Origin of the sequence: Lentzea albidocapillata (assembly GCF_000719115.1) — a bacterium.
GTDB lineage: Bacteria > Actinomycetota > Actinomycetes > Mycobacteriales > Pseudonocardiaceae > Lentzea > Lentzea albidocapillata.
Map to the genome: position 1 here is coordinate 113362 of NZ_JOEA01000015.1, position 56209 is coordinate 169570.

Sequence of the window (56209 nt, forward strand, 5' to 3'; positions counted from 1 at the left end):
TTTGGTGCGCCCTACGGTCGCCTCACACTTCGCACGCGACCTGTCGGTGTCGTCGTTCCTGGCCTCGCGCGGCGTGCCGGTCGTAACTCCCTCTTCAGAGCTGCCCGCAGGACCTCACACACACGACGGCTTCGTGATCTCGTTCAGCACGTACGTCCCGCACGACCCCACGGCGCGACTGTCCAGGCAGGACGTCCTCAAGCTCCTGCCTGACCTGCACGCCGAACTGAGGCTCTACGAGGGCCGGCTGCCCACGCGCGGCACGCTGGACGACGTGGACAACGTCCTGACCTACCTGGACGGCCTGGGCGTGCCCGACCTGGCCAGGTTTCGCAAGTGGCGCGACGACCTGCTCACCGGCTGGCCCGCGCACTACAACGACGTCCAGCCCCTGCACGGCGACCCGCACCCAGGCAACCTGCTGGTGACCCCCTCGGGCCCGGTCTGGAACGACTTCGAGGACACCTGGCGCGGCCCGCTCGCCTGGGACCTGGCCTGCTCCGCGGACAAAGAAGAAGCCGCCCAACGCACCGTAGAGATCTACGGCGGCGGGGCGGCTCCTTCAGACGTGGAGTTCCACGTGGAGACACGACGCATGTTCGGCACGCTCTGGGGCGTGCTCATGCAGTGGTCTTAGACGCGACGCCTGCGCATCACGAGCACCAGCGCGGCACCAGCGGCGACGAGCGCGGCACCGAGGCCGAGCATCCAGGCGGACCCGAACCCGGTGGCGGCGAGGTCGTCCTCGTTGGCGACCGGCACGACCGCGGCCGTGGTGGTCGTGGTGGGCGCGACCTCGGAGGACGACGCCCCGGTGGTCGTGGTGGTGGTGCTGGACGACGAGGACGGGGTCGACGACTGCGTCACGGTCGTAGTCGTCGTGGTGGTCGTCGTCGTCGTGGTCGTCGTGTCCTTGATGCCACAGCCGTACCAGTGGCTGATGTCCGAGCCGTTCCCGTTGTCCTTCAGGGGAGCGCGGAGCTTCTCCCACGGCAACGTCGCGCCGAGCTTGTCAGCGAGGTAGACGTTGAACACGGGGCCGCCCTTGACCACGATGCCCGTGACCGTCATGCCCTCGGGCAGCCGGGACAGTCCGGTGATGTTCAGGTGCAGTTCGTTGTCGCCACCCGAGTAGTCGAACAGGTTCGGGTGGATCGTCGAGCCGGTCAGTCCGCCGACCGTGCAGGCATCAGGGTGGTTGATGTCGACGTTGTTGAGGTACGCCGTCGCACGCGGGTCGTCGGTGACCGGTGCGTCCGGCTGAGCCAGCGACGTGGTCGCCAGGGCGAGCGTGGCCACAGCGGCCATGGCGGCCGAGGCGAGCAGGCCGGATCTTCTCAGAGGCGTCAGGCGCATCGGGTTACTCCGTGAGGGTTGGCGGATTCGGAGATCTAAGACGATCGACGTCCCCCGAACGGTCTAGATGACGATCAACTTCGCCCTTGTGGCCGAGTTGTTACCCGTCCGTGAGGTCGCATCCCCAAACGACCGAACGCCGAAGGGGGCCTGCCCGACGGCAGACCCCCTTGAAAAGCACACGGGCGCGGAACGACTTTCAGTCGTTCTCCGCCACCTCGGCGGGCTTGAGGAACACCGTGCCACCGTTCGGCATGCGCCGGAACCAGTCAACGGGAGTAACGGGCTGGCCGAGCACCGGACCCACCCCAGTGGGGAGGTGGGGAACAGGAACGCCGGCACCAAGGGGGATCTGGGGCCGACCGAGAGGCTGGTTCGGGGTGGTCATGGTTCCTTCTCGACGAATGGGTCGGGGCCTGCGCACGAGGAACTCCGGATACCCGGGAAGCCCTGGCCACATCCGTCTACAACACGGTGTCGAGCTGGTGATACCCGGTTCGCCTGAGTGTGACCTCGAACGATATTCATCGCCTATCGTCACGACGCACGCCGGAAAACGACTGGTGGCGGCGTCGAGCACGTAAGGGTTTGTGGCACACCGGGTGGACCGGATGCGGAAGTCTACAACGCCCCGCAAGGGGCCTCACCTGCACGTTCGCCGCCTGCAACACGAAAGCGTGAGGCCCGCCGATCACCCCGCACAAGGGGGGACGACGGGCAGGGCCACGATGGGCCATGCGGCGGAACCACTCGATCGGTACCACGGACCGCCTCTCTGGCATGCCCGCTCCAGGCAGCCGCGGGAGGCGCGCTCCTAACGGCCGGAGGGAACTGCTGCTGACGGACAACCCGGTTCGAGGTGGTCATGGTTCCTTATAAAAAAGGTTGAGTCACTCACTCGCTTCAATGATCGAGAAAACGTGCAACGACCCCAGAGCGGCTGCCAGCCGCCGCCGCGCCTCGGGCCGGTCGACCCGCCACTGCTCGGTGGCGTTCCCGAGCAGCAGTCCGAACGGCGCGGGCGCCCGGCGGCACTCGCTCAGCACCCAGCCGGCGTCGGAGTCGAGCCAGAAGATCTCCGGCCGTTCCTCCATGCGACCCACCACGGCGCGACCACTCTTCGCAAGCCGGTAGGTCACGTCCGGCGGCACCCGGAAGTTCCCGTCCTCGCGGATACCGGCAGCAAGGAGGGACGCCTCCACAGTGGACACCCCTTCGACCGCATCGGCCACTTGGCCCGCGAGAGCGCGCAGCAACCATCGAGCATCCGGCAGCAGGTCGTGCTCGTGCGCGAGCAACCAGTCGCCGATCTCCGCGGCCCGCTCCCGCGCCTTGGGCAGCAAGGAGTGCGGGCCAAGCTGTTCCGACTCGGACGACAGGAAGAACTGGCCGAGACAGGTGTAGGCGTGCCAGGCCGCAAAGGTCTGTTCCAGCGGCCATCGGGCGTGAGACCACGAGTTCTCGAAATACTCCGCGTCTTCGGCGTGCGCGTCGAGGAACTCTCGCGTGATGGCCAAGTCGAAGAACTTCTCGTGCGCACCCTCGTGCACAAGTGCCTCAGCTACCTCCATCGGGCCGACCGGCTCGTCGATCAGCACGATTCCGGGCACGTATCGCGACGACGCGGAGACCACTCCCCCGGACGTCTCCGCCTTGAGCACCGCGAGCATCGACACGTGGGCCAGCAGATCGCCGGCCAGCGCGGGTGCGAGTCGCCTGAACAGGTCGACGCCCTCAGCCACGATCCTGATCGCCGTCTCGAACCGCTCACCGTCCGCCTCGGTCAGCGGCTGCGGCGCCTGACCGGGTGGGGCGATGATGCGCAACGGCGCTTCGAGCTGTTCAGCGGCCGCCGGATCGGACACCACCGCGATGCCTGCGTCCCGCACGCCCATCGCGGCGAGCTCGCGCAGCGCCTCCGGGTCCACGCCACCGTGCCCCGCCAGAGCGCGACCGATCTCGTAGCGCACGATCGGATGGTCGAGGAGGTTGTCTGACATCTCCGTGCCGGGCGCGAACAGTTCGACGGCGAGGCGGTAGAGCGCACGTCGCTCGTCGACCAGCACGTCGGCAGGCGCGAGCCGCGCATGCAGTGCGGGTGCTGATGGAGAACTCAACATCGAAGACCCCGTGTTCACGTACCCGGCGGCGTGGAGTCGGCGCTTGACCACCGCAAACTCCCTGTCGCGGGAAGATAGCGACCTGGGTCACCGACGCGAAACCGGGATCCCCCGCAAGACCGGTGCCCGGCCTGCGCCTGGGGGACGCCGACCGGGCACCGGTTGGTTCTGCTCATCAGCCGAACATGATGCTGGTGACGTTCACGAAGCCGACGACGGCCAGTGCGATGACCGAGACGGCGATCATCGTGATCACGGTGCGCCAGCCGATCGCGGTGACGGCGACTGCGACGGCGGCGGCGATTCCGAGTGCACTCCCTGCGGACATCTCGTTCCCTCCCGACTAGGCGAGTACGTGCTCCCGGGTGTGGGCGGTCCCAGGCGCCTCGCCTGGGACAAGAGTCTCGCGTTGTAGGTTGTCTGTCAACGGTCGCCAGGTTGCCAGACAAGTTGCAACTGACCGGCAACACGCCTAAGCTGGACCAATGCCCGCCGAGGACGTTCATCGAGGCGAGAGCTGGTCGCTCTCGCCTGATTCGCGACGGCCCCTGCCGGAGCTGATCGAGCAAAAGCTCCGGGAGCAGATCATCGGTGGCACCCTCAAAGCCGGCGACCGCCTCCCCACCGAGCCGGAACTCGCCCGCAAACTGGATGTCGCCCGGTCGTCGCTGCGCACGGCCCTGCAGCGGCTCCAGTTGCAGGGCATCGTCGAGGTCCGCCGCGGGCTGGGCTGGTACGTCCGCCGCACCGACCTCGCCGCCGTCGAGGAGCACATCGAGGGAAGGCTCGCCGCGCGGCAGTTCTCCCAGACCGACCTGCTGGAAGTGCGGATCGCGCTGGAGACCACCGCGGCGTCGCTGGCCGCGGTGCGCGCCGGCGACGGCGAACTGGACGAACTCGCCAAGCTGAACCTCCGCTACCAGCGCGCGCCGGTCGAGGACACCCAGGAGGTGATCGAGTCGGACGAGGAGTTCCACTCGGCACTGATCCGCGCGTCGCACAACGAACTGCTGGAGCAGATGTACCAGGTGCTCGTGCCGGGCCTGCAGGACTGCAAGCGGCACGCGCACCCGTCCCGCGAGGTGCACAACCGTTCCGCGAACGAGCACGAGCAGGTGATCTGGTTCCTCCGCCGGCACGACGAGGTGGGCGCGAAGAGCGCGATGACCACCCATCTGCTCGGGTTGTACAACGACGTGGCCACGGACGACACGCAGCCCAAAGCGACCCTCAGCACCTACGTCGGGGTGTCGGACAACCCGATCTGGGGCAAGTCGCGCTGATACGGCGGTGACCGAAAGGGGCTGGCGCTGACCCCTCATCACTCCCACCATGTATGGACAGCCGGTGGAGTGAGGGGGCGGCGACCAGGTGGTGACGGCGCACAAGCACAAACAAGCGCTGGCCGTCGCGATCCTGTTGGTCACCGTCGCGGCCGCGGACCTGACGGCGGTCCTGCTGTGGCAGCCCACTTCGCGCAGCCTCCTGCACGACGCGTTGGTCGTGTTCTGGCCGCTGCCGGCGCTCGCGGGATTTCTGCTCGGCTTTTACGAACTGTTCCTGCACAAGCGCCTCGTCGCGGAGTTCGGCCGGATCTCCGGGCCTGGCATCGTCGAACACCTGCTGCCGTCCGAGGTGCTGCGCACCTTCCTCTCGTCCGTGTACGGCCCGAACGACGCGAACGACGACGTGGTGGCGGGTGTGCTCGGCGGCGACGGCATGCGCCCGCGCGGCGACGACCTGACGATCAGCACCAGCACCACCGTGAAGCTGGAACTGCAGGGCATCGACACCAAGACGTACCACCTGATGACGACGCAGCGGTACCGGTTCCGCAACGACGTCCCCACCGAACGCTTCGTCATCTTCGCCACCTCGAACGCGACCCTGCGCGACAGCATCAGCGCCGCCTGCCGCTACCCGTTGTTCGAGCTGTACTTCATCCCGGACCCGTCGCTGTTCCTCGACTCGGTCGACGACCTGCGCCACTCCACCCAGATCGCCATCGACTACCTCGACCACGAAGGACTGCGCCGCTCGGCGGAACCCAGCCAGATCCCGCCGGTCGAGGTGAGGTTCGACCAATGGGCCAACTACCTGACGTTCTTCCGCGAGTCCACGGGCCCACTGGGCAAGCTCAGCCCGGTGGACCACATGAGTGATCTGCGGATCCTCGAGTGCGACCTCAGCCGCATCGCGGACGACCACGTGGTGCGCGCGATCCGCGAGCTCACCGTCTGGTCACGTACGCTGCAGCGCACCAACGACGGCTTCTGCTACTGGCAGTCGCCCTATCCGTCCTTTGTGGACACCATCAGCTTCGACGCGACCGGGCTGGAGGTCGACCAGTCCCCCAGGCACGAGTTCCGGGTCATGCCCTTCACCTTCCGGTCGGCGACGGCGGCCGCGCGCTGGCTGGAAGCAGGTGAGCTCGAGGACCTGGACGTGCGGTCGTGGCTTCTGCCGGGGCATGGGGTGGCCTTGCTGTGGCGAGAGGCAATGGGCTGAGTCACCAGAGGACCAGGCGGTGGAGTGACGTTGCAAGTGAGCGCAAGAAATTGCGTACACTTGCGCCATGACGCAACGGAGGCTGGCCGAGGTCGCGGCCAAGGTCGGGGTCAGCGAGGCCACCGTCAGCCGGGTGCTGAACGGCAAGCCGGGCGTCTCGGACGCCACGCGGAGCGCCGTCCTCACCGCGCTTGACGTGCTGGGTTACGAGAGGCCGACACAGCTCAGGGGGGAACGGGCGAGGCTGGTCGGGCTGGTGTTGCCCGAGTTGCAGAACCCGATCTTCCCCGCTTTCGCGGACGTGGTCGGGAACGCGCTGGCGCAACGGGGGTTCACGCCCCTTCTGTGCACCCGGACGGCCGGCGGAGTGACTGAGGCGGAGTACCTGGAGCTGCTGTTGGAGCAGCACGTCAGCGGCATTGTGTTCGCCGGTGGGCTGTACGCGCAGAAGGACGCGAGCCACGGTCATTACCAGCAGATGATGTCCCGCAAGTTGCCTACGGTGCTGGTCAACGCCGCTATAGACGATCTGGCGTTTCCTCGGGTGTCGTGTGATGACGCGGTGGCCGTCGAGCAGGCGTACGGGCATCTGACGTCGCTGGGGCACAGGCGGATCGGGGCCGTGCTCGGGCCGCTGGACCACGTGCCGAGCCTGCGCAAACAGCTGGCCATCGACAAGTGCGGCGGGGCCGATGTCGAGCACGCGATGTTCAGCCTGGAGGGCGGGCAGGCGGCGGCTACCAAGCTCGTGCAGCGCGGCGTCACGGCGATCATCTGCGCCAGCGACCCGTTGGCGCTGGGTGCGATCAGGGCCGTGCGGCGTGCGGGACTGGACGTGCCCAAGGACGTGTCGATCATCGGGTACGACGATTCCGCCTTCATGACCTGCACTGATCCGCCGCTGACCACGGTCCGGCAACCGATCGAGGCGATGGGGCGGGCGGCCGTCGAACTGCTGGCCAACCAGATCTCCGGCAACTCGGTGGCGCCGGACGAGTTGCTGTTCGAGCCCGAGTTGGTGGTGCGGGCGTCCAGCGCGCCGGTGAGGTAACGAGAGCAGTCGTCTTCTTGCGAGTTTTCGTCTAGATATTGCGTTCAGATGTAACGGCGCCTTATGGTCGCCGTCACATCGACGCGCTCGCGAGAAGGGCGGCCCCACCATGAAGAAGTCCGCTGCCGTGCTGATTGGCGGTGTCCTGGCCCTAAGCTCCGCCGGCTGTGGGAGCGGTTCCACGACCGAGCCCGGCGCCAAGGTCCAGGTCAACATCAACGGTCAGCCGCCGCAGACCCAGGCGTTCGACCGCAAGGTCTTCGACGAGGACGTCGCGGAGTTCGAGACAGCGAACCCCGACATCGACCTCGTGCCGCACGAGGGGTTCATGGACCCGAAGACGTTCAGCGCCAAGCTCGCCGGTGGCCAGCTGGAGGACGTCTTCTACGTCTACTTCACCGATCCCGCGGCGCTCATCGCCCGCAAGCAGGCCGCCGACCTGACGGACTACGTCAAGGACGTTCCGCACTACGGCGACCTGAAGCAGGAGCTCAAGGACGTCTTCACGGTCGACGGCAAGGTCTACGGCCTGCCCACCGCCAACTACACGATGGGCCTGCTCTACAGCCGCACCAACTTCACCAAGGCGGGCCTGGACCCCGACTCGCCGCCGAAGACGTGGGACGAGGTCCGCGCCGCCGCCAAAAAGCTCAAGGACGCCGGCGTCACCGGGTTCGCCGAGTACAGCAAGAGCAACCAGGGTGGCTGGCACTTCACCACGTGGATGAAGTCCGTCGGCGGTGACATCGCCCGCAAGGACGGCGACACCTACAAGGCCGACTTCAACAACGACAAGGGCAAGGAAGTCCTGCGCAGGCTCAAGGAGATGCGCTGGGACGACAACTCCATGGGCGAGAAGCAGCTCCTGGAGATCGGCGACGTGCAGAACATGATGGGCGCCGGGCAGCTCGGCATGTACCTGGCCGCGCCCGACAACGTCGCCGCGATCGTCAACCAGTTCAAGGGCAAGTACGACGACTACGGCCTGGCCGCGATCCCGGAGCAGAAGGGCACCCTGCTCGGCGGCGAGGGCTACATGATCAACCCGAAGGCGACGCCGGAGAAGATCAGGGCGGGCCTGAAGTGGATCCAGTGGAAGTACCTGAACCCGGACCGGCTCGAAGGCAGCCTGCAGAAGTACAAGGACCGCGGCCAGCCGGTCGGCCTGCCGATCCCGCCGATCGCCGACATCTGGACCGGTGAGCCGCGCAAGCAGCAGGAAGATCTGAAGGCCAAGTACGCCACCATGCCGGTGAAGAACTTCCAGGCCTATGTGGACGGTGCGGAGAAGACCAAGGGCTCACTCGAGCCGCCGCAGGCACAACAGGTCTACGCGATCCTCGACAGCGTGGTGCAGGCGACGCTGACGAACTCCGACGCCGACCACTCGGCACTGCTGAAGGACGCGGAGACCAAGGTCAACGCCGTTCTGGCGCAGGTGAAGTGAGTGCGGCGCCACGTCACCGCGTACGGCTTCCTGAGTGCCGCGCTGGTCGTCTTCGCGGTGTTCTCCTGGTACCCCATCGTGCGCGGGGTGGTCCTGAGCTTCCAGCAGGTCAACTTCGTCACGAGTCCCGACTGGGTGGGCTGGGAGAACTTCGAGCGACTCTTCGCGGACCCGCTGTTCGGGGTGGCGTGGCGCAACACGTTGTACTTCACGCTGCTGGCACTGGTCCTCGGTTTCGGCGTCCCGTTCCTGACCGCTGTGGTGCTCAACGAACTGCGGCACGCCAAGGGCTACTTCCGCCTGTTGGTCTACCTGCCGGTGATGTTGCCGCCGGTCGTGACGGCCCTGCTGTGGAAGTGGTTCTACGACCCGGGGCCAGGCCTGTTCAACTCCGTCCTCAGAGGACTCGGGCTGCCGACGTCCCAGTGGCTCGACTCCGCCGACACCAGCATGATCAGCCTCGTCCTGGTGATCACCTGGGCGAACATGGGCTCGGCAACGCTGATCTACCTGGCCGCGCTGCAGACCATCCCTGGTGAGCTGTACGAGGCCGCCGATCTGGACGGCGCGGGGATCGTCAAGAAGGTCTGGCACATCACGATCCCGCAGACCAAGTTCGTGATCCTGATGCTGTTGCTGCTGCAGGTCGTCGCGACCATGCAGGTCTTCACCGAGCCCTTCATCATGACCGGCGGCGGCCCGGAGGAGTCCACGGTCACCGTGCTGCTCCTGCTGTACCGCTACGCCTTCTACTACAACGACTTCGGCACCGCGAGCGCGCTGAGCCTGATCCTCTTCGCGGTGCTGGGCGTCTTCTCCTTCCTCTACCTCAAGATCACGAAGAAGGCCGACGCATGAGGACTCTCACCAGGGGAACGGGCCCGGCGTACTGGATCGTCCTGATCGGCACGCTGGTCCTGTTCACGGCGGCGTTCCTGCTCCCGCTGGTCTGGGTGCTGCTCGGCGCGTTCAAACCGCCGGCGGAACTGGCCCAGCAACCGCCGACCATCCTGCCGCAGACGTGGGAACCGGGCGCGTACGTCGACGCCTGGAACTACATGGACCTGGGCCGGTTCTTCCTCAACACGTTCGTCGTCGCGATCGGCGCGTGGGCGGTGCAGATGGCCGTGATCGTCCCCGCGGCCTACGCGCTGTCCAAGCTCCGGCCGATCTTCGGCAACGTGGTGATGGGCCTGATGCTGGCGACGCTGATGTTGCCCTCGACGGCCATTCTGGTCCCGGTCTACCTCACGCTCACCGACCTCGGCCTGCTCAACAACCCGGCAGGCATCTGGTTGCCGGCCGCGGCGAACGCGCTGAACGTGTACCTGCTCAAGCGGTTCTTCGACCAGATCCCGGAAGAGCTCCTCGAAGCGGCCAGGATCGACGGTGCCGGAACGTGGACGACCCTCGTCCGCATCGTGCTGCCGATCTCACGCCCCATCCTCGCCGTCGTCTCGATCTTCGCGGTCGTGGCGGCGTGGAAGGACTTCATCTGGCCGCTGCTCGTGTTCCCCGATCCGGCGAAGCAGACGCTCAGTGTCGCGCTTCAGCGCTTCGCTCCGGACACCCCGATCAACCTCCTGCTCGCGGGCCTCGTGCTGGCGAGCCTGCCGATGGTGGCGCTGTTCCTGGCGTTCCAGCGGCACATCCTCGCGGGGCTCACCGCGGGCGGCGTAAAAGGCTGAAAGGACACCAGATGAGTTGGTGGCGCAACGCTTCCATCTACCAGGTCTACCTGCGCAGCTTCGCGGACGGCAACGGTGACGGCATCGGCGACCTGGCCGGCCTCCGCGACAAGCTCCAGCACATCGCGAGCCTCGGCTTCGACGCGATCTGGTTGAACCCGTGGTACCCGAGCCCGCTCGCGGACGGCGGCTACGACGTGGCGGACTACCGCGACATCGAGCCGGTCTTCGGGTCGCTCGCCGACGCCGAGAAGCTCATCGCGGACGCGCACGGCCTGGGCATCCGGATCATCATCGACCTCGTCCCGAACCACAGCAGCGACCAGCACCCGTGGTTCAAGGACGGCCTGTGGGACCGCTTCCACGTCCGTGCCACCGAGGAGATCCCGAACGACTGGCAGTCGCGCTTCGGCGGCCCCGCCTGGAGCAAGCTCGAGGACGGCCGCTGGTACCTGCACCTCTACGCCGCCGAGCAGCCGGACTTCAACTGGGAGAACCAGGTCGTCCACGACGAGTTCGAGGACATCCTGCGGTTCTGGCTCGACCGCGGCGTCGACGGCTTCCGCATCGACGTGGCCGACGGCCTGGTCAAGGACTTCAGCAGGCCCGACGCCGACCTGCCCTACTCCGACCAGGACGGCGTGCACGAGATCTACCGCCGGTGGCGGCAGATCGTCGACGAGTACGAGGGCGACCGCATCCTCGTCGGCGAGATGTGGCTGCCCGATCCGGTCAGGTTCGCCCGGTACCTCCGCCAGGACGAGATGCACAGCGCGTTCAACTTCGACTTCCTGTGCTGCCCGTGGAACGCCGACGAGCTGCGCAAGGTCGTCGACAGCACACTGGCCGCGCACGAACCCGTTGGCGCGCCACCGACCTGGGTGCTCTCGAACCACGACGTCACCAGGCACGTGACCCGCTACGGCCGCGAGAAGACGGGATTCTCCTTCGCGGACAGGCAGCACGGCGCCCCGACCGACTTCGAACTGGGGACCCGCCGCGCCCGCGCGGCGATCATGCTCACCGCGGCACTGCCCGGCGGCGTCTACGTCTACCAGGGCGAGGAGCTGGGCCTCTGGGAGGTCGAGGACCTGCCGGACGAGCTGCGCGAGGACCCGGTGTGGCACCGCTCCGGCTTCACCGACCGGGGCCGTGACGGCTGCCGCGTGCCACTCCCCTGGTCCGCCGAGGACGGTCCGAGCTGGTTGCCGCAACCCGAGAACTGGCAGGACTTCTCGGTCGCGGTCCAGTCGGACGACCCGGAGTCGATGCTCGCTCTGTACCGCCAGGTGTTCGCGCAACGCCGCGGCATCGACGGTGATCTGGAGTGGCTCGACCTGGGCGAGGACGTGCTGGCGTTCAAGCGCGGCGGCCACACCTGCGTCGTCAACCTGTCGGACCAGGCGATCGATCTGCCGGGCGTGCCAACGTTGTCAAGCGTCCCGCTCACCAACGGCCAGCTGCCGCCGGACGCCGCGGCCTGGATCTCCTGATCACGCGACGAGGGAGCCTTTCCACACCCGGCAAGGCTCCCTCGTCCACATCACCTCGTGGCGTACGACTGGTCGTCCATGTTGGTGCTGTAGACGCCCGTGTTCTTCACCACCTGCGCGGCGACCACGCCCTTCGGCGTCAGGTTCTTCATGGCGTCCTTGGCCTTCTCCAGCACGTCGAGGAGCTTGGAGACCAGCTTGGAGAGGCTCCGGATCGTGGTGACGATCTTGTCGATCCACTCGCGGACCTTGTTGACCCACTTCACGACGACGCGGATGCCGTCGGCCACGATCGCGGGGGTGGCCAGGCCGACGGTGATCACGGCAGCCGCGGCGGCCCTGATCAGGAACTGCACCAGCTCGCTCATCGCCATCGCGATCAGGTCGCGCACGGTCGTGCGGACCACGGCGACAGCCGTGGCGGCACCGGTCAGCGCGGCTCCCACACCGCTCGCGGCGATCGACGCGCCCTTGATCGCTTCCGCCTCGAGCAGTGCGACCGGCTTGTAGGCGGCGATCGCGGCCCCCTGCCAGGCGGAGGTGTCCGACTCCACGACCTGCTTCATGTACTCGGAGGCCTTGGCGAGGTGGTCGGAGACGTTGCCCCAGGTGGCGGCGTTCAGGTTGATCGTGCCGGGGTCGCCCGCGAGCGAGTTGAGCATCGACGTCAACGGCTCGACGTGCTCGATGAACCAGGCGAACGCCGAGCTGAGCAGGCTGCCGAACGGGTCGGCGATGAAGCCGAGCGCGTCGAGGCCGGCCCCTGCGGCGTTGACACCGGCCTCCAGCCAGTCGCCGCGCTGAACGGCGAGAACCGCGTCGGCCCCCAGCTCGACCACACCGATACCGGTCAGGCCGTCGAGGCCGTCGCTCGCCGCCGGCCCCGCAATCAACGGGTTGCTCATTTCCCGCCTCCCAGCTTCTCGATGAGCTTGTGCAGGCTGCCCCCGACCGCCTCGTCCACGTTGTCGTAGGTGTCAGCCATCGCGCTGACACCCGCCGACGTCGCGGCGACCACGGTGTTCGCGGTCGCAATGGCCGCGTGTCCCGTGATCTCGATCGAACCCATCAACGGCAGCAGGATCGGGCTGCAGAGGATGCCGTAGGCGGTGGTCCCGCTGATGGTCGCCTGCGTGGCAGCCTGTTGTGCCACGCCGATCTGCTCGACCACACTGTCCAGCCTGCGCGCGTGGTCACGCATGGCGACGGTGTGGACGTTGAAGCCTCCCGCGGTCATGCGGTCACCACCCCTTCTGCTCGCGGGCCCAGTTGTGGCCCTGGAAGTCATCGTCATTCGGCGGCTGTGGAGCCTTGGGCGGCTGCTCGGTCTCCTGCGGTGGCTGCGGGAACTTCTCCTGGAAGCCGCCCATGACCGCGTTCATGGTGGCGGAGTCGTCACCGAGGACCGGCGCCATCGCCTCCTGCATCCGCGTCGCGATCTGTGCCTGCGCCGACCGCATGATGCCCAGGATCTCCGCCGACAGCTGTGCCGGCTGCTTGCGCAGCGCCGCGTCGGTGAGGTCGAGCGCCGTCACGTTGCCGCCGCTGTCGACCGTGACCGAGACCGAGCCGTCCTTCGACCGCTGGGTCACCCGGACCTCGCGCGCGGCCTGCGAGATCTGGTCGGCCTGCTTCAGCTTGGCCTGGATCTCCTCGTCCCACTTGCGCATCAACGCGTCGGGATCACCCATGGTCGGATTCACGTAGTACCCCTCATATCGAGCTTTCGTTCCGTGGCGGACAAGGTGCTGCCGAAGACGATCACGAACAGCAGGAAACCGAAGCCGAGACCACCGAGCACCGACCCGAGCCCCAGCACCACGCTCGGTTCGAAGTCGGCCCGGTACACAGCCGCGGCGCGAGACGCCTTGTCGGTCACCAGCCGTTGAACGACAGGCACGTCCTTTCCCGCGTCGTCCGGACTGAGCTGGCCGATCTGGACGGTCACCCGCTGCCTGCCGCCGCTGTCCCACACGACGTCGGCCTCGCACAACCACCAGTAGCCGAAGCCGCTGACGGACACCGGGCCTTCTCGCCGGCAGTCGGCCACCCGTGCGACACCCCGGTCCGAAACGCTCGTCGTCGCGGCCGCCGGCTTGAAGTACGTGTAGCCTGTCAGACCAGCGATGGCGACAGTCGCCCAGAGCGCGAGCCCCACGAGGCCCGCTACCAGCCGCGCGATCTTTCGTAGCATTTCTTCCCTCCGCCTGCCCGGTTCGACGCGAGCCTGCCTCACCCGGTTCCACCGGCTTCATCACGTCCAGCGACCGAATCCGGGCGGCTCAGCAGGATGAATCGGGCATGCCTGTTCTACCTGACCTGCGTGAATCAGCTCTCGCGAACGGCAAACCGGGCGAAAATCGGGCAGGATGTCACCCAGTTGTGGTGCCGACCACAATGTTTCAAGGGTGTTTCATCTATGCACGGCCCGAACGGGCAAACCAATAGCCGAGTGGGCAGGTGACATGCGAGCCGAGGAACGCAAGCGGCGCATCCTGGCCAGGGCTCGCGCCGACGGCCGCGTCGACGTGGTGGAGATGGCGCAGGAACTGCACGTCGCCCCCGAGACGGTCAGGCGCGACCTGCGCGTGCTCGACGAGCACGGCCTGGTGCGGCGGACGCACGGTGGCGGTGTCCCGGTCGAGAGCGCCGGCTTCGAGACAGGGCTCCGGTTCCGCGCCGGATCGCACGTCCCGGAGAAGCGGCGCATCGCGAAGGCGGCCGCCGAACGCCTCGACGACGCCGAGACCGTGTTCATCGACGAGGGCTACACGCCGCAACTCGTCGCGGAGGCGTTGCCCACGACCAACCCGCTCACGATCATCACCGCGTCGCTGCCGACCGCGGCGGCGATGTCCGAGCACCCGTCGTGCACCGTCCTGCTGCTGGGCGGCCGCGTCAGGGGCCACACACTGGCCACTGTGGACCACTGGACCACCAGGATGCTCGGCGAGATGGTCATCGACCTCGCCTACATCGGCGCGAACGGCATCTCCCGCGAGCACGGCCTGACCACGCCCGACCCGGCTGTCGGCGCGGTGAAGGCCAAGGCGCTCAGCGCTTCCCGGCGGAAGATCTTCGTCGGGACGCACACGAAGTTCGGCGTCTCCAGCTTCCATCGGTTCGCCGAGGTCTCCGATCTGGAGGCGGTCGTCACCGACAGCGGCCTCTCCGCCCACGAGGCCCACCGCTACACGCTGCTCGGCCCCAAAGTCATCAGAGCCTAAAAGAGAACAAACCCTCGCCTTTGGGAGCATCCCCCTCTTTGACGCGCCCAAAGTGCTTAATTTTGCCCTTTGAAAGGAACCGACGATGCCGTCGATTCGCACACCACTTCGCACATTCGGGGCCGCCACCGCCGTGTTGCTGCTCGCGTCCGCCTGTTCGGGTGCCGGTGGCGGGGGTGGTGGTGAGAACTCGGTGAACGTCCTGATGGTGAACAACCCGCAGATGCAGGACCTGCAGAAGCTCACCGCGGACAACTTCACCAAGGACACGGGCATCAAGGTGAACTTCACCGTGCTGCCGGAGAACGACGTCCGCGACAAGATCAGCCAGGACTTCTCCAGCCAGGCCGGTCAGTACGACGTCGCGACGATCTCCAACTACGAGACGCCGATGTACGCCAAGAACGGCTGGCTCGCGCCGATGGACGACTTCGTGTCCAAGGACACCGGCTTCGACCAGGCCGACATCCTGGAGCCGATCAGGCAGTCGCTGACCGCGGCGGACGGCAAGGTCTACGCGCAGCCGTTCTACGGCGAGTCGTCGTTCCTCATGTACCGCAAGGACATCTTCGAGGCCAAGGGCGTCACGCTGCCCGAGAAGCCGACCTGGCAGCAGGTCGCGGAGGCCGCCGCGAAGGTCGCCACGCCCGAGGTGCGCGGCATCTGCCTGCGCGGCCAGCCGGGCTGGGGCCAGGTCATGGCACCGCTCACGACGGTCGTGAACACCTTCGGCGGCACGTGGTTCACCAAGGACTGGCAGGCGCAGGTCAACGCGCCGGAGTTCAAGGAGGCCACCAAGTTCTACGTGGACCTGGTGCGCAACTACGGCGAGGCGGGCGCTCCGCAGGCCGGGTTCGCGGAGTGCCTCAACAACATGACGCAGGGCAAGGTCGCGATGTGGTACGACGCCACGGTCGCCGCCGGTCTGCTCGAGGCCGACGACTCCCCCATCAAGGGCAAGCTCGGCTTCACCCAGGCGCCGGTCGTGAAGACCGACAGCTCCGGCTGGCTCTACACGTGGGCGTTCGGCATCCAGAAGGCCTCGAAGAAGCAGGACGCGGCCTGGAAGTTCGTCTCGTGGGCGTCCGGCAAGGGCTACGAGGAACTGGTCGGCAAGAACCTCGGCTGGTCGAAGCTTCCCGACGGCAAGCGCTCGTCGACCTACCAGCGTCCCGAGTACAAGCAGTCCTCCGGCACGTTCTCCGCGATGGCCGAGGCCGCGATCAAGAGCGCGAAGCCGTTGAACCCCGGTGTGCAGGAACGCCCGGCGCCCGGCATCCAGTTCGTCGGCATCCCCGAGTTCACCGACCTCGGCACCCAGGTGTCGCAGCAGATCAGCTCGGCGATCGCAGGTGCGGTGACGGTGGACGACGCGCTGAACAACGGTCAGGGACTCGCCGAGAAGGTCGCGGCGAAGTACAAGGGACAGTGACATGGCTGTCATGACGAGGGAGCGGCCGGCGGTGGACCGGCCGCCTCCCGTCCCCCGCAAGGGCTACTCGAAGTGGGCGCGGCGGGCGCCTCTGCTGCCCGCGCTCATCTTCCTGATCATCGTGACGCAGCTGCCGTTCGTGGCGACGCTGGTCATCTCGTTCATGAAGTGGAACTCGCTCGACCCGACCAACCGCGGGTTCGCCGGGTTCGACAACTACGTCAACGTCTTCACCGACCCCGACCTGCGCTCGTCGGTCGTCAACACGATCGTGCTGACCGCGTCGGTGGTGCTGATCAGCCTGGTCCTCGGGCTGGGCCTCGCGTTGTTGCTGGACAAGAAGTTCCGTGGCCGCGGGTTCGTGCGCACCATGCTCATCGCGCCGTTCCTCGTGGTCCCGGTGGCGGCGGCGCTGATCTGGAAGCACGTGCTCTACAACCCGGAGTACGGCCTGTTCAACGGAATCCTGAACTGGCTGGGCTTCGACGCCCAGCCGGACTGGATCAGCACCATGCCGATGAGCGCCGTCGTGCTGTCGCTGGTGTGGCAGTGGACGCCGTTCATGATGCTGATCCTGCTGGCGGGCCTGCAGTCCAAGCCGATGGAACCCGTCGAGGCCGCCACGATCGACGGCGCGTCGGGATTCCAGATCTTCCGCTATCTGACGTTCCCGCACCTGCGCCAGTACCTGGAGCTCGGCGGACTGCTCGGGTCGATCTACATCGTGCAGAACTTCGACGCGGTCTTCACGATCACGTCCGGTGGTCTGGGCACGGCGAACCTGCCGTACATGATCTACCAGACCTTCTACCAGGCCCACGAGTACGGCGAGGCCTCCGCGGCCGGCGTGATCGTGGTGGCGGGGTCGATCATCATCGCGACGTTCGCGCTGCGCACGGTGTCCTCGCTGTTCAAGGAGGAGAAGCGATGAATCCCAAGTGGATCGGACGCGGCTGGGGTGTGCTCGCCTGGTTCGCCGGCATCGTGTTCTTCGCACCGGTCGCCTGGATGTTCCTGACCTCGCTGCACAGCGAGTCGGACGCGGCGACGAACCCGCCGTCTCTCATGGCACCGCTGACGCTGGACGGCTACGCGGAGTTCTTCGACGCCGGCGCGTGGCCGCCGCTGATCAACTCGTTCAGCGCCTCGATCGGATCGACGATCATCGTGCTGCTGCTGGCGATCCCCGCCGCGTACGCGTTGTCGATCAAGCCGGTGGAGAAGTGGACGGACGTCCTGTTCTTCTTCCTCTCCACGAAGATGATGCCGGTCGTCGCGGCACTGCTGCCGATCTACCTGATCGCGCAGTTCTCCGGGATGCTCGACAACATCTCGTTCCTCACGCTGCTGTACTGCTCGATGAACCTGCCGATCGCGGTGTGGCTCATGCGCTCGTTCCTCGCCGAGGTCCCCAAGGAGATCCTGGAAGCGGCCTCGATCGACGGCGCCGGGCTGGTCACGACCCTGCGCCGGGTGGTCGCGCCCATCGCGATGCCCGGCATCGCGGCGACGGCGTTGATCTGCTTCATCTTCAGCTGGAACGAGCTGCTCTTCGCACGGGTGCTGACCGGTGTCGTCGCCGGTACCGCGCCCGTGTACCTGACCGGGTTCGTCACCTCCCAGGGCCTGTTCCTGGCGAAGGTGTGCGCGGCCGCGGTCGTGGTCTCTCTGCCGGTGCTCATCGCCGGGTTCGCCGCCCAGGACAAGCTCGTCCAGGGCCTTTCGTTGGGAGCAGTCAAGTGAAAGCAGCAGTGATCACCGGCGTCGGGTCCGTCGAAGTGACCACTGTGGACGATCCGAAGTGCGGTCCCCGCGAAGTGGTCGTCGACGTGGCTGCCTGTGGCCTTTGCGGCACGGACCTGCACATCCTGCAGGGCGAGTTCGCCCCCACCCTGCCGGTCGTGCCGGGCCACGAGTTCGCCGGCACGATCGTCGAGATCGGATCGCAGGTGGGCGAGCTCAAGGTCGGCGACCGCGTGGCTGTCGACCCGTCGCTCTACTGCTACGAGTGCCGGATGTGCCGCTCGGGCAAGAACAACCTCTGCGAACGCTGGGCGGCCATCGGCGTCACGACAGCCGGTGGCGCGGCGGAGTTCGCGGTGGCTCCCGTGGCGAACTGCGTGAAGCTGCCGGACCACGTGCGGACCGAGGACGCGGCACTGATCGAGCCGCTGTCGTGCGCGGTGCGCGGCTACGACGTGCTGCGGTCGCAGATGGCGTCCCGGGTGCTGATCTACGGCTCGGGCACGATGGGTTTGATGATGCTGCAGCTCGGCAAGCTGACCGGCGCGTCGTCCATCGAGGTCGTGGACCTCAACGAGGAGCGCCTGAAGACCGCCGTCCAGCTCGGCGTCACGGGCGTGGCGGCCTCCGCGGACGAACTGGACCGGCCGCAGGGCTGGGACGTCGTCATCGACGCCACCGGCAACGAGAAGGCCATCCAGGACGGTCTCGGCCGGGTCGCGAAGGGAGGCACGTTCCTCCAGTTCGGAGTCTCCGACTACTCGGCCCGCGTGACCATCGAGCCGTACAAGATCTACAACCAGGAGATCACCATCACCGGCTCGATGGCGGTGCTGCACTCGTTCGAACGGGCGGCGGACCTGTTCGCGACCGGCGTGCTCGACCCCGAGATCTTCATCAGTGACAGGGTGCCGCTGGACGGTTACGCCGGGGCGTTGGACCAGTTCAAGGCCGGTGTCGGCCGCAAGATCCAGGTCCTGCCGTGAACTAGCCCGAAAAGTTCGTGGGCACTCGTGTATCCAGGCGAGTGCCCACGACTCCTTCCAGGCATGTCGAAGTCCGGGCAGAAAGTAACCCCGCCGTACTTTTCGCACATGTCCGACGAAGAGCTCCTCGCCTGGTACGCGGAGCTCCAGGTGCGCGCGATGAACGCGTCTCCTGAGGACGTCGATTTCGATCACACCCACAAGCCCGCCGAACCCAGGACCGTGGAAGAGCTTCGCCACCGGATCATGACCTTCCAGGGCTGGCCAGGAGGTCTCTCCACGCTGGACTCCGGTTCTCCTTTCCACAACCTGTGGCACTGGCTCAGCGACTGACACGGCGCGAGGTCACCCTCGCCCGTGTCGTCGGCGCGTTGGTGGCCACCTGTGTGCTCTTCGCCGTCGTGCACACAGCGGTCACCGGCGCCGTCTCGCATCCGCGGAACTGGCTGGTCGCGTTCGCCTGCACCCTGCTCGGGGTGCGGGTGATCGGCCACGTCCGCAGGTCGTCCGTCGGGTGGTTGCTGCTGGTGATGGGCGTGTTCGGCGCCGTCGCCATCGCGGTCGCGGGTCAGCCCGCCGACCACCCCGCCCGATGGGTCGAGGCGTGGGTCTGGTGGCCCACGTACGCGCTGTTGCCCGCTGTGGCACTGGTCTTCCCGAACGGCAGGCCGCTGAGCAACCGCTGGTGGATCGCCATCGGCGCGTCGCTGTTCAGTGCAGTCGCCGGCACCATCGGAATCGCCTGGGCGTCGTGGGGCGATCCAGCCTCGTTCTGGCAGAGCAGTGGCGGCGGGGCCGCGAAGACGATCACGCTGATCGCCGTGCTGGCGGCCGGGGTTTCCGTGCTCGCGGCCGTGGTCTCGTTGGCTCTGCGGTGGCGGAGGGCAGAAGGGGACGAACGGCGGCTGCTCGTGTGGGCCTTCGCGCTGCTGACGCTGGCCGGTGTGGCGACCGTGGTGGAGACGACGGACGGGCACATCGCGTGGATCGTCGGTGTGCTGGCGTTTCCGGCCGCCGCGGTCATCGCGATCCTGCGGTACGGCCTGTACGACATCAGCCTGCTGATCCACCGGTCGTTGCTCTACGGCTCGCTGACCGTGGTGCTGCTGCTGGTCTATCTCGGTGTGATGGTCGGGGCCGGTCAGCTGTTCGCGGAGGACGCCGAGGTGATCGGGGTCGTTGCCGCGGGACTGGTGTTCGCGCCGATCCGCAGCTGGGTGCAGCGCAAGCTCGACCGGTGGCTGTACGGCGAGCGCTCTGACCCTTACGCGACGTTGTCCACGTTGAGCGAGAAGCTCGAACGGTCGCAGGACGTGCTCGCGACGGTGGCTCAGACGGTCGCCGAGTCGTTGAAGCTGCCGTACGTGGCGATTCGCGGTGGTTCGGTGCTGGCCGAGCACGGACGCAGCCGCGGATGGCCGCAGCTGCGCTTTCCCATGACGTACCGGGGTTTCTCGGTCGGCGATCTCGTGGTCGAGCCGCGTGCGCCCGACGAGCGGTTGAGCGATCGCGAACTGAGCCTGCTCGTCGATCTGGCCCGTTCTACCGCTCCCGCCGCGCAGTCGATCAAGCTGACCGCCGATCTGCAGCTAGCCCGCGAACGGCTGGTGCGCGCCCGCGAGGAGGAACGGCTGCGGCTGCGGCGCGACCTGCACGACGGCGTGGGGCCGGCGCTGGTCGGGATCCGGTTGCAGCTCAAGGCGTTGCGCCGCTCACTGGGCGACGTGCTGGACCCGGTGCTGGCCGACGTCGACACGACCGCCGTCGAGGTGCGCAGCCTCGTGGACGGGTTGCGGCCGCCGATCCTCGACCAGGGCCTGGCCCTGGCCGTGCGCGACGAGGCCGCCCGCTTCGGCGGCGACCTGCGCGTCGAGGTGGAGGCCGAGGAGATCGACGGGCTGTCCGCCGCCGTCGAGGTCGCGGCCTACCGGATCGTCGCGGAGGCGTTGACCAACACCGCACGCCACTCCGGAGCGTCGACCTGCGTGATCACCGTGCGGGCCGACGGCGACCTGGTCGTGGAGATCGTGGACGACGGGCGCGGGGTCGCGGCAGGCGCCAAGCCGGGTGTGGGGCTCGATTCGATGCGCGAACGCTGCGCGGAGCTGGGTGGATCGTGCACAGTGGGACCCGCGGAACCACACGGCACTCGGGTGGTGGCGCGGATCCCGTTGGAGGCCCAGTGACGCGCGTGGTGATCGCCGACGACCACCCGGTGTTCCGGCGCGGCTTGAAGGCGTTGCTGGACGGCGAGGACGGTCTTGAAGTCGTCGGTGACGCCGCCGACGGGCAGGAGGCCGTGAAGGTCGTCCTCGACCTCACTCCGGACGTCGTGGTGATGGACCTGCACATGCCCGTGCTGGGCGGTGTCGAGGCCGCCAAGCAGATCCAGGAGGCCCTGCCGCACGTCGGTGTCCTCGTGCTGACGATGCACGAGGACGACGAGCTCGTGTTCGCGGCGATGAAGGCCGGGGCGCGCGGTTACCTGGTCAAGACGACCGATGACGACGAGATCGTGCGCGCGGTGCAGGCGATAGGAGCTGGCGATGCGATCTTCAGCGCCACCATCGCCCAGCGGATGATGGGCTACTTCACCGCGATCTCGTCGTCCAAGGCGGTGCTGTTCCCGCAGCTCACGGATCGTGAACGGGACGTGCTGGAGCTGATGGCGTCCGGCTTGGACAACCCGTCGATCGCGCATCGGCTGACGCTGTCGGGCAAGACCGTGCGCAACCGGGTGTCCGCGATCTTCACCAAACTCCAGGTGGCCGATCGCGCGCAGGCGATCGTCCGCGCCCGCGAGGCCGGGCTGGGAAGTCCCTCCCAGAACGGGACACCGGTCACCTGACGGCGGGACTGGTCCCTGGTTTGGATCGGCGACATCCGCCGAAGGGGGCCCGATCGCATGGACATCACCTGGGACGTCGCACACGCGCGGCTCAGCCACGACCGAATGCTGCACATCGCGCAGGCGCTCATCTCGATGCGCCCCGAGACCGTCACGCTGGGCGGCGGCGAGCCGCTGGGAGTGCCCGGCCTGTTCGAGATCGTCGAACTGTTCCGCGCCGCCGGCATCGACGTCGTCCTGCGCACGTCCGGCAAGTCACTGCACCCGTCGATGGTGCGGACGCTGCTGCTGTCGTGCTCACGCATCGAGGTGTGCGCGATGGCGTTCACGCACGCCATGCACGCGTTGCACCTGCTCGACATCGGTGCCGCCAAGCTCGACCGGCACGCCGTGTTCGGCCTCGACGCCACCGGCATCCGGCGCGGCTTCGACCGCCTGGAGGAGTTCTGCGCCACCACCGCGTTCGAGCTGCCCCGGCTGGCGTTCATCGCGTTCAGCGACACGCTCGGCTCGGACCACGCGCAGTACCTGCAGTCGCTCGCCCCTCAGACCGTGCGGGTGACGGTCGAGACCGCGAACACGTCGGTGGTCAGAGCGAGTTGATCAGGGCGCGCCAGGCAGAGGCGGAGAACGCGAGTACCGCACCGCTCGCGTTCTTCGTGTCCCGGACCAGCGCGTCCTTTGCCAGTGACACCTCCACGCAGCTTTGCGCGGAACCGCCGTTGCTGTAGCTGCTCTTACGCCAGTTCCGTTCCGCCGCCATGGGAATCCTCTCGAAGTCCGCTGACGTACTCCGCCAGCTTTCGCTTCGATTGTTCCGCATCCAGAGCGACGGCATCCAGCCGCTGAAAGAGTCGTTTGGCCCGCGCGACGGCAACGCTGTCCTGCGCCCACACATGAGCCGTGTCGGAGTCGCTGTACACGACCGGGGCCGCCTTGCCGAACTCGTAGAGCGTGACCGGAGAACGGAAAGCGCAGATGTTCGCGGGCACGATCCTGAGGATGTGGGTGTTGAAGAGGAGGCGCAGGTACTGCTCTTCGCGAACGCGCGCGTCACCCAGCTGCATCCGCAAGGCCAGCTCGTGCACGAAGAACACGCACTCCGGCCGGTTCGGTCGCCTCATGATCGATTGCCGGTCCATGCGCGCCTGAACGAGCCTCGCGATGTCCTCAGGCGCTTCGATGTGGGAGTCGACGAACAGCTGGAACGCGTAGTCCTCCGTCTGCATCAGGCCGTGCATGATCAGCACGTCGTAGGAGAAGATCTTCGTGGCCATCGCCTCTGTCATCGCGAGCGTGCCCACGTTGTCCGACATCTGGGCGAAGTACAGATCGAAGGCGTTGTAGTAGCGGCCGCGGAACGCGTCGATGAAGTCGATGTTCTTACCGCACGTCGCCAGGTACTGCACGATGTCGACGTCGCTCGCGCGCACCTTGCCGAGTTCGATGTCGGACACCTTGCTCGGGTCCCAGCCCAGCTGGACGGCCATCGCACGGCCGTGGAACTCGGTACTCGTCTCCCGCAGGCGGCGCAGCTCGTCGCCGAGTTCTCGGCTGCACGGGGTGGAAATGATCGCGGTCATGTCGTTCGACGGTAGGGCTTGGATTCGATCCATGCCACGGGCTCGTTCGGGTGAAAACGTCAGACCCTATGGCGCCGTGCGCCGCACACGGCGCCATAGGCCCTGACCTGCGACTTCATCCGATCGTGGAATGGAATTCGAACACCTGTTCATGCCACGATGAACGCATGCCGACCCTCGCGCTCTCCTCCCCGCTCGAGCTCCTCGATGAGCTCAAGCGGAAGGTCCGCGCGCTGCAACGGCTTCAGTTCCAGGTGCTGGAGATCATCGGTTCGCTCGACCAGCAGGGCGCGGCGGAATCGCTGGGGTACAAGGATCTCGTCGAGGTCTTCAAGCACACGCTGCGCTGGGATCCGAAGGTGTCACGCCGCAGGATCAAGCAAGCGCAGGCTTTGTGCCCCACGGTGACGCCGACCGGTTCCGCGATCGCCCCGGCGCTGCCCGGTGTCGCGGCCGCGATGGCCGAGGGAGAGCTGTCCGAGGACCACGTGGAGGTGCTGGCCGAGGCGATGGCCGCGCTGCCCTCCGTAGCGGAGGAGCACGTGGTCGAGTACGCGCGGCAGCACGAACCTCGCTCTGCCAAGGCGTTCTGCAAGGAGCTGGCCTACCGCCTGGACCAGGACGGTCAAGAGCCCAAGGACCCAGCCCCGGCGCCACAGAAGAACGTCCTGCGGCGCCAGTGGAGGGGCGGCCGATACCTGCTGTCCGCCGACCTCGACGCCGAGACCGGCGCGAAGCTGGACGCGCTGATCGACCCGCTGGCCAAGCCGGAGCCCCACGACCAGCGGTGCGCGCCGGAACGAGAGGGCGACGCGCTGTGCGAGGTAATCGACCTGGCCCTGCGCGCCGACAGCAGCAGGATCCACGGCGGCGAGCGCGTCCAGCTGACGATCACAGTCGACTACGACAAGCTCCGCGAAAACATCGGCACCGCACTACTGGACAACGGCGAACACCTCCCGATGGCCCAGGTCCGCAAGATGGCCTGCGACGCGGGCATCATCCCCACCCTGCTGGGCAGCCGCTCCCAGATCCACGACGTGGGCCGCAAGACCAGGACGATCAACGCGGGCCTGCGCCGAGTCCTGGTGGCCCGCGACAAGGGCTGCGCCTTCCCAGGCTGCACCCGCCCACCGAAACACTGCGAGGCCCACCACATCAGGTTCTGGTCAGAGGGCGGCAAGACCAACGCCGACAACCTGGTCCTCCTCTGCCGCCGCCACCACGACCTAATGCACCACTCGGAATGGCAGATCCAGCTGACCGAAGGCCTCCCGACCTTCCGCCCACCAGCATTCATAGACCCACACCGAAGACCAAGAACCAACCCGATCCACGCCGCCTAAAGCGCCGCGCCCACCAGCCACCCACTCCACCCACTCACGGGCGGGCGGGCGGCCACGAGGGCGCGGCGCACCACCGCCACCCACCGCCCCCGCCCCTGCGGCCGCCGCCCGCAGCCCTTCGACACCACGACGCGGTGCCTCAAGCCGCCAAGCACCGAGAGCCGCCTGATGCCCCACCCGCAAAACACGTCGAGCCGCGCCCCACCACCCCGCCCCTGCGGCAACGGCAGTCCGCGCCCTTCCACCACGGCGCGGTGCCTCAAGCCGCCAAGCACCCAGGAGCCGCCTGATGCCCCACCCCTCCAAACACCCTCGAGCCGCCCCACCGCCCGTCCGCCAAACACCTCGGACAACGCAGGCGCCCCTGCGGCAGCCGCCGCCCGCAGCCCTTCCACACCACGAAGCGGTGCCTCAAGCCGCCAAGCACCTAGGGAGCCGCCGGACGCCCCAACCTCCGAACACCCTCGAGTCCCCGCCGCCTGTCCGCCTCACATCTCGGACAACCCAGCCGCCCCTGCCACCACGCACCTCGGGCCCCCACCGCCCAGTCCGCCGAACACCCCGGACAACCCGGCCGCCGCTGCCACCTCGGGCCGCCCGACCGCCAAAGGGGCGCCGTGCCCGCCAAGGCGCGGTGCAGCACTCAGAAAACGCCCCCGCGGACCGTGAACACGTCCTCGACCGGACTCTCCGAGCCCAGCGCCAGCCGGAGGAGCACGCGGGACTTGCGCGGGCACAGCCAGCCCGCCATGACCGCGCCGCGCTGGATCAGGTCCGACTCGGACCCGGTGAAGCCGTAGGTGTTGCGGAACGTCGTGCCCGCGCCGGTCCGCGACGCCACCACCACCGGGAAGCGGGCGCGGGAGATCGCCTCGGCCATCCCCTGCGACACGTGCCCGGCACCGGTGGCCGCGACCACGACGCCCTGGACGTTGAGCCAGTCGAGGATCGCACCGTCATCGTCCACTGTGGCCTCGATGAGCGGAACCGCTGGTGCGTCAAGGGGTCGCGGTAGTGCCGGCAGCCGGTGCGCGGGGTGGAAGTACTGCGGGGCGCCCTCGACTTGGAGTCCGAGCGGGCCGGGGAACGAGGCGAAGGCGTTCATGAGGCTGCTGTGCGCCTTGCGGACCCAGCGCGCGGCGTGGATCTCGTCGTTGAGGACGAGCAACGCCCCGCGCCCGCGTGAGTTCGAGGCCGCCGCGACAGACACGGCGGCGGCGAGGTTGGCCGGGCCGTCCGCGCCGGGCAGGCCTGGGTGGCGCATGGCGCCGGTGACGACGAGCGGTTCTTCGTGCGGCCACAGGCAGTCGAAGAAGTACGCGGTCTCTTCCAGCGTGTCGGTGCCCTGGATGATCACCACGCCGGCAGCACCCCGCGCGACCTGCTCGTCGGCCCAGTCGAAGGTCTCCAGCAACGTCGCGAAGGTGAGCGAGGCGCCGGGGATCGTCGCCAGGGTGGCGATCTCGCCGACCTCCAGGCCTCCGACCAGGTCCTGCGCGCCGAGTGTCGGCGACACCGCGCCGGAGCCCGTCATCGTGATCGTGCCGCCGAGCGATGCAACCGCCACCCGTGAGTCCATGGCTTCACTCTAGGGTTGATCGCATGACCGGACTCGGATCAGTCGACTGGCCACCGACCGCGATCAGGACCGGACGGCTCGTGCTGCGCGAGTCCGAGGCGGGCGACCGTGAGGCGTTCGTCGAGCTGTTCTCGTCGCCGGAGGTGGGCACCTACATCGGTGGTGCACGGCCGCGAGACGAGGTCGAACGCTCGGCGCCCGAGGTGACGGGCCGGCGCACGGGCTTCTTCGTCGTCGCTCTCGGCGGCGCGATGATCGGCATGGTCACGTTCGACCCGCATCCCGACTCAGGCGAACCCCAACTGGGGTACCAGTTCCTGCCGGAGTTCTGGGGACAGGGCTACGCCTACGAGGCGTGCGTGGCGGCGCTCGACTGGTGCGCCGCCGCGCTTCCCGACCGACAGGTGGTGACCACCACCCAGACGGCAAACCTGGCCTCGATGCGTCTTGCGGCGAAGCTGGGGTTCACCGAGGTGGAGCGCTTCGAGGGCTGGGGTGCCGAGCAGTGGTCAGGCGTGTGGTCGCCACTGCACTGACAGCAGTCAGGGAGTCACTGGCGCCAGTAGGTGATGTTGCGGAAACGGGCCTCCGCGCGGCCACTGCCGTGGTGGTAGACGCCGTTCTTGAAATAGCGCGTCGCCGGGCCCTCGTCCTGGTGCGTGAGTTTGAGGGCGCCGTTGTAGTAGGTCTTCACGGTGCCGCGGCCGCCCGCCACCGCGGTGTGTTCGACGCGGATCTTGAACCATTTGTTGTAGATGCCGGTGGCGACCACCTGGTTGCTGTCCTTGCGCAGGGTGCCGCCGTTGATGTTCGCGACGTTGAGCATCACGTCGGTGGCGCGGGTGCCGCTGGGGCGGCTGCCGCGCAGGATCTGCACGACGGTCGGGCCGCTGACGCCGGCCGGGATGTAGATCTCGCCCTCCCAGGCGCGCGAGCCGCTGGAGTACTCCTGGTTGAACCGCAACTCGGTGCGCGGATCGGTCGGGCTGCCCTGGGTGTGCGGCTGGTCGTAGTCGTACACCCACGTCGTGTGGACGCCGCCTTCGAACTTGTACCGCGCGCTGGTCGCGAGGTTGTACGGCTTCTGGACGGTGTAGGTGTACGGCGCCGAAACCCACTGCGCGGACGGCGGCTGAGCGAGGGCCTGAGCCGCCGGTGCCACGAGCAGGGGTGCGGTCAACGCGAGGGCGAGCACGGATCGTCGTGTGTGGAGTGCAGGGGTTTCCACGTTGAATCCCTCCGACCTTCGATAAGTGGTCTGTACCACTCTGAGGTCAGCGGGCGGAGGGAATCAATACTTCGTTCAAATTCCGGAACAAGGTTCAGGTAGGCGAACTTTTCACATTCCTGAACGCAGCTCGTCGAAGGTCGGGAACTTCGCCGCGATGTCGCTGCCGGTGAAGTTCCCGATCCAGCCGTCGTCGTCGTGGAAGAACCGGATCGACACGTAGTCGGGCGTCGTGCCCATGTCGAACCAGTGCGTCGTGTTCGCCGGAACGCTCAGCAGGTCGCCCGCCTCGCAGAACACCGCGTACACCTTGTCGCCGATGTGGAGGTAGAAAACGCCTGCGCCACGGGCGAAGTAGCGGTCCTCGTCGTCGTCGTGCGTGTGCTCGGCGAGGAACTTGCCGCGGAACTCGACGGCCTTCGCGCGGTACTCGTCCGTGTCGGCCGGGGTCATCTCCATCGCGTCGACGTAGCCGTAGCTCTCCGTCTCGCTGACGCGAGCGACTTCCTTCGCGTAGATCCCCAGGGCGTTCTCCGCGGTCACACCGTCCACAACGGACCAGCGGCTGAAGCGCACGCCGTGCTCCTTGAGCGCGGTGGTGATCTCCTCGGCGTCGGTGGTGCGCAGGACGGTCTGTTCGGGGCCGGTTTCCGGCCACACCGTCAGCAGCGTCATGAGTGCCTCCCCGTAAAGATGTCTCGCGTCTCCACCTTGAAGCGCAGCAACCACTCCAGGCATTCCAGCCGGTGCCGGGCCTGCACGAGGTCGTCGCCCCACACGTACACGCCGTGCCGCGCGACGAGCAGCGCCGGCACCTTCGGGTCGAAGCCCTTCTCGAAGGCGTCGCCCAGTTCGAGCATGTCCTGCGAGTTGCGGACGACCGGGATCACGACCTCCTCGTGGTCGTAGCGACCGAAACCCTTGAGCATCTCCAGGTCTTTCAGCACCACGCCGCCGGGCCAGTGCTCCGCCGCGACCACGGTGGCCAGGGCGTGAACGTGCACGACGGCGCCTGCTCCCGACACGTGAGCGATCCTGGCGTGCAGGCCCGCTTCGGCGGACGGAACCCTGTCGCTGTCCACGGCGTTGCCGTCGACGTCGATGACCACGCTGTCGTCAGCGGTGATCTCGCCCTTGTCGACGCCGCTGACCGTGACCGCGAGCCGGAGCGGATCACGTTGCAGGACAACGGAGAGGTTGCCGCTCGTGCCGCGCATCCAGCCCATCTGCGCGTAGCGGACGCACTCTCGGGCGAGCTCGGCCGTCACGAAAGCTCCCAGACCGTCGGGTGGGGCGAGAAGTCGGCGTTGCCGTACGGCTCACCGGCGCGCGCGACGCCGACCGTCTTCCAGCCCGCCTCCTGCGCGGCGTGCAGCTCGGCCGGAACGTCGCTGTAGAAGGTGATGTCGTCGCTCTTCAGCACCGAGGCGATCTTGTGGTACGACGCGGCTTCACGCTTCGGGCCGGCGTTGACCGTGTCGAAGTGGTGCTCCAGCAACGGGGTCAGGTCACCGTCGGTGGTGTGCTGGAAGAACGCGATCTGGCCCGCGACCGAGCCTGAGCTGAAGATCGCGAGCCGCACGCCGTCGCCGTGCCACTTGCGCATCGCGGGGACGACGTCCGGGAAGAACTCCGCCACCAGGTCGCCCTGCGCGTAGCCCTGCTGCCAGATGAGGCCCTGCAACGTCTTGAGGGGCGTGACCTTCTGGTCGGCGTCCATCCAGTCGTGCAGCGCTTTGACAACGTCGTCGTGGCCGCTGAGCTTCTTGATCTGCCGCACGGCGTCGGCGACCACCGGGTCGTCACCGTGCTGCTCGATCCACGGACCGAGCCTGGGACGGGCGTAGTCGTAGAGGACGACCAGCACCTGGTCAGTCGCGCTCAGCGTGCCCTCGATGTCGAGCACGACCCACTTGCTCACCGCTGTTCTCCCTCGTAGTACTTGTCGAGCTCCCCGGCGCTGTACACGCCCCGGTCGGTCACCACCGTCGTGACGAAGCGCGGCGGCGTCACGTCGAACGCCGGGTAGTGCCCTTTCACCCTCGGCGTGGCACTCGGTCTGCCCAGCACCTGCAGCACTTCGGCACCGTCGCGGTACTCGATCTCGACGTACTCCGTCGTGGGCGCTTGCAGATCGGGTGCCTGCACTTGGGCGTGGAACGGTACTCCGAACGCGTGCGCGGCCACGGCCAGACCCAGCGTGCCGACCTTGTTCACGACGTGCCCGTCCATGGTGACCCGGTCGGCCGCCGTCACCAACGCGTCGACCTCGCCGCTTTGCAGCACCGCAGCGCCCATGCCGTCCGTGATGAGCGTGGTGTCGACGCCCATCTCGATCAACGTCTCCGCGGTGAGCCTGGCCCCCTGCAGGTAGGGCCTGGTCTCGGTGCAGAAGAAGCGCAGCGTCTTGTGCTGGTTCTGGGCCGCCCTGACCGTCTCCGTCAGGTACAGGTCGGCCCAGCAGTGCGTCAGGACGGTGGCGTTGTCGGGCAACAGGTTCGCCGTGTGCTCGCCCAGCGCCTGGCTCTTCGCCCGATACCTGCGGTCGCCTTCCTCGGCGCCCGCGAGTGCGTGCGTGATGTCCCGCGCGGCGTCCACGTGGTCGAGGACGACCTTGGTGGCCTTGCGCAGGGCGTTGTTGGTGCGCCTGGTGTTCTCGAGCATCAGCGCGGTCTGCGCGAGCTGTGCGCGGGCCTGCTCGAACGGCAGCGCTTCCAGGGTGCGTGCCTTCAGCACCATGGCGAACAGCACCGCGAAGTACGGGCCGGAGGACTGGGTGACCATGTCCACGATGGCCCGCGCGACGTCTTCGGCCGTGCGGCACAGCACCCAGTTCCGTTCGAACGGGAACTGCCGGCGGTCGAGGATCAGCACGCCGTCGCCGGTGAGCCGCACCGAGTCGGCGAGTACCGGCTGCATCAGCTGTACCCGGTGTGAGCGGGGCGCGCGCCGGTCAGGAAGTGCTCGCCGACCTCGCGGGCCTTGTAGACGACCGGGTCGTGCAGCGTGAGCGTGCGGGCGTTGCGCCAGAAGCGGTCCACGCCGTACTTGGCCGCGGTGCCGCGCGCGCCGACCTGCTCGAAGATGCGGCTGGTGACCTCGTTGACGAGCTTCGTGCTGACGACCTTGGCTTCGGAGATCGTCACCGCGACCTCGCCGCGCTTGGCGGGCGTGAGGTGGCGGCCGTGCTCGGAGGCCTCCCAGAGCTGGCGGGCGGCTTCGTCCGCGAGCAGCCCGGCGGCCCTGGTCTGGGACACCATCTCGCCGTAGGCAGCGACGATGTACGGGTCGTCGATGGCGGCTTCGACGCCGCTGACGAACCACGGGCGGGTCTTGGTGCGGGTGTAGTCGGCGGCCTCGGCGAGCGCGCCTTCCGCGATGGCCACGTAGAGCTGGGCGAGCACGAGCTGGAAGCCGATCGCGGCGAGGCTGACGCGCGGGTCCTCGCCTGCCGGCTGGACGCCGAGGACCTCCGTCACCTGGACGTTCTCGAAGTTCACCCCGCCGGACGCCGTGAGGCGCTGACCGATGTTGTCCCAATCGTCCAAATAGGTGATTCCGGTCGCTTTTCCGTCGAGCAGGAACGTCAGTTTCTCGCCGTTGTCCGTGCGGGTCGCGCTGACCACGAGGCGGTCGGCGACGGCGGCTCCGGTGGCGAACGTCTTGCGACCGTTCAGGACGAAACCACCTTCGGCGGGCGTCAGTTCCAGCGCCGCGTCGAGCGGGTTGCTGACGCCGGCCCAGAACTGGTCGGGCTGCACGCTGAACTGGGCGTCGAACAGCCCGCTGCGCCAGATCTGCAGGTAGTGGTACCCGAGGAGGTGTCCGATGTTGGCGTCGGCGGCACCGATGATCCGGCCGATCCGCTGCTGCTGCGCCCAGTCCTGCACGTTCAGCAGTCCGCTCTGCCGGAGCAGTTCCACCTCTTTGGCGGGCGGCTGGCCGGCCCGGTCCCTGTCCGCCGCGTCGGACCTGAGCGTCGCCGCAACCTCGTGCGCGACGTCCAGCCAGTTCGACATCCCTGCTCCTCTCGGTGGTACCCGGTTCAACTTACTTCGTCACACCACCGGGCTAACCACGATGTGAGAGAGACCGTCGCCTGGCAGACTGCGCGCGAACCTCGCTCTGGCGAGGGTCCAACATCTAGGGAGCAATCGGTATGGCGCAGGGCACCGTGAAGTGGTTCAACGGCGAGAAGGGCTTCGGATTCATCGCGCAGGACGGCGGCGGTCCGGACGTGTTCGTGCACTACTCGCAGATTTCCGGCTCGGGCTTCAAGTCGCTTGAAGAGCAGCAGCGCGTGGAGTTCGAGATCGGCCAGGGTCAGAAGGGGCCTCAGGCGCAGGACGTCCGCGCCATCTGATTCAGCTCTTGGAAGCCCGCTCGGCCGCGTGCCGGGCGGGCTTCTTCTGTACCTGCACGGATTTTGGCGGCAACCGAGGGAGTCGAACCCTGCGCGGCTTGTGAAGGCGGCGCCCGGACACCGGCCCTGACCCTTCGGTCGGGCGACGGCTGCCTTGGAGTTGTGCTGCCCCCTAAGAGGGCTTTACGACGCGTCGGATACCCACAGTGTTAAACGTCCACACCCTTGAAGACGTTTCATGTTTCACTCCGATGGGTGACCCTGGTCACCGTGCGATACCTCCCTGCCATCGCGGCCCTGCTCATGCTTCCCCTGGTACCCGCCACCGCTGAAGCGGCTCCCGCGGGCACGTTCTACGTCACCAGTGTCCGGACCGGCCTCAACGTCGCCCAGAGCGGCAGTGGACTGGCACTGCACCGTCCGAAGGGCAACGAGGACCGCCAGCAGTGGCGGCTGAGCGACGGGAGGTTCGAGAACACCGACTCGCCGGGCCAGTGCATCACCCGTCAGCTCACCATGGGTTCGTGTTCACAAGGGGATACGGTTCACGAGCCGCGTCAGTTCGGTGATCAATGGGAATTCTTCGGTCTCGGCGGTGAGTCGCGCTGGTACCTGACGCCGGTCGTCAGCCGGACCGAGCCGATGCCGGCGGATCCGCGGCTCGACCAGATGACGTTCCTGACCGCCCACAACGCCTATGCGAACGGGGTGGACGGCGGGTTCGCGCCGCCGTTCGTCAACCTCGCCAAGAACCAGACGCGCGGCATTGTGCAGCAGTTGAACGACGGCGTGCGGGGTTTCTCGCTGGACATCCACCAGACCCCGGACGGCGCGATCCTCTGCCACAACAGCTGCACGCTCGTGAGCAAGCCGGTGGCGCTGAACGTCGACATTCAGCGGATCGTGGACTTCCTGCGCGCCAACCGCAGCGAGATCGTCACGGTCTTCCTGGAGGACTACGTGTCGGCGGACGTACTGCGCGCCGAACTCCGCAAGGTGCAGGGGTTGGGCGACGTCCTGTACCGGGCTGAGGGCGTACAGCAGAACGGCTGGCCCAAGCGCAGCCAGATGCAGGCGACCGGCAAGCGGCTGATCATCTTCACCGACCACGGCAAGGACGGCCGCGAGGACAGCGGCGTGCTCTACCAGAAGGACTGGACGGTCGAGAACTACTGGTCCATGGGTCCGGGCCTCGGCAACTCCGACTGGTCCTGTTACAGCCGATGGGGTGACAAACCGCTGACGGCGACCGGGAACTTCCCGCCGTTGTTCTACATGAACCACTTCCGGGACGTTCCGTTCAGCAGCACGGCGACAACGGACAACAGCAAGGTCGCGAACCGCGCGCAGCAGTTCTGCCAGCCCGCGGCCAGGAAGAAGCCGAACTATGTGTCGGTCGATCTCTATCACCTGGGCGACGCGGCTCAGGCCGTGCGGCACCTGAACTCATACGTATATAGGCCGTAGCCCAAATCGTGGGAGTTGTACGCTCCGCGCATGGCCTCGATCCTGTTCACGCGCGGAGCGCCCTCTCTCGACATCATCGACCAGGAAGGTCTGCGCGAAGCGGCGCAGAAAGCCTTCACGGACGATCCCGGCGGCACCTTCGCGTACGGCACGAGCGTCGGCTACGTACCGCTGCGCGCCTGGCTCGCGGAGCAGCACGGCGTCGCGCCGGAGCAGGTGCTCGTCACCAACGGCTCGATGCAGGCCGACGCGTTCCTGTTCGAACTGCTCGTCCAGCAGGGCGACGACGTGGTGGTCGAGGCGCCGACCTACGACCGCACGCTGCTGAACCTGCGCCAGCGCGGCGCCAAGATCCACGCGATCGAGCTGCAGACCGACGGCATCAACGTCGACGCGCTCGAGGAACTGCTGGAGAGCGGGGTGCGCCCGAAGCTCGCGCACATCATCCCGAACTTCCACAACCCGGCCGGCTACACGCTGTCCGAGGCGAAGCGCGCGCGTCTGCTGGACCTCGCGGCCAAGTACGACTTCGTGCTGTTCGAGGACGACCCGTACGTCAAGGTGCGGTTCGAGGGCGAGCCGCTGCCGACGATGCTGTCGCAGGACAAGAACGAGAAGGTCGTCTACGCGTCGTCGTTCTCGAAGACCATGGCGCCCGGCATCCGCTGCGGTTACCTGGTGGGGCCGAAGGCCGTCATCAAGTCCGTCCAGGACATCGCCACCACCACGTACATCTCGCCGAACATGGTGGCGCAGTCGATCGTGAACTCGTACTGCCGTTCCGGCCGTCTCGAGGAGTCGGTCGCGAACGTCCGCACGGCGTTGCGCGCCCGCAAGGACGCCCTGGTCGCCGCGCTGCAGCGTGAGCTGCCGGAGGCGGTCTTCACCGCGCCGCAGGGTGGCTACTTCATGTGGGTCGAGCTGCCGGGCGTGTCGATCGACAAGCTGGTGCCGGTCGCGAAGGAGCACGGCGTCGAGTTCGTGAAGGGCTCCGACTTCCTGCTGGAGGGCGGCGACAACGCCATCCGGCTCGCGTTCTCGGGCGTCACGCCGGAGCAGATCGACGAGGGCATCACGCGCCTCGCGGCTGCTGTGCGATCGCTCTGATCTGCGCTTCCAGGTGTTCCGGCAGCGCACGTCGCTGCCGGAGCGCCTGACGCAGCCGGGGCAGGGCCGCCCGGAACGCCTTCGGGTCCTTCAACGACGCCGCCAGCGCGCTGGCCAGCGGCCGTCGCATCCACGCGGCCAGCAGTGCGTTGCGCCGCTCGACGACGTCCTCGCCCGGCGCCCGGCCTGCCGCCGGGTGATGGTGCGCCACCACGTCCTCGACGTAGCAGAGCGCCCAGCCCGCCGCCGCCAGGTCCCACGACAGCAACGTTTCCTCGCCGCGGAAGAACAGCACCGGGCTGAAGCCGTCCACGTCCAGGAACGCCTGCCGCCGCACGATGGCCGAGCAGGCCAGAAATCCGAGCACCGCGGGCCCCGCGACACCCTCGCCCAGCGGGCTGTGGCGCAGCAGCGGCGTGATCGGATCGGGTTCTTCCGCCGGCCCCACCAGCGTGTGCGCGACGATCACCGCCAGGTCCGGGTGCTCGTCGAAGATCGGCTCGGCTCGCTCGATCGCGTCGGGCGCCCACCACGAGTCGTCGTCGGCGAAGGCGACGAACGGTGTCCGCGCCGCCTGAACGCCGAGGTTGCGCGCCACCGCGCCGCGGTTCACCGCCGACTCCAGCAGCAGGACGTTCGGGAATTCGTTGCGTACACGGGAAACCGTGTCGTCCGTCGACGCGTTGTCGACCAGGATCACCGGCACCGCGAGCTCGCTCAGGCGTGACAGCGTGCGCAGCAGGCTGTCCGCACGGTTCCGAGAGGCGATGACGACGGTGGTCCGGGCCATGCCAGTCGTCTACCCCGTCGTTCGCCATTGACACCGCCAGTTAGTCTGTACACCAATGATTAGTACACCAAGTATCCCGGAGAACCCGCTCGAACTGGAGCGGCAGGTCTGCTTCGCGCTCGCCGTGGCCAGCCGGACGGTGATCGCGGTCTACCGCCCGATCCTGGAGCCGCTGAACCTCACACATCCCCAGTACCTGGTGATGCTGGCGCTCTGGGAGCGGTCGCCGCGCACCGTCAAGGACCTGAGCAACGTCCTGCAACTCGACCCCGGCACCCTCAGCCCGCTGCTCAAGCGACTGGAGGCGATCGGGTACGTCGAGCGGCAGCGGGACAAGGCAGACGAACGCGCGCTCGCGCTGACCCTCACCGCGAAGGGCACCGAGTTGCGCAAGGAAGCGCTCAAGATCCCCTTCAAGGTCGTGGAGCAGCTCGACATGACGTTCGAAGAACTCGCGCAGCTGAACCAGGTGCTGCACAAGGTGATCGCCAAGGCGACGCGGTGAACCCCGCGCTGAAGGTCTGGTACTACGCGGGTGGACGTGTGCCGCAGAAGTACCGGGAGTTCGTCCACGACGACGTGACCGGTCCGAAGTGGTTGCTGCGCTTCACGGTGCGCAGCCTTGTGCAGGTCACACCGCTGACGACGGCCATCACGCTGGCGCTGGTCTTCGGGCTCGACTCGCCGTGGCCGCTGGCAATTGCGTGCGGCGCGCTCGGATTCGTTGTAGGACTGTACTTCGCGCTGTCCTACGCTCCGGAAAGTGTGGATTACCGCCTCACGAAGTACGGGTATCCACGAGGGTCGGCGACTCAAGGTCGCCGGGACCGAAACGCTGTGAGGGATCGCGAACGACAGGCGAAGTACGACGCGGTCTGGCGGCGATCCGAGGGGTAGGGACCTATGGCCTTGTTGAGCGATCAGTTCCAGTTCACGAGGCCGCAGGCGCTCACACTGACAGCCGGGGTGCTGCAACTCGCTTTCGGGTGGTTCGACGTGTTCGGACTGGACCCGAACTACCACGTGATCCAGATCGGCGTCGGGGCGCTGGGGGTCGCGATGGCGTGGCGGCACGACCACGCGCGGATGTACGGACTTCTCCTGCTGCTGTCGTTCGGGACGTTGGCGTTCTCGCTCAACGAACTGACGACGGAGAGCTTCCTCGAGGTGCGGACGGCCCTGATAGGGCTCGTGATCACGCTGGCCAAGCCGGCAAAGCGCGCTCAGGACTGACGTCGCGGCCGACCGAGCGCAGCGCCGTGACGGTCGCGAAACCGTCCGCCAGCAACGCCGTGTCCGTACCCGGCACGAGCGAATCCTCGGCGTAGACGTGCACGAGCTCGACCTCGTTGTCACCCACGTCGTCCACCCGGCTCTGCACGGTGCCGAACCGCGCCAGCTCCGCCCAGCGAAGTCCTTGCACGTCAACGACGTTCGGCACGTTCAGCGACAGCACTGTGGCCGCGGGCATCTCCAGCAGCGTCGGCAGCACGACGCGTACGACCTCGCATGCCTTGTCCCACAACGGTTCGGGTCCGTCCAATCCCACGTCGAGCGACACCGCCATCGCCGTGACGTCGTTCACGTGCGCGGTCAGCGCCGCGCCGACGGTGCCGGAGTGCAGGATCGCGCGGCCCACGTTCGCGCCCAGGTTCACGCCGGACAGGACCACGTCGGGCTTGCCGCCGAAGCCGCCCCTGCACGCGATCAGCGAGATCAGACCCGGATGCGCCGCGACCGCGTAGGCCTCGACGTCGAGTCCGGGCAGGGTGCGCCGTTCGCTCACCACCCTGCCGTGCTCGCCCACCGCCGCGACCGACGCGCTGGTACCGCTGGCTTGGGCGGTAGGCGCCGCCACCGCCACTTCGAGGCCGCACTCGGCAGCGGCCGACGCCAGGGCCCACAGGCCGGGAGAGTCGATTCCGTCGTCGTTCGTGATCAGCGCGCGCATCCGCTCATTCCTCGATCGGCTCCAGTTCCACGCGTTTGCTCAGCTCGCGCACGGCCTCTCCCCCGCCACTGCCGAGGCCGTGCCGGGTCACGTTGACCGCTCCCGCGGCCGCGCCGAGCTTCACCGCGTCCGTCAACGACATACCCAGCGCGAGGCCCGCCGAAATCCCCGCGGTCATGGAGTCGCCGGCGCCACGCGTGTCGACGGCCTCCAGCTGTGGCATCCGCACGAGGTAGAGCTGGTCTTCCAGCAGCGCCAACGCCGGTTCGCCGGCGCGGGACACCACCACACCGTGCACGCACGAAGAAGCGATCTCCCTGGCCTTCTGGATGAGCTTGGGCAGTTCTTCCTCGCCCAGTTCCTCGTGCGACACCTTGACCGCGTACGGGCCTCCCCGCACGGCTTCGGCGAGCCGGTCGCCAGCCAGGTCGACGATCACGCGGCAACCGTTGCCGGCCAGGTCCGAGGTGAGGCGGAAGTACGTGTCGTGGGGCAGCACGCGGTCGTCGGACGGCCCGCTCAGCACGGCCGTGCCCGCTCGGATCCCCTCCACGAGCGCAGACTCGTAGACGTCGTCGAGTTCGTGGCGGGACAACGCCTCCGGGAGCATCTCGACCATCTCGTCCCGGCTGCCGTCGCGGCGGTCGTGCACGTAGGCGCCGTTGCGGGCAGCGACCTCACGCGACTTCAGGTCGACGTGCTCGCCCTCCAGCAAGGTGCGCAGCACACGGCCGGTCTCACCGCCGAACGTCGCGCACACGACGGCCTCGACGCCCAAAGCGGCGATCATCCTGGACTGCCAGAAACCCTGGCCGCCGGCGTGCAGGTGCACGTCCGGCTCACCGTCGAGGTCCTCGATGGTGATGGTCAGCTGGGGGGACGGGGCGAATACGGCAACTCGGGCATCCACAACGTCCTGATACCCGGTGTGGGCGAGTGCTACTCGCCCACACCGGGTGAATCAGACGTCACGCCCCGGAACCGGAGAACTCAGCAGACGCCTCCGTCACGCCAGACGCCCCACTGGCCGGTGGTGCCGGGCTCCTCACCCCGCGTCCACCACTGCGCGGTCCAGTTGTGGCCGCTGTGCGAGACCACGTTGCCGCCGGTGTAGACCTTGTCGCGCTCCCACACCGGCTGCGTGCACGGGCCGGGGCCAGGACCGCCGGTGTCCCACGGCACCTGGGTGGACCTGTAGAAGTTGATGCTCATGGTCGTCCAGCGCGGGCCCTGGTTGCCCAGGCGCACCTTGAACTGGTCCCAGTTGTGGGTCGACCACGGCGACCAGCCCAGTTCGGCGATCGCCGACAGCCTTGGGAACGCCATGAACTCGATGTCCCGGCCGGTCACGATCGTCTCGGTCCACAGTGGAGCCTCAACGCCGCGGACCGCCGACTCGGGAACGCCGCTCAGGTGCGTGCCGGGGTTCCAGTCGTAGGCGGTCTGGACCTCGATCATGCCCGCCCACGACAGACCCAAAGGCGTGCTGGAGTTGTACTTCATGTCCAGGTACGCCTTGTTCGCGGGCGACATGATGACCTTCTGGCCGCGTGCCGCCGCTGCCTGCACCGTGGCGTTGGACGTCGAGGTGCCCCAGTACTGCGGCATTGCGGTGGTGTCGGTCGTGGTCTTCACGAACTCGTGCCAGCCGAGCACGGTCTTGCCGTACTTCTTCACGATCGGCAGGGCCCGGTTCATGAACGCCTGGTAGTCGGCGTCGGAGGTCGCGTGCGCCTCGTCTCCGCCGATGTGGAAGTACGGGCCGGGCGTGAGCGCCGCGATCTCGCGCACCACGTCGTCGACGAACTGGTAGGTGATGTCCTTGTTCACGCACAGCGAGGAGTAGCCGACCTCGATGTCCGTGCGCAGCGGCGGAGCCTGGCCGTTGCAGTTGAGCTCCGCGTACGAGGCCTGCGCGGCGTTGGTGTGGCCCGGCATGTCGATCTCCGGGATCACCGTGATCTTGCGTGACGCCGCGTACTGCACGATCTCGCTGTACTGCGCCTTGGTGTAGTAACCGCCGGGGCCGCCGCCGACCTGCGTGCTGCCGCCGTACGTGGCGAGGCGCGGCCAGCTGTCGACGACGATCCGCCAGCCCTGGTCGTCGCTCAGGTGCAGGTGGAAGTAGTTGATCTTGTAGAGCGCGAGCTGGTCGATGTAGCGCTTGACCGTGGAGACCGGGTGGAAGTGGCGGGCCACGTCGAGCATCGCGCCGCGGTAGGAGAACCGCGGGTAGTCGACGATCAGCGTGCCCGGCACGGTCCACGGACCGGCCTGCGCGGTCGTGCTCTCCACGCTGGCCGGCAACAGCTGCCTCAGCGTCTGCACGCCGGTGAACAGGCCTTCCGGCGTGTTGGCGCGCAGGACGATGGAGTTCGCCGCGACGTCGAGCTGGTAACCCTGCTGGCCGACCGTGCCCGGTGCGCCCGTGAGCAGCAACGAGATGCCGTCCGACGGGGTTCCGGTCGTGTCGGACACCGGGAACGCGTAGCCGGTCGAGGGCCGCAGGACTCCAGCGAGGAAGTCGCCGACGTCACGCGCGGCAGGGGCGGTGTAGATCTTCGTGGCTGCCGTCAGCGTGTGCGTGACACCGCTTTTGGCCTGCACCGAGACAGGTACCGGCACGAGGCTCTGCAGTGGTTCCGCGGCTTGCGACTGCGCGCTCACGGACAGCGCTGCTGTGACAGCGATGACCGCGGCGAGAACGCGAGTTCTCACGACTCCTCCTCACGAGTCGGGGGCGGCGACCCTGCGTCCAGCGTGCTCAAACATCCCTTTTGTCGTCAATGGTCTGGGCCAATTATTTGTTCGAGACCGGCGCGAAGGCGCGGTCAGTAGCCGGGAAGACTGAGGCTGTTCACGATCTCGGCGAAGTCGTCGCCGGGCGTCCCGCCGCTCTCCATGTTCCGCAACGCCATGTCCTGGTTGGCGGTCACGTACGGCCGCAGGACCTCCTCGTAGCGCTGGAACGCGGCCGACGGGTCCTTCGCCAGCTCACCGGCCAGCACGTACGCGCCGACCAGGGCCATGCTGGTGCCCTGCCCGGACAGCGGCGAACCGCAGTACCCGGCGTCACCGAGCAGCACGACGTTGCCGCGCGACCACGAGTCCATCCGGATCTGGCTCATCGAGTCGAAGTGGAAGTCCGGCGCCTCCCACATGTGCTTCAGCGCGGTCGGCCACACCCAGCCCGCGCCGTCGAACTTCTCGGCGAGCAACCGGCGCTGGGCGTCGACATCGCGGTAGTCGAACGACACCTCGCCGTTGAAACCCATGTAGACACGGCATTCCGCGTTGGACCGCGCGCTCATGATTCCGCCACCGATGATCCCGCCCTGCTGGAACGTCTGCCAGTGGTCGAGGCCGAGGAAGTTCGGCGCGGTGAAGACGGCGAGATTCATGCCGAGGTGGCTGATGAACCGCGACTCCGGCCCGAACACGAGCCGGCGGACGTTGGAATGCAGGCCGTCCGCGCCGACGACGACGTCGAAGTCGCGCGGGGCGGCCTTCTCGAACGTGACGCGGGTGCCGTCGATCGAGGTGATGGTGTCGTCGAAGAGGTACTCGACGCCGTCCGCCGCGTCGAACAGCATCCGGGCGAGGTCGTCGCGCAGCAGTTCGACGTCGGGGCTCGACAGGTCGCCGCCGCTCAGGGTGTGCGTGGTGGAGCGGAAGACCTCGTTGCCGTCGGCGTCGACCATGTTCATGCCGCGCATGCCGGTGCTCAACGACCGCAGCCGGTCGCCGAGGCCCATTCGCTCGACGACCTCCAGCGCCGGGCCGCGCACGTCGATGGCCTGGCCGCCGGGCCGCAGGCCGCGCGCCCGCTCCACGACGGTGACGCTGAAACCGTGGTGGCGCAACCAGTACGCGAGCGCGGGCCCGCCGATGCTGGCGCCGGAGATCAGGACGTTCTTCATGGTGTTGCCCCCTGTGAGCCGGTGTTGCCCACAAGGTGCCGACCGGCGCTGACCGTCCACTGACCGAACGCGGTCAGTGGACGTCAGCGCTCTAGCTTCGGAATGAGAGCCGGGCAGCCGAAGTGCCGATCCCGGACGGCAACCGGTTGAACGTCCCCGCGATCAGGTGGGCGTTCACCGGGGTCCTCAGTTCTTCCTCGCCATAACGCGAGGTCTCCTTGTGCCAGTTGACGATGCCGACGATCCAGTCCTTCAGCTCGTCGGCGTAGCGGGTCAGCGCCGCCTGGGTCGGGCCGTCGAGCGACAGGTCCTCGAAGAGCTTCGGCATGTCGATGTCGACGGACTTGACGAACTGCGCCAGCCTCGCGTCCATGAGCGCGTAGGTGATTTCGAACGCGCGGGACTGGGAGACCCCGAGGAAACTTTCGATCACGCGCACCATGTTGTGCACTTCACCCTCGTACTGGATTTCCTTGAGGTACGAGGTGACGTCGTTGACCATGCTGCAGTAATCCATGGCCGACCGCTCCATGGTCTGGATGACCCGCGTTCCCCAGATCTCCGGTGGGACCGTCGTCGAATGCGAGAAGCGGCTGAGCGAGGTCGTCAGCTCGGAACCGAAGGTCGACCGCCGCATTTCCAGGTAGTCGACAGGGTCGGGGATGCGGTTCTGCTGGATGTTGACGACTTCCCACACCCACGCGTCGAGCATCGCGTCCAGAGTCGTCCTGAACGTCGCACGGAACTGCGCGGGCATCGGCGCCGCGGTCTTGAGCCACAGGTCCGCCAGAGCGCGCTCGGTGGCGTTGACGGGGACGACCTGCGGCACGAGGTCCAGTGGCAGGCACTGCTTGAGCCGGGCGGTCTGCGCCTTCAACCCGGCAAGGTCGCGCAGCCGTCCGAAGACCCACGGGTAGACGTCATCCGCGTAGGTGCCCCAGGACAGCCAGGCCGCCGAGAGGAACAGCTCGAACGGCGTCGCGTCCGGGTCCAGGCCGGCCGAGCACAGCGGCAGGTCGAAGCCGCGGTGTTTGGCCTCGTCCCAGATGCCCTCTCCGTGCAGGCCCATCTCCCGGCCCCAGCTGATCACGTCCTCGCGCGCCTGGTCGAGGTGCGGCGACAGCGTCAGCGGGAACGGGAAGTGGAACGGCACCTCGTACGGCTCGACGGTCTTCGGCGTGCTGGAGAACTGCTTGAGCCGCTGCGGCATGGTCCTGGCGTAGGACCCGAGGATGCCCGGCTGGGGCTTCGGGGCCTTGTTCATGTACCGCGACGACCGCAGGTGCCACTCGTGCCCGCCCGCCTGCCAGTCCTGCAGGCCCTTCACGTAGCCCAGGACGGCCGCGCGCCCGATGGGGTCGATGGCGTGCTCGTCCAGCAGGATCGGCACCTCGGTGAGCGCCGTGTGCTCGAACTGGTGCAGCCGCGAGGTCAGCAGGTCGTTGACGGCCTCGGCGGCCTGCTGCGTGGGCAGGTCGAGGAACTTCTCGAACACCAGCACTCCGTTGGAGAGCTCTCCCTCGTCGAGCACCTCGCGTTCGTAGGAGAACAGGTCGTTGCGCAGGTGCACGGCGTCGCTGAACGTGTCCCGGAGGACCCCGATGGGCCGGGACAGGGCGATGCGTGCGGGCACCTCGAGGCCTACGGCGTGCTCGACGAGGTTCGCGGACCACGGCGCGCCACCGACCTTGCGGCGCATCTCGATGTACTCGATGGGGTTGGACAGCCTGTGGGCGCTGATGTTGTGCAGCTCCCACATCGACTCGTCCAGCAGGTGCTTCGTGTTGGCGGCGAACCGTTCGCGCCAGTCGAGCGAGTGGGTGGGCACGGTGCGGCGCCAGAGGTCGGCGAGGCCCTTCTCCACCGGGTTCTCCGGCGTGGCCGTGATGGCCCCGTTGACGGGCATGAACAGCGGCAGCCGGTCGAGGTAGGCCTGCGCGCCCCCGATGTCCGGGTTCCGCTTGTAGAGCTCGACGAAGTGGTCGTCGAAGTAGAAGACCCACACGTACCAGTCGGTGATGAGGTCGAGGGCCTCACCATCGCAGTCGGGGTGGGTGTACGCGCAGAGCAACGCGTAGTCGTGCGACTCCAGGTCCTCTTCCGTCCAGATGACGGTGCCGTGCTGCGGCACGTCGATCATGTCCATCTCGCGGGCCCAGGCGCGTGTGTGGGCGCGGGCGCGTTCGAGGTTCGGGTTCAGCCGGGCCGGGTAGGGCGTGTAGAACTCCGGCAGCTGGAACGGCTGCATGTGCGTTGGACCTCCGCGCGTTGGGCTGACGCACTGCACGCAACCAGCCCGGCGCACGGAGGCGCCAGATGGTGAAACCGTGATCCACACGTGCGTGGATCACTGTCGCTCGTTCGGCCCAACCCGGTTCGCCCCCGCGCACACTCAGCGCACGAGCGACTGGGCGCTGAGTTTCACCGCGAACGGGAACTGCAGCTCGATGATCTCCTCGCCCTCGGAACGGGCCTGCTCGACGTAGACGCCGTTCTCGAGGTGCAGGCACCGCAGCCACGGACTGTCGTAGTCGATCAGCCAGTAGTTCTCGCAGCCGACTTCCTGGAACTTCGCCCGCTTGAGTTCGAGGTCCACATGTCGCGTGCGGGGCGACAGGACCTCGACCGCCAGCACCGGCGGCCCGATGAGCGCCTGTTTCGAGAACTGCTCGCGCCGGCCCACCACCAGGTCGGGGATGAAGACCGTGTCGTCGGCGAGCACGACGTCGACCGGAGCCGGGAGGACCTCGAGCTCCGGAGGACAGACAGCGGTCAGTGCCACCAGCAGGCGGGCGACTACCCGCTGGTGCACGGGGCGGGGTGAGGGGCTCATGACGAGCACCCCGTCGACGAGTTCGAAACGGTGCCCGTCATCAGGCATCGCCTCCAGGTCCGCCCACGTCAGCGGTCTGCCGTGGGGAAACGTAGGGACACCACCCATGGTGCGTTCCACCCCCGTGTCGTGGCCACTGCCCGCCGGACGGATCCCGGCGATGCCATTAGACAAGACTGGTCCGATTCTCACGACTCGCAAGCCCCTTTTGGCCGACCCCGCACCACTGCACGCACACGTCCCCGTCACCACCGTCCCGCAGGGTGAGCGATCATTGGTCCTGCCGTGGAGGGCGTCACCCGGTCGGAGCAGCAGATGGTTCCAATCGAACAAGTGGCTAATTTCTGATCAATTTTCGGGCGATTTTTGATAACACACGCCGCCCTGCCAATTGCTCGCGAATGCGACCCTAACGGAATCTTACGAGCGAGCCAAGCAGTCCGTTGGAGCAATACCTCACGACGCATTCCGATGAATCCGTGTGATCGGGGTGGGGACGACGTGGGGACGGGCTTCGCGACCCTCGGTGGCGACACCACCGAGGGGAGCAGGGAATGCGCAGGACGTCGGACAGGATCGGGCAGTGGGTGGCCTTCGCCGTGCTGGCGGCGGCCGTGATCACGCTGGTGGCACTGGGGCTTTCGCTCTAGCGAGGGTCTGTTCCGCGAAGGCGACGGCTCGCGACTGGGGTGTGCTGCTGGCCGCGGCCACCGCCTCCTCCGCGTACCGGACGGCGGCCTCGCGGTCGCCCATCGCGAGGTGCACCGCCGAGAGCTGCCCGAGCACGCGGTCCACGCTCCACCAGGTGCGCTGCTGGACGATCACGAGGCACCGCCGCAGGTGGCCGAGCGCCTCGGCCGACCGGCCCGCCAGCTGGGCGTCGAGTGACAGGCAGACGAGAAGCGCGGCCTGTCCGATGTGGTCACGCACGTCCTCCATGGACGCCAGCACCACGTGGTCGTCGCGAAGGTTCGTGTACGTCCGGCACAGTCGAGCCGCCTCACGCGCCAGCTCCCGCGCGACGGTGTGGTGGCCCATCTCGTAGCGCCAGTAGGCGTAGTCGGCCAGGGCGAGCGCTTCACCGCGCCGGTCGGCCGACTCGCGGTAGGCGACCAGCGACCGGTCCGCGTAGGTCAGGCACTCCTCGTCGGCGAACGCGTCGAAATGCACGTGAGCGATGTTGTGCAGCGTCAGGGCGGCGGCGCGGACATCGCCGTGTTCGTCCATCAACGCGACGGCCTCGCCCATGTACGCCAAGGCTTCCTCGGTCTGACCCAGCTGGGCGTGGTGGATGCCGATGTGGTGCAGCGCCGCTGCCACCCCCGTCGGCGCGCCCGCCTGCCGCATCAGCACGACACCACGTTCGAAGTAGTCCAGGGACCTGTCGTACTCGTGCCGTTCGCGCGCGATCATGCCGAGCAGGCCCATCACGGACGCCTCGCCGCGCAGGTCACCGATCTGCCGCATGAGGTCGAGTGCCTCGCGCAGGTCCTTCTCCGCCTTCGGGTCGCCGTCCTCCATGTATGCCGAACCCAGGCCCCGCAAGGCTTCCGCGCGAGCCTTCAGGTCGCCGAGGTGGCGTGCGGCGCCGAGGGCGACGTTCAGCACCTCGACCCGCTCCCTGCCGGAGCCGCGCAACAGCAGGTAGTGGGCGAACTGGTGCGGCAGCTGCCACGCGTGGCGGTAGAAACCTTCGTACGCCGCCAGGTAGACGGCGGCCCTGAGGTTCAGCCGCTCGGCCTCCTGCCACGCCAGTGCGTCGAACGGGGTGCGGAACAGCGGCGGATCGACCGGCTCGTGGGTGACGGCGGAGTCGAGCTCCGGCCGGCCGGGGGCGATCCTCCGCGCGGAGTCCTCCGCGCCACGCAGGTAGTGGTCGAGGATCCGCGCGATCGCCTCGCTCCTCTCCGCCGGATCGACCGACGCCTTGGCGTGGTCCGCCAGGAGGTCGTGGAAGCGGTAGCGGCCGTTGTCCTTCTGCTGCACCAGGTGCACGTCGAGCAGCTCGTCCAGCAGCCGTTCGGCCTCGGCACGGGTGGTGCCGACGACGGCGGCGGCGAGGTACGCGTCCCAGTCCTCACCGGTGTGCAGCCCCAGCCGCCGGAACAGGCGCTGCTGCTCGGGCGTGAGTTGCTGATAGGACAACGCGAACGCGCCAGCGACGCTGCGTTCGCCCGCGGTGAGCTCCGTCAGCCGCTGCTCGGTGAGGCGGCGGACGAGGTCCTTCGCGGACCACACCGGGCGGGTGCGCCAGCGGGCACCGACGATCCGCACGGCCAGCGGGAGGTACCCGCAGAGCCGCACCACCTCCCGGCAGTCCTCGTCCTTCCTGCGGGCGATGCTCGCCAGCAGGTTCAGCGAGTCCTCTTCGGACAGTACGTCCAGCGAGATCGTGTGGGCGGCGTCCAGGTCGACCAGGCGGCGCCTGCTGGTGACCAGCACCAGGCCCGTGCCGGGCAGCAGCGGGCGGACCTGGGCGGTGCTGCCCGCGTTGTCCAGCACCACGAGTGCCTTGCGGTGCGCCATTTCCGCCCGCCACCGGGCGGCGCGGGTGTCCAGGCCGTCCGGGATGTCCTGCGCGGGCACGCCGAGCGCCGTCAGCAACTCCAGCAGCGCGTCCGACGGCGTGCGCGGCGCGACGCCCGCGGTGTAGGAGTGCAGGTCCACGAACAGTTGCGCGTCCGGGAAGCGCTGTGCCAGCCGGTGGGCGGCGCGGACCGCGATCGTGGTCTTGCCGATGCCCGCCATGCCGTCGATGGCGGTGATCGCGACGCACCCGGACGGCACGGCGGCGAGGATCTCGTCCAGGTCGGAGGAACGGCCCGCGAAGTCGGCGATGTCGCCGGGCAGGTCGTTGCGCACGCGTGGCCGGTTGTCCGCCGTGAGCACCTGCTGGTGCGCCTTCTGCAGGTCCTTGCCCGGGTCGAGGCCGAGCTCCTCGGCGAGCCTGCCGCGGATGTCGTCGTACGCCTGCAACGCCTCGGTCTGCCGATCACAGCGGTGCAACGCCACGATCAGCTGCGCCCACATCCGTTCCCTGGTCGGGTGCCGATGGGTGAGCGCACGCAGTTCGGGCACCAGCCGCTCGTGCCCGCCCGCACGCAGGTCGGCCTCGATCCGGGCTTCCAGCGTCGTCAGGTACTTCTCGGTCAACGCGGGCACATGGTCGCGTTCGAGGGCGTCGCTGCCGATGTCCGCGAACGGGCGGCCGCGCCAGAGCGCCAGCGCCTCCGCCGGCTCCAGCCGGCCGAACCGGTGGACGTCGACCTCGTCGGGCCGCACGTCCAGCAGGTAACCGCCGGGCCTGGTCAGTAGCAGCGAGGGCAGCACCTCGCGGAGCCGGCCGACCGTGGTCTGCACGGCGTTGCGCGAACCTCCGGCGAGCTCGACCAGTTCGTCGACCGGGACCACCTGGCCGGGGCGCAGCAGGAGCGCGGCGAGCACGACCCGCCGCTTGCCGGCCGGGATGTGGACGTGGCGCCCGTCGAGCACCACCTCCAACGGCCCGAGCAGGCCGAACGACCTCACTGCCACTGGCCCCAGTGCACGACCTCGTCGAACAGCTTGCGCCTACGCTGGAGCGGCGAGGCACCCTCGGAGACGGACTCCTCGGCGGAGTGCCCGATCGCGATCATGCCGATCGGCACGTAGCGATCCGGCACGCCGAAGGCCGCGCGCAGCTCGGGCCAGGTCTCCCTGTCAGTTCCGAAGAACACCGCGCCGAGGCCCTCGTCCACGGCCGTCTGCAGGATCAGCAACGCGGCCATGCCGGTGTCGATGTCCCAGTAGGGCACCGGCCACCTGTCCTCGTCGGCCAGGCCGGTCCAGTCCTTGTCGGCCTCCGCGTACCGCTCGAGGTAGACGTCCTTGGCCGAGAACGGGATGACGACGACGGGCGCCGTCTTCGCGTCTTCCCCGCTCCACCACTCGAACATCTCGGTGAGCCGCCGCAGCTGCTCGCCCCGCAGCACGAGAAACCCCTGGCCCTGCGAGAACCCTGCCGACGGACCGCGCACCGCGTTGCGCATGATCCGCTGGAGGGTTTCCTCGCTGACCGGCTCTGCGGTGAACCTGCGCACCATCCGCCGACGGCGGACCACGTCCTGGAACTCCACCCCGTACCTCCCCAGATAGGTCTTCCGACCGTAGCAGCGTCCAGGGGGACTCAGAGGCGGCGGAGCCCCGCCAGCACCCGTTCCAGCAGCATTCCGTCCGGCCTGTCGCCGCCGTAGGACGACGCAGTCCGGTGCACGTCGATCAGCCCGTGCCCGGCCATGTCGCCGAGCAACACCTTCGTGACGCCGAGCGGCAGCCCGCGCAGGGCGGCGACCTCCGCCACCGAACGGGGCTGCGTGCACAGGGCCAGCACGTCCTGGTGCTCCGGGCGCACGGCCGTGGACGAGAACTCGTTGACCGAGACCAGGGTCTCGATCTCCAGATGCACGTCGGACGTGGTGCGCCCGCCGGTCCACGCGTAGGCACGCACGATCGACGACGACGATTCGATGCCCGTCTCGACCGACGGCAGCGGCGGGACCGGCTCGAACGGCAGCGTCGCGTACGGGTCCGGCTCCCGGATGGGTTCCGCGGAACGCTCGGGCTTCTTCTTGCCCCGCTTGCGGATCCGTTCGCTGTCGAAGCTGAAACCGCTGATCAGATCGCCGAAGTTGACCTGTTCGTCGGGCTCTCTCATGCGAGCTCGGCCCGCAGTTCGGGCGTGAGCAGCTGGCCCACCTGCCGCACGACGACGGTCATCTCGTAGGCGATCTGCGCGACGTCGGCCGACGACGACGCCAGCACGGCGAGGACGGAGCCGTCGCTGATCGAGGACAGCAGCATCACGCCTCTGTCCATCTGCACGACCGTGCGGACCACCGACTCGCCGGCGAAGCACTTCGACGCCGAGTCGGCGAGGGAGACCACTCCGGCCACGATCGCCGCGAACTGCGGTGCGACGTGCTCCGGCAGCTTCGAGGACGAGATCAACACCAGGCCGTCCGCGGAGATCACCACGGCGTGCTCGATGCCGGGGGTGCGTTCGGCGAAGTTGGTGACCAGCCAGCCGAACTGGTCCACCTGCGTGCTCATCGACTCTCCTGGTTTTCGGGAAGGCCGCGTTGCACACCCCGCTGGAACGCGTCGAGGAAGCCTCGGGCCGATTCCGGCGTCTGGCGTGCGGGTGCGGCGGGAGGCGGCGGTACGGCGGCCGGCCTCGTCTGCTGGAACCACGAAGCTTGCCGTCGTTCGATCGTCTCCCCTCGGAAAGACTCCCAGGACTCCTGTCGTCGTGGTGCCAGTTCGGCCGGAACCAACACGATCGCGCGAGTCCCGGCACCTTGTCGTGCGTCCAGACGTACCACGATCTGGTGGCGTGCGGCGAGCCTGCCCACCACGAAGAGTCCCATTTCGCGGAAGACCTGCACGTCCATCCCCTCACCCGCGGCCGCGAGCCGCTGGTTCACGCCCTCGAGCGCCTCGGGGTCGATGCCGATGCCGTGGTCGACCACGTCGATCTGCACGATGTCGCCCGCCTCGATCGACGCGGTGATCGAGACCTGGGTGTGCGGCGGCGAGAACGTCGTCGCGTTGTCGAGGAGTTCGGCGAGCAGGCGGACCAGGTCGCTCGCCACGTAACCGACGACCTCGGCGTTGGGTGCCGTGTGCACCATGACCCGCTGGTACTGCTCGATCTCCGCGGCCGCCGCGCGCAGCACGTCGGTGAGCGGGATCGGCTTGTGGAACCGCCGGGCCACGTCGCCGCCGGAGAGCACCATCAGGTTCTCGTTGTTGCGGCGCATGCGGGTGGCGAGGTGGTCGAGCTTGAAGAGGTTCGCGAGCTGATCCGGGTCCTCCTCGTACTTCTCCAGCTCCTCCATCAGCTTGAGCTGGCGTTCGACGAGGCTCTGGCTGCGCCGCGAGAGGTTCACGAAGATGTTGCGCATGTTCGCGCGCATGCCCGCCTGCTCGATGACCGACTTCACGGCCTGCTGGTGCACCGCGTCGAACGCGCGCGCCACCTGGCCGAACTCCTCGGTCGTGTGCACCGGCACGGGCTCGATCTCGGTGCTGCCGCGTCCGGTCGCGACCATTTCGGGAAGTTTGTCCCAGGCCACGTCAAGCGCGGAGCGGCGCAGCGCGTTCAGCGAACGCAGCAGGTAGCGGCCGACGACGAACCCGATGGTGGCGGCCAGGATCAGGCTGGCGAACAGGACCGCGGACGCCGTACCGGCGGCGTCGCTGGACTCGTCGCGCAGGCGGTCGGCGGTGGCGCGCAGGTCGTCCTGCAACCCCGTGACCACGCTGCCCATCGACGTCGCGACGGCGTCCGTCGCCCTGCTCCAGTCCGCCGCCGCGATCGGCAGCGCCTTGGCGGGCTTGCCGGCGTTGGTGCCGTTGCCCGTGCTGGGCGCGTCCGAGGTCGGGTGCAGCACCGCGGCGGCCAGCATCGTGCGCTGGGCCTCGATGTCCGGGCCGTTGAAGTCCTTGCCGTAGGTCCTCATCTGGTCCGGGGTCGCGAGCGCGGCGAACTCGCCCGCGATGTAGCCGAGCTTGACGTTCGACTCGACCAGCGCCCGCACCTCCGCGTTGGTCAGCTGACCGCGGGTGAGCCCGGACAGCACGACCGCCTGCTGGTACAGGACCTGGTCCCGCACGTGCACGACGTGGTGCAGGCCCATCGCGGTGCGCAGGAGCGCGGCGTCGCCGAACTCGCTCGCGATGACCTCGTCCACGTCCAGCAACGAGTCGGTGAGCTCGGTGTAGGTCCTGATCACGGCCGGCACGTCGTCGCCGGCCCGCTCGCGCAACGCGGGCAGGTCGCCGATGCGGCCCTGCACGTCGTTCATGCGAGCGGTCACGACCTCGCCGAGCGAGGTCTTCGCGATCTTGTCGCGCAACGCCGCGCGGGCGTCGTCGGTGCGCCTGACCTGGTCGGCCAGGAGCTGTGGGCCGACGCCCTCGGCGACGATCCGCCGTTCCGCCTGCACACCGTCGATCACGGGGATCAGGGCGGCACGGACCTTCACCAGTCGCTGCAGCGCCGCATAGGTCTCGGCACGGTCGATCTGGGAGTTGATCTGCAACACGCCGGAGCCCACCGCGATGGTGACCGGAACGATCAACACCGCGGCGAGCTTCACCGGCAGGCGCCAGTTGCGCCAGTTGACGAGCGCGTTGAACATCAGACGAAGAGCTTGGCCGCGTTCAGGAAAAGCCGGTACAGGCCGTAGGCGAGCGGCAGGCCCACCCACAGCCACGCACCGACCAGCAGCAACGTGCTTGATCGGCTTTCCTGGAGTGAGCTCACTTCTTCACCACGCCTTCCGCGTCCTGCTTCTCGGCGGCATCGGCCGCTTCGGCCTCGTTCCACTTGGCGACCGTGGCCTCGTCCCCCGCCCTGGGTTTGCCGGTCTCCCCGGCTGCCTCGGGCTCGTGGAACTTCGGGTCGACCGGGCGGATCAACTCGTTCGCGACGAAACCGACGACCAGCAGCGCGATCATGATGTAGAACGACGTCGCGTACAAGTCAGGGCCGACGTGCCCGGCCTTCTTGCCCGCGTCCGCGATGGCGTTGACGATCAGCGGCCCGAGCACGCCTGCCACCGACCACGCGGTGAGCAGGCGACCGTGGATCGCGCCGACCTGGTAGGTGCCGAAAAGGTCGCGCAGGTACGCCGGGACGGTCGCGAAGCCCGCGCCGTAGAACGACAGGATCACCATCGCCGCGATCACGAACAGCGGGGTGCTGGTCGAGCCTGCAGTCAGCAGCAGCAGGTAGAGCAGCGCGCCGACACCGAGGTAGAGGCGGTAGATGTTCTTGCGGCCCACGATGTCCGAAGTGGACGACCAGACGAACCGGCCCGCCATGTTCGCGGCGGACAGCAGTGCCACGAAACCGGTCGCCGCGGTGGCGGCCACGGGCGTCGAGGACTCCTTGAAGAAGTCGACCAGCATCGGCGCGGCCTTCTCCAGGATGCCGATGCCCGCGGTGACGTTGAAGCACAGCACGACCCACAGCAGCCAGAACTGCGGCGTCTTGATCGCGTTGTTCGCGGAGACGTTGAAGGCGACGTTGGCCTTCGGCCTGTCCTTGAGCAGCGCCGCCTTCTCGGCCGTGAACTCCTTGGAGGGCAGGCGGATCAGCAGCACACCGACGCTCATGAAGACCGCGTAGGCGATGCCGTGCACGAGGAAGGCCTTGCCGATGCCCGACGTGGTGGCGCCGAACGCCGTCAGCATCGAGGTCGACCACGGTGACGCGATCAGCGCGCCGCCGCCGAAGCCCATGATCGCGATGCCGGTCGCCATGCCCGGCCGGTCGGGGAACCACTTGATCAGCGTCGAGACCGGCGAGATGTAGCCGATGCCGAGACCGATGCCGCCGACGAGGCCGTAGCCGAGGACGACGACCCAGTACTGACCGGCCCACACGCCGGCCGCCGAGATCAGCAGGCCGGAACAGAAGGCGATCAGGGACATCAGCATGGCCCAGCGCGGGCCCCTGCGCTCCACCGTCGTACCGAGCACGGCGGCGGAGAGCCCGAGCATCACGATGCCGAGCTGGAACGGCAGTGCGGACTGCGTTCCGGTGATGCCGAGAGATTTCTCCAGCGGCGTCTTGAAGACGCTCCAGGCGTAGGCCTGGCCAATGGAGAGATGAATCGCCAGAGCTGCGGGCGGAACGAGCCAGCGGTTCCATCCGGGAGGCGCGACTTGACGTTCGCGCGCTAAGAACCCCACTTTATCCCCAACCGTCACCAATAACGCGGACCGATCGATCCTAGGCCAGCTGCACACGTGCGACAACGGTCTTGACCAAGGCTTCAGGTGTTGCACCTCTTGCAACTCCGACCGTCCACTTGATACAAAACCTGGTTCGAACCATTTGAGACGAATGGAGCACCGGCTTTCAGTCCGGCCGGTGTTCGGCATTGGTCCGGTTTCGTCCGTTTCCGGCGGTATCCGTCACGTTGACTGCACACGTGAGAGCGCTACAGTGGGCGCCGCACACGAGGGGCAGGGGTACATGACCAAGGCGATGAGGTCGCCTGGCGAAGCACAGCACGAGTACCGGGAAAGCCGGGGTTTCGCGTCGTTCGACGACCCGGATACTTTGTCGTACGTCGATTCCGACGGCACCCCGAAGTTCGAGCTGATTCGGCAGACCGACGAATTCCGCACTCTGCGCCGCCGGCTCACGACGTTCATCTTCCCGATGACCGCGCTTTTCCTCTCGTCCTACCTCACCTTCGTACTGCTGTCCGCGTACGCGAAAGACTTCGTCAGCACCAAGGTGATCGGCGTGATCAACCTCGGCATCCTGCTGGGCCTCGGACAGTTTGTGACTTCGATCATCATCACGCTCGGTTATGCCCGTTACGCAAAGCGACGGCTGGACCCGCAGCGGAAATTGCTCGCCGAGAAGACAGGCGTCGAGGAGTAAGTCATGCCCACCACCGGCAACCCGGTGCTGAACCTCAGCGTCTTCGCGGTGTTCGTCCTGATCACCCTTTACATCGTCTACCGCGCGAGCAGCCGCAACGTGACGGCGTCGGACTACTACGCCGCCGGCAGCTCGTTCACCGGCGCCCAGAACGGCGTGGCGCTGTCCGGTGACTTCCTGTCCGCCGCGTCGTTCCTCGGCATCTCCGGCGGCATCGCGGCACACGGCTACGACGGGTTCCTCTACTCCGTCGGCTGGGTCGTCGCGTGGCTGGTCGGCCTGCTGCTGATCGCGGAGGGCCTGCGCAACACCGGCCGCTTCACCGTCGGCGACGTGCTGGCGTTCCGGATGAAGCAGCGCCCGGTCCGCGCGGCCGCGGCGAACGCGACGCTGGTGATCTCGTTCTTCTACATGATCGCGCAGATGGCGGGCGCCGGCGGCCTGATCGCGTTGCTGCTCAACGTGACCTCGAAGTGGGGCCAGGCGATCCTGATCGCGCTGGTCGGCATGGTGATGGTGCTCTACGTGCTGATCGGCGGCATGAAGGGCACGACCTGGGTGCAGATCATCAAGGCCGTCCTGCTGCTGCTCTGCGTGACGCTGATGAGCGTCTTCCTGCTGGGCAAGTTCGGGTTCAGCCTGTCGGCGATCATGCAGCAGGCCACCGAGAACAACCAGCTCGGCGAGGCGGTGCTGGATCCGGGCGCGAAGTACGGCTTCAGCGCGATGTCCAAACTGGACTTCGTCTCGCTGGCGCTGTCACTGGTGCTCGGCATCGCGTCGCTGCCGCACGTGCTGATGCGCTTCTACACCGTGCCGAACGCCGCCGAGGCCCGTCGTTCGGTCGTGTGGGCGACCTGGACGATGGTCATCTTCTACCTGTGCACGCTGGTGATCGGCTTCGGCGCGATGGCCCTGGTCGGCACCGACAAGATCGCCGCGGCACCGGGTGGCGAGAACTCCGCCGCGCCCCTGCTCGCGTTCGAGATCGGTGGCGAGGTGCTGCTCGGTCTCGTGTCCGCCGTCGCCTTCGCCACGATCCTCGCGGTCGTCGCCGGTCTGACGCTGGCGGCCTCCGCCTCGTTCGCGCACGACGTCTACGCGAACGTGATCAAGCGCGGCAACGCCGAACCCCGCAGGGAGATCCGGGTCGCACGGCTGACGGCCGTGGTGGTCGGAATCCTGTCGATCATCGGCGGCATCGCGGCGAACGGGCAGAACGTCGCGTTCCTCGTGTCGCTGGCGCTGGCGCTGGCCGCCTCGGCGAACCTGTCGACGATCCTCTACACGATCTTCTGGCGGCGCTTCAACACGACCGGCACGCTGTGGAGCATCTACGGCGGCCTGGGCTCGTGCCTGGTGCTGATCATCTTCTCGCCGGTGATGTCGGGCGTGAAGACGTCGATCTTCCCGGACGTGGACTTCGCGTGGTTCCCGCTCGGCAACCCCGGCCTGGTGTCGATCCCGTTCTCGTTCCTGTGCGGGTTCCTCGCCACGATCTTCTCCAAGCGCGAGCCGGAGATGGCCGCCAAGGCGGCGGAGATGGAAGTCCGGGCGATCTCGGGCATCGGCGCCCGCACCTGATCAACCAGGGATGATCCCGGACTCGTGGGCGATGATCGCGGCCTGCACGCGGTTGCGGACCCCTAGCTGGCGGAAGATCGTGCTGACGTAGACCTTCACGGTGCCCTCGACGACGTGGATGCGCGCGGCGATCTCGGCGTTGGACAGGCCGGCGCCGACCAGGCCGAGCACCTCGCGCTCCCGTGCGGTCAGGACCTCGATCCGTTGCGTCGCAAGGGGTCGCGGGTGCGCGCGGGAGAGCTGGTCCACGACTCGCTTCGCCACCATCGGGGACAGGAACGCGCCGCCGTTCGCGACGGCGCGGACCCCGGAGATGATCTCCTGCGGGTCGCCGGTCTTCAGCACGAACCCGGCCGCGCCCTCCCCCAGCGCCCGGCTGATGTACGCGTCGTCCGCGAACGTGGTCAGTACCAGCGTCTTCGTACCGGGGTGGCACTCGCGGATCACCTTGGCCGCGTCCAGTCCGTCGAACACGGGCATGCGGATGTCGAGCACGGCCACGTCGGGACGGTGCCGGGCGACGAGGTCGATCGCCGCGCTGCCGTTCTCCGCCTCGGCGACCACCTCGATGTCCCCGGCGGTGCCGAGGACGGCCCTCACGCCGAACCTGACCACCGGCTCGTCGTCCGCGAGCACGACCCTGATCAACCGCTCCTCCTGGCGAGCCACTGCTTGGACACGAGCCGATCATCCCGGAAGCACAGCTGGTGCAGGTCGTGGCGGTCGCCGTCGAACGGGTTGGGGTGCGTGCTGTAGTAACGGCACTCGGTGCCCGGCGGAGCGGTGACGCCGAGCGGGTTGTCGACCCGGGTGCGCAGCGGCAGGTCGAGGGCGTCCTCGTGTTGCCCGAGTTGTGCTCGTTCGAACTGCTGCGGCGTGAGAACGGACGTCACGGCGTCGAACACCATGTAGCCGGGGACGCCGATCGCGATTCCCGCGCATACGACCGTGGTGATCAGGACCGTGCGTTTGGCGCTCTTGCGAAGCTCCTTCTCGGTGCGTTCGCGGCGTACGTGTGTGGGCGTCGTCCGGGCGCGTGGGCGCTCCGGGAGCTTCGCCCTGACCTCGAACCCGCCGTCGTCGGAGGGCGCGGCCTCGAACCAGCCGCCGACGAGCG

The 56209-nt window shown here is 67.8% G+C and carries 58 protein-coding genes and 1 pseudogene (2 of these 59 running past the window's edge); 27 read left to right on the forward strand and 32 right to left on the reverse strand.

From position 1 onward, the window contains the following. Positions 1-637, forward strand: the 3' portion of a protein-coding gene (locus IG04_RS0125550; RefSeq protein WP_084401909.1) for a phosphotransferase. The gene continues 143 nt to the left of window position 1, outside the view; only the last 637 of its 780 coding nucleotides appear in the window; its start codon lies off the left edge, out of view; the stop codon is at positions 635-637. Here IG04_RS0125550 and IG04_RS0125555 read toward each other — a convergent pair. From IG04_RS0125555 to IG04_RS47245, 3 genes are all read right to left on the reverse strand, one after another. Continuing rightward, a complete protein-coding gene (locus tag IG04_RS0125555; protein WP_051770664.1) occupies positions 634-1356 on the reverse strand; it encodes an LPXTG cell wall anchor domain-containing protein in 723 nt (240 codons plus the stop codon). The two genes, IG04_RS0125550 and IG04_RS0125555, sit on opposite strands and share 4 nt — an antisense overlap. 890 nt (positions 1357-2246) lie before the next feature. Continuing rightward, positions 2247-3527 (reverse strand): aKG-HExxH-type peptide beta-hydroxylase, encoded by a 1281-nt coding sequence (locus tag IG04_RS0125565; RefSeq protein ID WP_084401911.1) that lies wholly within the window; start codon positions 3525-3527, stop codon positions 2247-2249. A 124-nt stretch (positions 3528-3651) separates the two neighbouring features. Next, on the reverse strand, positions 3652-3804 hold the full coding sequence (locus IG04_RS47245; protein ID WP_169746011.1) for a hypothetical protein: 153 nt from the start codon (positions 3802-3804) through the stop codon (positions 3652-3654). A 157-nt stretch (positions 3805-3961) separates the two neighbouring features. On the opposite strand from IG04_RS47245, the gene IG04_RS0125575 reads away from it, so the two are divergent. The 7 genes from IG04_RS0125575 to IG04_RS0125605 all read left to right on the forward strand — a co-directional run bounded on the left by IG04_RS0125575 (position 3962) and on the right by IG04_RS0125605 (position 11663). After that, complete coding sequence (locus IG04_RS0125575; protein WP_030479255.1) at positions 3962-4759, forward strand: FadR/GntR family transcriptional regulator; 798 nt, start codon at positions 3962-3964, stop codon at positions 4757-4759. 91 nt (positions 4760-4850) lie between these two features. Further along, the gene (locus IG04_RS0125580) at positions 4851-5984 is read left to right on the forward strand and encodes a hypothetical protein (protein WP_245816500.1); all 1134 of its coding nucleotides are present in this window, start codon (positions 4851-4853) and stop codon (positions 5982-5984) included. 67 nt (positions 5985-6051) lie between these two features. After that, positions 6052-7035 carry a LacI family DNA-binding transcriptional regulator gene (locus IG04_RS0125585; RefSeq protein WP_030479257.1) on the forward strand — a complete coding sequence of 328 codons (984 nt, stop codon included), beginning with the start codon at positions 6052-6054 and terminating at the stop codon, positions 7033-7035. Between the two features lie 109 nt (positions 7036-7144). Then, a complete protein-coding gene (locus tag IG04_RS0125590; RefSeq protein WP_030479258.1) occupies positions 7145-8482 on the forward strand; it encodes an ABC transporter substrate-binding protein in 1338 nt (445 codons plus the stop codon). Continuing rightward, on the forward strand, positions 8483-9340 hold the full coding sequence (locus IG04_RS0125595; protein ID WP_030479259.1) for a carbohydrate ABC transporter permease: 858 nt from the start codon (positions 8483-8485) through the stop codon (positions 9338-9340). Then, positions 9337-10170: a carbohydrate ABC transporter permease gene (locus IG04_RS0125600; protein WP_030479260.1), complete on the forward strand. Its 834-nt coding sequence runs from the start codon at positions 9337-9339 to the stop codon at positions 10168-10170. Before IG04_RS0125595 ends, IG04_RS0125600 begins: the two co-directional genes overlap by 4 nt. A gap of 11 nt (positions 10171-10181) precedes the next feature. After that, positions 10182-11663: a glycoside hydrolase family 13 protein gene (locus tag IG04_RS0125605; RefSeq protein WP_030479261.1), complete on the forward strand. Its 1482-nt coding sequence runs from the start codon at positions 10182-10184 to the stop codon at positions 11661-11663. Between the two features lie 50 nt (positions 11664-11713). Here IG04_RS0125605 and IG04_RS0125610 read toward each other — a convergent pair whose 3' ends face one another. From IG04_RS0125610 to IG04_RS47255, 4 genes are read right to left on the reverse strand one after another with little or no spacing between them, the layout of a single operon-like run. Beyond that, positions 11714-12568 (reverse strand): hypothetical protein, encoded by an 855-nt coding sequence (locus tag IG04_RS0125610; RefSeq protein WP_030479262.1) that lies wholly within the window; start codon positions 12566-12568, stop codon positions 11714-11716. Then, positions 12565-12900, reverse strand: a complete 336-nt coding sequence (locus tag IG04_RS0125615; RefSeq protein WP_030479263.1) for a type VII secretion target — start codon at positions 12898-12900, stop codon at positions 12565-12567. The genes IG04_RS0125610 and IG04_RS0125615 overlap by 4 nt, the downstream gene beginning before the upstream one ends. A gap of 4 nt (positions 12901-12904) precedes the next feature. Continuing rightward, entirely contained in the window at positions 12905-13366 is a 462-nt protein-coding gene (locus IG04_RS47250; RefSeq protein WP_159460499.1) for a YbaB/EbfC family nucleoid-associated protein, read from the reverse strand. Beyond that, entirely contained in the window at positions 13363-13857 is a 495-nt protein-coding gene (locus IG04_RS47255; RefSeq protein WP_051770669.1) for a DUF6346 domain-containing protein, read from the reverse strand. Before IG04_RS47255 ends, IG04_RS47250 begins: the two co-directional genes overlap by 4 nt. Before the next feature lie 271 nt (positions 13858-14128). On the opposite strand from IG04_RS47255, the gene IG04_RS0125630 reads away from it, so the two are divergent. The 9 genes from IG04_RS0125630 to IG04_RS0125670 all read left to right on the forward strand — a co-directional run bounded on the left by IG04_RS0125630 (position 14129) and on the right by IG04_RS0125670 (position 22502). Continuing rightward, the gene (locus IG04_RS0125630) at positions 14129-14890 is read left to right on the forward strand and encodes a DeoR/GlpR family DNA-binding transcription regulator (RefSeq protein WP_030479266.1); all 762 of its coding nucleotides are present in this window, start codon (positions 14129-14131) and stop codon (positions 14888-14890) included. An 85-nt stretch (positions 14891-14975) separates the two neighbouring features. Further along, entirely contained in the window at positions 14976-16322 is a 1347-nt protein-coding gene (locus IG04_RS0125635; RefSeq protein WP_030479267.1) for an ABC transporter substrate-binding protein, read from the forward strand. A gap of 1 nt (position 16323) precedes the next feature. Then, a complete protein-coding gene (locus tag IG04_RS0125640) occupies positions 16324-17253 on the forward strand; it encodes a carbohydrate ABC transporter permease (RefSeq protein WP_051770671.1) in 930 nt (309 codons plus the stop codon). Then, on the forward strand, positions 17250-18065 hold the full coding sequence (locus IG04_RS0125645; RefSeq protein ID WP_030479269.1) for a carbohydrate ABC transporter permease: 816 nt from the start codon (positions 17250-17252) through the stop codon (positions 18063-18065). Before IG04_RS0125640 ends, IG04_RS0125645 begins: the two co-directional genes overlap by 4 nt. Then, the gene (locus tag IG04_RS0125650) at positions 18062-19051 is read left to right on the forward strand and encodes a zinc-dependent alcohol dehydrogenase family protein (RefSeq protein ID WP_030479270.1); all 990 of its coding nucleotides are present in this window, start codon (positions 18062-18064) and stop codon (positions 19049-19051) included. The genes IG04_RS0125645 and IG04_RS0125650 overlap by 4 nt, the downstream gene beginning before the upstream one ends. A 108-nt stretch (positions 19052-19159) precedes the next feature. Next, the gene (locus tag IG04_RS0125655; RefSeq protein ID WP_084401913.1) at positions 19160-19384 is read left to right on the forward strand and encodes a hypothetical protein; all 225 of its coding nucleotides are present in this window, start codon (positions 19160-19162) and stop codon (positions 19382-19384) included. Continuing rightward, a complete protein-coding gene (locus tag IG04_RS48250) occupies positions 19363-21237 on the forward strand; it encodes a sensor histidine kinase (RefSeq protein ID WP_030479272.1) in 1875 nt (624 codons plus the stop codon). The genes IG04_RS0125655 and IG04_RS48250 overlap by 22 nt, the downstream gene beginning before the upstream one ends. Beyond that, on the forward strand, positions 21234-21899 hold the full coding sequence (locus IG04_RS48255) for a response regulator transcription factor (RefSeq protein WP_030479273.1): 666 nt from the start codon (positions 21234-21236) through the stop codon (positions 21897-21899). The genes IG04_RS48250 and IG04_RS48255 overlap by 4 nt, the downstream gene beginning before the upstream one ends. A 57-nt stretch (positions 21900-21956) precedes the next feature. Then, complete coding sequence (locus IG04_RS0125670; RefSeq protein WP_030479274.1) at positions 21957-22502, forward strand: radical SAM family protein; 546 nt, start codon at positions 21957-21959, stop codon at positions 22500-22502. On the opposite strand, the gene IG04_RS45540 is transcribed toward IG04_RS0125670, so the two are convergent. Both IG04_RS45540 and IG04_RS0125680 read right to left on the reverse strand, forming a co-directional pair. Further along, complete coding sequence (locus tag IG04_RS45540; RefSeq protein ID WP_084401914.1) at positions 22489-22662, reverse strand: DUF397 domain-containing protein; 174 nt, start codon at positions 22660-22662, stop codon at positions 22489-22491. The genes IG04_RS0125670 and IG04_RS45540 overlap by 14 nt on opposite strands. Then, a complete protein-coding gene (locus IG04_RS0125680) occupies positions 22637-23482 on the reverse strand; it encodes a helix-turn-helix domain-containing protein (protein ID WP_030479275.1) in 846 nt (281 codons plus the stop codon). Before IG04_RS0125680 ends, IG04_RS45540 begins: the two co-directional genes overlap by 26 nt. A 167-nt stretch (positions 23483-23649) precedes the next feature. Between IG04_RS0125680 and IG04_RS0125685 the strand changes: the two genes are divergently transcribed. Then, complete coding sequence (locus IG04_RS0125685) at positions 23650-24828, forward strand: HNH endonuclease signature motif containing protein (RefSeq protein WP_051770672.1); 1179 nt, start codon at positions 23650-23652, stop codon at positions 24826-24828. Positions 24829-25471: 643 nt separating this feature from the next. Here IG04_RS0125685 and IG04_RS0125695 read toward each other — a convergent pair. Next, positions 25472-26407, reverse strand: coding sequence for an asparaginase (locus tag IG04_RS0125695; RefSeq protein ID WP_030479278.1), 936 nt, complete (start codon positions 26405-26407; stop codon positions 25472-25474). 23 nt (positions 26408-26430) lie between these two features. Between IG04_RS0125695 and IG04_RS0125700 the strand changes: the two genes are divergently transcribed. Next, positions 26431-26943 (forward strand): GNAT family N-acetyltransferase, encoded by a 513-nt coding sequence (locus IG04_RS0125700; protein ID WP_030479279.1) that lies wholly within the window; start codon positions 26431-26433, stop codon positions 26941-26943. Positions 26944-26957: 14 nt separating this feature from the next. Here IG04_RS0125700 and IG04_RS0125705 read toward each other — a convergent pair whose 3' ends face one another. The 6 genes from IG04_RS0125705 to IG04_RS0125730 all read right to left on the reverse strand — a co-directional run bounded on the left by IG04_RS0125705 (position 26958) and on the right by IG04_RS0125730 (position 31654). Continuing rightward, complete coding sequence (locus IG04_RS0125705; RefSeq protein WP_030479280.1) at positions 26958-27635, reverse strand: polysaccharide lyase family 7 protein; 678 nt, start codon at positions 27633-27635, stop codon at positions 26958-26960. Between the two features lie 111 nt (positions 27636-27746). Further along, a complete protein-coding gene (locus tag IG04_RS0125710; protein WP_030479281.1) occupies positions 27747-28310 on the reverse strand; it encodes a 1,2-dihydroxy-3-keto-5-methylthiopentene dioxygenase in 564 nt (187 codons plus the stop codon). Then, positions 28307-28903, reverse strand: a complete 597-nt coding sequence (gene mtnB, locus IG04_RS0125715; RefSeq protein ID WP_051770673.1) for a methylthioribulose 1-phosphate dehydratase — start codon at positions 28901-28903, stop codon at positions 28307-28309. The genes IG04_RS0125710 and mtnB overlap by 4 nt, the downstream gene beginning before the upstream one ends. Beyond that, positions 28900-29556: an acireductone synthase gene (gene mtnC, locus IG04_RS0125720; RefSeq protein WP_030479283.1), complete on the reverse strand. Its 657-nt coding sequence runs from the start codon at positions 29554-29556 to the stop codon at positions 28900-28902. The genes mtnB and mtnC overlap by 4 nt, the downstream gene beginning before the upstream one ends. Further along, on the reverse strand, positions 29553-30554 hold the full coding sequence (locus IG04_RS0125725) for a s-methyl-5-thioribose-1-phosphate isomerase (RefSeq protein WP_030479284.1): 1002 nt from the start codon (positions 30552-30554) through the stop codon (positions 29553-29555). The genes mtnC and IG04_RS0125725 overlap by 4 nt, the downstream gene beginning before the upstream one ends. Continuing rightward, entirely contained in the window at positions 30554-31654 is a 1101-nt protein-coding gene (locus IG04_RS0125730; RefSeq protein WP_030479285.1) for an acyl-CoA dehydrogenase family protein, read from the reverse strand. The genes IG04_RS0125725 and IG04_RS0125730 overlap by 1 nt, the downstream gene beginning before the upstream one ends. A gap of 140 nt (positions 31655-31794) precedes the next feature. Between IG04_RS0125730 and IG04_RS0125735 the strand changes: the two genes are divergently transcribed. The 3 genes from IG04_RS0125735 (at position 31795) to IG04_RS0125745 (ending at position 34572) form a co-directional block, all read left to right on the forward strand. After that, positions 31795-31998 carry a cold-shock protein gene (locus IG04_RS0125735; protein WP_030479286.1) on the forward strand — a complete coding sequence of 68 codons (204 nt, stop codon included), beginning with the start codon at positions 31795-31797 and terminating at the stop codon, positions 31996-31998. 270 nt (positions 31999-32268) lie between these two features. Next, positions 32269-33465 (forward strand): PI-PLC domain-containing protein, encoded by a 1197-nt coding sequence (locus tag IG04_RS0125740; RefSeq protein WP_211257814.1) that lies wholly within the window; start codon positions 32269-32271, stop codon positions 33463-33465. A 30-nt stretch (positions 33466-33495) separates the two neighbouring features. Continuing rightward, positions 33496-34572 carry an aminotransferase-like domain-containing protein gene (locus tag IG04_RS0125745; RefSeq protein WP_211257815.1) on the forward strand — a complete coding sequence of 359 codons (1077 nt, stop codon included), beginning with the start codon at positions 33496-33498 and terminating at the stop codon, positions 34570-34572. On the opposite strand, the gene IG04_RS0125750 is transcribed toward IG04_RS0125745, so the two are convergent. Further along, complete coding sequence (locus IG04_RS0125750) at positions 34538-35362, reverse strand: glycosyltransferase family 2 protein (protein ID WP_030479289.1); 825 nt, start codon at positions 35360-35362, stop codon at positions 34538-34540. The two genes, IG04_RS0125745 and IG04_RS0125750, sit on opposite strands and share 35 nt — an antisense overlap. A gap of 55 nt (positions 35363-35417) precedes the next feature. Between IG04_RS0125750 and IG04_RS0125755 the strand changes: the two genes are divergently transcribed. From IG04_RS0125755 to IG04_RS0125765, 3 genes are read left to right on the forward strand one after another with little or no spacing between them, the layout of a single operon-like run. Next, positions 35418-35867: a MarR family winged helix-turn-helix transcriptional regulator gene (locus IG04_RS0125755; RefSeq protein WP_030479290.1), complete on the forward strand. Its 450-nt coding sequence runs from the start codon at positions 35418-35420 to the stop codon at positions 35865-35867. Beyond that, the gene (locus IG04_RS0125760; protein ID WP_030479291.1) at positions 35864-36259 is read left to right on the forward strand and encodes a DUF5313 family protein; all 396 of its coding nucleotides are present in this window, start codon (positions 35864-35866) and stop codon (positions 36257-36259) included. Before IG04_RS0125755 ends, IG04_RS0125760 begins: the two co-directional genes overlap by 4 nt. A gap of 15 nt (positions 36260-36274) precedes the next feature. Then, the gene (locus IG04_RS0125765; RefSeq protein ID WP_157512996.1) at positions 36275-36595 is read left to right on the forward strand and encodes a hypothetical protein; all 321 of its coding nucleotides are present in this window, start codon (positions 36275-36277) and stop codon (positions 36593-36595) included. On the opposite strand, the gene surE is transcribed toward IG04_RS0125765, so the two are convergent. From surE to IG04_RS0125835, 13 genes and pseudogenes are all read right to left on the reverse strand, one after another. Beyond that, complete coding sequence (gene surE / locus IG04_RS0125770) at positions 36558-37313, reverse strand: 5'/3'-nucleotidase SurE (protein WP_030479293.1); 756 nt, start codon at positions 37311-37313, stop codon at positions 36558-36560. The genes IG04_RS0125765 and surE overlap by 38 nt on opposite strands. A gap of 4 nt (positions 37314-37317) precedes the next feature. Beyond that, entirely contained in the window at positions 37318-38223 is a 906-nt protein-coding gene (locus IG04_RS0125775; protein WP_030479294.1) for a 1-phosphofructokinase family hexose kinase, read from the reverse strand. 80 nt (positions 38224-38303) lie between these two features. Continuing rightward, positions 38304-40004 carry a family 20 glycosylhydrolase gene (locus IG04_RS0125780; protein WP_420843984.1) on the reverse strand — a complete coding sequence of 567 codons (1701 nt, stop codon included), beginning with the start codon at positions 40002-40004 and terminating at the stop codon, positions 38304-38306. A gap of 140 nt (positions 40005-40144) precedes the next feature. Next, a complete protein-coding gene (locus tag IG04_RS0125785; protein WP_030479296.1) occupies positions 40145-41233 on the reverse strand; it encodes an FAD-dependent monooxygenase in 1089 nt (362 codons plus the stop codon). 91 nt (positions 41234-41324) lie between these two features. After that, entirely contained in the window at positions 41325-43481 is a 2157-nt protein-coding gene (locus tag IG04_RS0125790; RefSeq protein WP_030479297.1) for a terpene synthase family protein, read from the reverse strand. A gap of 144 nt (positions 43482-43625) precedes the next feature. Continuing rightward, positions 43626-44174 carry a Uma2 family endonuclease gene (locus IG04_RS0125795; protein WP_030479298.1) on the reverse strand — a complete coding sequence of 183 codons (549 nt, stop codon included), beginning with the start codon at positions 44172-44174 and terminating at the stop codon, positions 43626-43628. Positions 44175-44684: 510 nt separating this feature from the next. Continuing rightward, entirely contained in the window at positions 44685-47600 is a 2916-nt protein-coding gene (locus tag IG04_RS0125805) for an AfsR/SARP family transcriptional regulator (protein ID WP_144065554.1), read from the reverse strand. Further along, the gene (locus IG04_RS0125810) at positions 47591-48181 is read right to left on the reverse strand and encodes a nitroreductase family protein (RefSeq protein WP_030479300.1); all 591 of its coding nucleotides are present in this window, start codon (positions 48179-48181) and stop codon (positions 47591-47593) included. The genes IG04_RS0125805 and IG04_RS0125810 overlap by 10 nt, the downstream gene beginning before the upstream one ends. Before the next feature lie 50 nt (positions 48182-48231). Further along, on the reverse strand, positions 48232-48759 hold the full coding sequence (locus IG04_RS0125815) for a DUF742 domain-containing protein (RefSeq protein WP_051770676.1): 528 nt from the start codon (positions 48757-48759) through the stop codon (positions 48232-48234). Continuing rightward, positions 48756-49154 carry a roadblock/LC7 domain-containing protein gene (locus IG04_RS0125820; protein WP_030479302.1) on the reverse strand — a complete coding sequence of 133 codons (399 nt, stop codon included), beginning with the start codon at positions 49152-49154 and terminating at the stop codon, positions 48756-48758. The genes IG04_RS0125815 and IG04_RS0125820 overlap by 4 nt, the downstream gene beginning before the upstream one ends. Then, the gene (locus tag IG04_RS0125825) at positions 49151-51247 is read right to left on the reverse strand and encodes a sensor histidine kinase (protein WP_030479303.1); all 2097 of its coding nucleotides are present in this window, start codon (positions 51245-51247) and stop codon (positions 49151-49153) included. The genes IG04_RS0125820 and IG04_RS0125825 overlap by 4 nt, the downstream gene beginning before the upstream one ends. After that, positions 51247-51372 carry an MFS transporter small subunit gene (locus tag IG04_RS48670; protein ID WP_276326705.1) on the reverse strand — a complete coding sequence of 42 codons (126 nt, stop codon included), beginning with the start codon at positions 51370-51372 and terminating at the stop codon, positions 51247-51249. Before IG04_RS48670 ends, IG04_RS0125825 begins: the two co-directional genes overlap by 1 nt. A 110-nt stretch (positions 51373-51482) precedes the next feature. Beyond that, a pseudogene (locus IG04_RS0125835) lies at positions 51483-52805 on the reverse strand (OFA family MFS transporter); the annotation flags it as partial. A gap of 286 nt (positions 52806-53091) precedes the next feature. Between IG04_RS0125835 and IG04_RS0125840 the strand changes: the two are divergent. Both IG04_RS0125840 and IG04_RS0125845 read left to right on the forward strand, forming a co-directional pair. Further along, complete coding sequence (locus IG04_RS0125840) at positions 53092-53508, forward strand: DUF485 domain-containing protein (RefSeq protein WP_030479305.1); 417 nt, start codon at positions 53092-53094, stop codon at positions 53506-53508. A 3-nt stretch (positions 53509-53511) separates the two neighbouring features. Continuing rightward, positions 53512-55092 (forward strand): solute symporter family protein, encoded by a 1581-nt coding sequence (locus IG04_RS0125845; protein ID WP_030479306.1) that lies wholly within the window; start codon positions 53512-53514, stop codon positions 55090-55092. Here IG04_RS0125845 and IG04_RS0125850 read toward each other — a convergent pair whose 3' ends face one another. Together IG04_RS0125850 and IG04_RS0125855 are read right to left on the reverse strand one after the other, a co-directional pair. Continuing rightward, positions 55093-55740 (reverse strand): response regulator, encoded by a 648-nt coding sequence (locus IG04_RS0125850; protein WP_030479307.1) that lies wholly within the window; start codon positions 55738-55740, stop codon positions 55093-55095. Further along, on the reverse strand, positions 55737-56209 hold the final stretch of the coding sequence (locus tag IG04_RS0125855) for a sensor histidine kinase (protein ID WP_144065555.1). Its footprint extends 1009 nt past the window's final position; only the last 473 of its 1482 coding nucleotides appear in the window; its start codon lies off the right edge, out of view — the gene reads right to left on this strand; its stop codon occupies positions 55737-55739. Before IG04_RS0125855 ends, IG04_RS0125850 begins: the two co-directional genes overlap by 4 nt.

Coding starts and splice junctions, on each gene's coding strand:
- IG04_RS0125555 (WP_051770664.1), bottom strand. CDS start 1,356: ATGCGCCTGACGCCTCTGAGAAGATCCGGCCTGCTCGCCTCGGCCGCC.
- IG04_RS47245 (WP_169746011.1), bottom strand. CDS start 3,804: ATGTCCGCAGGGAGTGCACTCGGAATCGCCGCCGCCGTCGCAGTCGCC.
- IG04_RS0125575 (WP_030479255.1), top strand. CDS start 3,962: ATGCCCGCCGAGGACGTTCATCGAGGCGAGAGCTGGTCGCTCTCGCCT.
- IG04_RS0125585 (WP_030479257.1), top strand. CDS start 6,052: ATGACGCAACGGAGGCTGGCCGAGGTCGCGGCCAAGGTCGGGGTCAGC.
- IG04_RS0125590 (WP_030479258.1), top strand. CDS start 7,145: ATGAAGAAGTCCGCTGCCGTGCTGATTGGCGGTGTCCTGGCCCTAAGC.
- IG04_RS0125600 (WP_030479260.1), top strand. CDS start 9,337: ATGAGGACTCTCACCAGGGGAACGGGCCCGGCGTACTGGATCGTCCTG.
- IG04_RS0125605 (WP_030479261.1), top strand. CDS start 10,182: ATGAGTTGGTGGCGCAACGCTTCCATCTACCAGGTCTACCTGCGCAGC.
- IG04_RS0125610 (WP_030479262.1), bottom strand. CDS start 12,568: ATGAGCAACCCGTTGATTGCGGGGCCGGCGGCGAGCGACGGCCTCGAC.
- IG04_RS0125615 (WP_030479263.1), bottom strand. CDS start 12,900: ATGACCGCGGGAGGCTTCAACGTCCACACCGTCGCCATGCGTGACCAC.
- IG04_RS47255 (WP_051770669.1), bottom strand. CDS start 13,857: ATGCTACGAAAGATCGCGCGGCTGGTAGCGGGCCTCGTGGGGCTCGCG.
- IG04_RS0125630 (WP_030479266.1), top strand. CDS start 14,129: ATGCGAGCCGAGGAACGCAAGCGGCGCATCCTGGCCAGGGCTCGCGCC.
- IG04_RS0125635 (WP_030479267.1), top strand. CDS start 14,976: ATGCCGTCGATTCGCACACCACTTCGCACATTCGGGGCCGCCACCGCC.
- IG04_RS0125640 (WP_051770671.1), top strand. CDS start 16,324: ATGGCTGTCATGACGAGGGAGCGGCCGGCGGTGGACCGGCCGCCTCCC.
- IG04_RS0125645 (WP_030479269.1), top strand. CDS start 17,250: ATGAATCCCAAGTGGATCGGACGCGGCTGGGGTGTGCTCGCCTGGTTC.
- IG04_RS0125655 (WP_084401913.1), top strand. CDS start 19,160: ATGTCCGACGAAGAGCTCCTCGCCTGGTACGCGGAGCTCCAGGTGCGC.
- IG04_RS0125670 (WP_030479274.1), top strand. CDS start 21,957: ATGGACATCACCTGGGACGTCGCACACGCGCGGCTCAGCCACGACCGA.
- IG04_RS45540 (WP_084401914.1), bottom strand. CDS start 22,662: ATGGCGGCGGAACGGAACTGGCGTAAGAGCAGCTACAGCAACGGCGGT.
- IG04_RS0125680 (WP_030479275.1), bottom strand. CDS start 23,482: ATGACCGCGATCATTTCCACCCCGTGCAGCCGAGAACTCGGCGACGAG.
- IG04_RS0125685 (WP_051770672.1), top strand. CDS start 23,650: ATGCCGACCCTCGCGCTCTCCTCCCCGCTCGAGCTCCTCGATGAGCTC.
- IG04_RS0125695 (WP_030479278.1), bottom strand. CDS start 26,407: ATGGACTCACGGGTGGCGGTTGCATCGCTCGGCGGCACGATCACGATG.
- IG04_RS0125700 (WP_030479279.1), top strand. CDS start 26,431: ATGACCGGACTCGGATCAGTCGACTGGCCACCGACCGCGATCAGGACC.
- IG04_RS0125710 (WP_030479281.1), bottom strand. CDS start 28,310: ATGACGCTGCTGACGGTGTGGCCGGAAACCGGCCCCGAACAGACCGTC.
- IG04_RS0125725 (WP_030479284.1), bottom strand. CDS start 30,554: ATGCAGCCGGTACTCGCCGACTCGGTGCGGCTCACCGGCGACGGCGTG.
- IG04_RS0125730 (WP_030479285.1), bottom strand. CDS start 31,654: ATGTCGAACTGGCTGGACGTCGCGCACGAGGTTGCGGCGACGCTCAGG.
- IG04_RS0125735 (WP_030479286.1), top strand. CDS start 31,795: ATGGCGCAGGGCACCGTGAAGTGGTTCAACGGCGAGAAGGGCTTCGGA.
- IG04_RS0125745 (WP_211257815.1), top strand. CDS start 33,496: ATGGCCTCGATCCTGTTCACGCGCGGAGCGCCCTCTCTCGACATCATC.
- IG04_RS0125750 (WP_030479289.1), bottom strand. CDS start 35,362: ATGGCCCGGACCACCGTCGTCATCGCCTCTCGGAACCGTGCGGACAGC.
- IG04_RS0125755 (WP_030479290.1), top strand. CDS start 35,418: ATGATTAGTACACCAAGTATCCCGGAGAACCCGCTCGAACTGGAGCGG.
- surE (WP_030479293.1), bottom strand. CDS start 37,313: ATGCGCGCGCTGATCACGAACGACGACGGAATCGACTCTCCCGGCCTG.
- IG04_RS0125785 (WP_030479296.1), bottom strand. CDS start 41,233: ATGAAGAACGTCCTGATCTCCGGCGCCAGCATCGGCGGGCCCGCGCTC.
- IG04_RS0125790 (WP_030479297.1), bottom strand. CDS start 43,481: ATGCAGCCGTTCCAGCTGCCGGAGTTCTACACGCCCTACCCGGCCCGG.
- IG04_RS0125795 (WP_030479298.1), bottom strand. CDS start 44,174: ATGGGTGGTGTCCCTACGTTTCCCCACGGCAGACCGCTGACGTGGGCG.
- IG04_RS0125815 (WP_051770676.1), bottom strand. CDS start 48,759: ATGAGAGAGCCCGACGAACAGGTCAACTTCGGCGATCTGATCAGCGGT.
- IG04_RS0125820 (WP_030479302.1), bottom strand. CDS start 49,154: ATGAGCACGCAGGTGGACCAGTTCGGCTGGCTGGTCACCAACTTCGCC.
- IG04_RS0125825 (WP_030479303.1), bottom strand. CDS start 51,247: ATGTTCAACGCGCTCGTCAACTGGCGCAACTGGCGCCTGCCGGTGAAG.
- IG04_RS0125840 (WP_030479305.1), top strand. CDS start 53,092: ATGACCAAGGCGATGAGGTCGCCTGGCGAAGCACAGCACGAGTACCGG.
- IG04_RS0125845 (WP_030479306.1), top strand. CDS start 53,512: ATGCCCACCACCGGCAACCCGGTGCTGAACCTCAGCGTCTTCGCGGTG.